Annotated in this window: 49 protein-coding genes and 2 tRNA genes; 14 read left to right on the top strand and 37 right to left on the bottom strand. The window is 38.9% G+C overall.

What is annotated here, in order from left to right; translation table 11 throughout:
• Together rplU and rpmA are read left to right on the top strand one after the other, a co-directional pair.
• The coding region (gene rplU / locus JWP71_RS09655) for a 50S ribosomal protein L21 (protein ID WP_299499125.1) at window positions 1-290 on the top strand (290 nt) is incomplete at its 5' end.
• 47 nt (window positions 291-337) lie between these two features.
• Window positions 338-787: a 50S ribosomal protein L27 gene (gene rpmA, locus JWP71_RS09650; RefSeq protein ID WP_299499123.1), complete on the top strand. Its 450-nt coding sequence runs from the start codon at window positions 338-340 to the stop codon at window positions 785-787.
• A 233-nt stretch (window positions 788-1,020) separates the two neighbouring features.
• Here rpmA and JWP71_RS09645 read toward each other — a convergent pair whose 3' ends face one another.
• From JWP71_RS09645 to JWP71_RS09615, 7 genes are all read right to left on the bottom strand, one after another.
• Window positions 1,021-2,565 carry a hypothetical protein gene (locus tag JWP71_RS09645; protein ID WP_299499120.1) on the bottom strand — a complete coding sequence of 515 codons (1,545 nt, stop codon included), beginning with the start codon at window positions 2,563-2,565 and terminating at the stop codon, window positions 1,021-1,023.
• 117 nt (window positions 2,566-2,682) lie between these two features.
• The gene (locus JWP71_RS09640; protein ID WP_299499118.1) at window positions 2,683-3,093 is read right to left on the bottom strand and encodes an energy transducer TonB; all 411 of its coding nucleotides are present in this window, start codon (window positions 3,091-3,093) and stop codon (window positions 2,683-2,685) included.
• Window positions 3,094-3,143: 50 nt separating this feature from the next.
• On the bottom strand, window positions 3,144-3,869 hold the full coding sequence (locus tag JWP71_RS09635) for an energy transducer TonB (RefSeq protein WP_299499116.1): 726 nt from the start codon (window positions 3,867-3,869) through the stop codon (window positions 3,144-3,146).
• Window positions 3,870-3,871: 2 nt separating this feature from the next.
• On the bottom strand, window positions 3,872-4,846 hold the full coding sequence (locus JWP71_RS09630; RefSeq protein WP_299499114.1) for a polyprenyl synthetase family protein: 975 nt from the start codon (window positions 4,844-4,846) through the stop codon (window positions 3,872-3,874).
• 106 nt (window positions 4,847-4,952) lie between these two features.
• Window positions 4,953-7,091 (bottom strand): ribonuclease R, encoded by a 2,139-nt coding sequence (gene rnr / locus JWP71_RS09625; RefSeq protein WP_299499112.1) that lies wholly within the window; start codon window positions 7,089-7,091, stop codon window positions 4,953-4,955.
• A 97-nt stretch (window positions 7,092-7,188) separates the two neighbouring features.
• Window positions 7,189-8,880: an ABC transporter ATP-binding protein gene (locus tag JWP71_RS09620; protein WP_299499110.1), complete on the bottom strand. Its 1,692-nt coding sequence runs from the start codon at window positions 8,878-8,880 to the stop codon at window positions 7,189-7,191.
• A gap of 1 nt (window position 8,881) precedes the next feature.
• Window positions 8,882-9,592 (bottom strand): 3'-5' exonuclease, encoded by a 711-nt coding sequence (locus JWP71_RS09615; protein ID WP_299499108.1) that lies wholly within the window; start codon window positions 9,590-9,592, stop codon window positions 8,882-8,884.
• A gap of 665 nt (window positions 9,593-10,257) precedes the next feature.
• Between JWP71_RS09615 and JWP71_RS09610 the strand changes: the two genes are divergently transcribed.
• Together JWP71_RS09610 and JWP71_RS09605 are read left to right on the top strand one after the other, a co-directional pair.
• Window positions 10,258-10,953, top strand: a complete 696-nt coding sequence (locus JWP71_RS09610) for a LytTR family DNA-binding domain-containing protein (RefSeq protein ID WP_299499106.1) — start codon at window positions 10,258-10,260, stop codon at window positions 10,951-10,953.
• Window positions 10,954-11,071: 118 nt separating this feature from the next.
• Window positions 11,072-13,261 (top strand): response regulator, encoded by a 2,190-nt coding sequence (locus tag JWP71_RS09605; RefSeq protein WP_299499104.1) that lies wholly within the window; start codon window positions 11,072-11,074, stop codon window positions 13,259-13,261.
• Window positions 13,262-13,461: 200 nt separating this feature from the next.
• Here the strand turns inward: JWP71_RS09605 and JWP71_RS09600 are convergent, their stop codons facing one another.
• The 13 genes from JWP71_RS09600 to JWP71_RS09540 all read right to left on the bottom strand — a co-directional run bounded on the left by JWP71_RS09600 (window position 13,462) and on the right by JWP71_RS09540 (window position 23,289).
• Complete coding sequence (locus JWP71_RS09600) at window positions 13,462-14,025, bottom strand: AraC family transcriptional regulator (RefSeq protein WP_299499101.1); 564 nt, start codon at window positions 14,023-14,025, stop codon at window positions 13,462-13,464.
• 97 nt (window positions 14,026-14,122) lie between these two features.
• Window positions 14,123-14,572 (bottom strand): MarR family winged helix-turn-helix transcriptional regulator, encoded by a 450-nt coding sequence (locus tag JWP71_RS09595; protein WP_299499098.1) that lies wholly within the window; start codon window positions 14,570-14,572, stop codon window positions 14,123-14,125.
• 48 nt (window positions 14,573-14,620) lie between these two features.
• On the bottom strand, window positions 14,621-15,187 hold the full coding sequence (locus tag JWP71_RS09590; protein ID WP_299499096.1) for an NAD(P)H-dependent oxidoreductase: 567 nt from the start codon (window positions 15,185-15,187) through the stop codon (window positions 14,621-14,623).
• A gap of 14 nt (window positions 15,188-15,201) precedes the next feature.
• Window positions 15,202-16,257 (bottom strand): LLM class flavin-dependent oxidoreductase, encoded by a 1,056-nt coding sequence (locus JWP71_RS09585; protein ID WP_299499095.1) that lies wholly within the window; start codon window positions 16,255-16,257, stop codon window positions 15,202-15,204.
• A gap of 218 nt (window positions 16,258-16,475) precedes the next feature.
• Window positions 16,476-17,330: a pirin family protein gene (locus JWP71_RS09580; protein ID WP_299499093.1), complete on the bottom strand. Its 855-nt coding sequence runs from the start codon at window positions 17,328-17,330 to the stop codon at window positions 16,476-16,478.
• Between the two features lie 100 nt (window positions 17,331-17,430).
• Window positions 17,431-18,063 carry a hydrolase gene (locus JWP71_RS09575; protein WP_299499091.1) on the bottom strand — a complete coding sequence of 211 codons (633 nt, stop codon included), beginning with the start codon at window positions 18,061-18,063 and terminating at the stop codon, window positions 17,431-17,433.
• Between the two features lie 135 nt (window positions 18,064-18,198).
• Window positions 18,199-19,119 (bottom strand): AraC family transcriptional regulator, encoded by a 921-nt coding sequence (locus tag JWP71_RS09570; protein ID WP_299499088.1) that lies wholly within the window; start codon window positions 19,117-19,119, stop codon window positions 18,199-18,201.
• 317 nt (window positions 19,120-19,436) lie between these two features.
• On the bottom strand, window positions 19,437-20,249 hold the full coding sequence (locus JWP71_RS09565) for a pirin family protein (RefSeq protein ID WP_299499086.1): 813 nt from the start codon (window positions 20,247-20,249) through the stop codon (window positions 19,437-19,439).
• A gap of 90 nt (window positions 20,250-20,339) precedes the next feature.
• Window positions 20,340-20,792, bottom strand: a complete 453-nt coding sequence (locus JWP71_RS09560; protein WP_299499084.1) for a DoxX family protein — start codon at window positions 20,790-20,792, stop codon at window positions 20,340-20,342.
• Window positions 20,793-21,042: 250 nt separating this feature from the next.
• Window positions 21,043-21,624 carry a Crp/Fnr family transcriptional regulator gene (locus JWP71_RS09555; RefSeq protein WP_299499082.1) on the bottom strand — a complete coding sequence of 194 codons (582 nt, stop codon included), beginning with the start codon at window positions 21,622-21,624 and terminating at the stop codon, window positions 21,043-21,045.
• Window positions 21,625-21,715: 91 nt separating this feature from the next.
• Window positions 21,716-22,480, bottom strand: coding sequence for an Fn3-like domain-containing protein (locus JWP71_RS09550; RefSeq protein WP_299499080.1), 765 nt, complete (start codon window positions 22,478-22,480; stop codon window positions 21,716-21,718).
• A gap of 413 nt (window positions 22,481-22,893) precedes the next feature.
• Window positions 22,894-23,031, bottom strand: a complete 138-nt coding sequence (locus tag JWP71_RS09545; protein ID WP_299499077.1) for a hypothetical protein — start codon at window positions 23,029-23,031, stop codon at window positions 22,894-22,896.
• Window positions 23,032-23,061: 30 nt separating this feature from the next.
• Window positions 23,062-23,289 (bottom strand): hypothetical protein, encoded by a 228-nt coding sequence (locus JWP71_RS09540; protein ID WP_299499075.1) that lies wholly within the window; start codon window positions 23,287-23,289, stop codon window positions 23,062-23,064.
• A gap of 141 nt (window positions 23,290-23,430) precedes the next feature.
• On the opposite strand from JWP71_RS09540, the gene JWP71_RS09535 reads away from it, so the two are divergent.
• From JWP71_RS09535 to JWP71_RS09510, 6 genes are all read left to right on the top strand, one after another.
• Window positions 23,431-23,877, top strand: a complete 447-nt coding sequence (locus JWP71_RS09535; protein ID WP_299499073.1) for a hypothetical protein — start codon at window positions 23,431-23,433, stop codon at window positions 23,875-23,877.
• Window positions 23,878-24,273: 396 nt separating this feature from the next.
• Entirely contained in the window at window positions 24,274-24,783 is a 510-nt protein-coding gene (locus JWP71_RS09530) for a hypothetical protein (protein ID WP_299499071.1), read from the top strand.
• A gap of 28 nt (window positions 24,784-24,811) precedes the next feature.
• Window positions 24,812-25,375 (top strand): hypothetical protein, encoded by a 564-nt coding sequence (locus JWP71_RS09525; RefSeq protein WP_299499069.1) that lies wholly within the window; start codon window positions 24,812-24,814, stop codon window positions 25,373-25,375.
• A gap of 42 nt (window positions 25,376-25,417) precedes the next feature.
• Window positions 25,418-25,921, top strand: a complete 504-nt coding sequence (locus JWP71_RS09520; protein ID WP_299499067.1) for a hypothetical protein — start codon at window positions 25,418-25,420, stop codon at window positions 25,919-25,921.
• 334 nt (window positions 25,922-26,255) lie between these two features.
• Window positions 26,256-28,952 (top strand): hypothetical protein, encoded by a 2,697-nt coding sequence (locus JWP71_RS09515; protein WP_299499065.1) that lies wholly within the window; start codon window positions 26,256-26,258, stop codon window positions 28,950-28,952.
• A 237-nt stretch (window positions 28,953-29,189) separates the two neighbouring features.
• Window positions 29,190-30,071, top strand: a complete 882-nt coding sequence (locus JWP71_RS09510) for a lysophospholipid acyltransferase family protein (protein WP_299499063.1) — start codon at window positions 29,190-29,192, stop codon at window positions 30,069-30,071.
• Window positions 30,072-30,701: 630 nt separating this feature from the next.
• Here the strand turns inward: JWP71_RS09510 and JWP71_RS09500 are convergent.
• From JWP71_RS09500 to kdsA, 9 genes are all read right to left on the bottom strand, one after another.
• The gene (locus JWP71_RS09500) at window positions 30,702-31,586 is read right to left on the bottom strand and encodes a TIM barrel protein (protein WP_299499061.1); all 885 of its coding nucleotides are present in this window, start codon (window positions 31,584-31,586) and stop codon (window positions 30,702-30,704) included.
• A 162-nt stretch (window positions 31,587-31,748) separates the two neighbouring features.
• Window positions 31,749-33,599 carry a CocE/NonD family hydrolase gene (locus tag JWP71_RS09495; protein ID WP_299499059.1) on the bottom strand — a complete coding sequence of 617 codons (1,851 nt, stop codon included), beginning with the start codon at window positions 33,597-33,599 and terminating at the stop codon, window positions 31,749-31,751.
• A 248-nt stretch (window positions 33,600-33,847) separates the two neighbouring features.
• Window positions 33,848-34,483: a hypothetical protein gene (locus JWP71_RS09490; protein ID WP_299499057.1), complete on the bottom strand. Its 636-nt coding sequence runs from the start codon at window positions 34,481-34,483 to the stop codon at window positions 33,848-33,850.
• 919 nt (window positions 34,484-35,402) lie between these two features.
• Window positions 35,403-35,882 carry a hypothetical protein gene (locus JWP71_RS09485; RefSeq protein ID WP_299499054.1) on the bottom strand — a complete coding sequence of 160 codons (480 nt, stop codon included), beginning with the start codon at window positions 35,880-35,882 and terminating at the stop codon, window positions 35,403-35,405.
• 3 nt (window positions 35,883-35,885) lie between these two features.
• On the bottom strand, window positions 35,886-36,050 hold the full coding sequence (locus JWP71_RS09480) for a hypothetical protein (RefSeq protein WP_299499051.1): 165 nt from the start codon (window positions 36,048-36,050) through the stop codon (window positions 35,886-35,888).
• Between the two features lie 122 nt (window positions 36,051-36,172).
• A tRNA-Leu gene (locus tag JWP71_RS09475) sits at window positions 36,173-36,254 on the bottom strand.
• A 329-nt stretch (window positions 36,255-36,583) separates the two neighbouring features.
• A complete protein-coding gene (locus tag JWP71_RS09470; protein WP_299499049.1) occupies window positions 36,584-37,372 on the bottom strand; it encodes a helical backbone metal receptor in 789 nt (262 codons plus the stop codon).
• 6 nt (window positions 37,373-37,378) lie between these two features.
• The gene (locus JWP71_RS09465; protein WP_299499047.1) at window positions 37,379-38,308 is read right to left on the bottom strand and encodes a KpsF/GutQ family sugar-phosphate isomerase; all 930 of its coding nucleotides are present in this window, start codon (window positions 38,306-38,308) and stop codon (window positions 37,379-37,381) included.
• Window positions 38,309-38,596: 288 nt separating this feature from the next.
• Window positions 38,597-39,376 (bottom strand): 3-deoxy-8-phosphooctulonate synthase, encoded by a 780-nt coding sequence (gene kdsA / locus JWP71_RS09460; protein ID WP_299499045.1) that lies wholly within the window; start codon window positions 39,374-39,376, stop codon window positions 38,597-38,599.
• A gap of 124 nt (window positions 39,377-39,500) precedes the next feature.
• Here kdsA and hscB point away from each other — a divergent pair, with 124 nt between their 5' ends.
• The 3 genes from hscB to JWP71_RS09445 all read left to right on the top strand — a co-directional run bounded on the left by hscB (window position 39,501) and on the right by JWP71_RS09445 (window position 41,157).
• Window positions 39,501-40,025: a Fe-S protein assembly co-chaperone HscB gene (gene hscB / locus JWP71_RS09455; RefSeq protein ID WP_299499042.1), complete on the top strand. Its 525-nt coding sequence runs from the start codon at window positions 39,501-39,503 to the stop codon at window positions 40,023-40,025.
• Window positions 40,026-40,055: 30 nt separating this feature from the next.
• A tRNA-Leu gene (locus JWP71_RS09450) sits at window positions 40,056-40,135 on the top strand.
• Between the two features lie 509 nt (window positions 40,136-40,644).
• Entirely contained in the window at window positions 40,645-41,157 is a 513-nt protein-coding gene (locus JWP71_RS09445) for a DUF892 family protein (RefSeq protein ID WP_299499039.1), read from the top strand.
• Window positions 41,158-41,272: 115 nt separating this feature from the next.
• Here the strand turns inward: JWP71_RS09445 and JWP71_RS09440 are convergent, their stop codons facing one another.
• Window positions 41,273-42,667 (bottom strand): arginine decarboxylase, encoded by a 1,395-nt coding sequence (locus tag JWP71_RS09440; protein WP_299499037.1) that lies wholly within the window; start codon window positions 42,665-42,667, stop codon window positions 41,273-41,275.
• 272 nt (window positions 42,668-42,939) lie between these two features.
• Between JWP71_RS09440 and JWP71_RS09435 the strand changes: the two genes are divergently transcribed.
• Complete coding sequence (locus JWP71_RS09435) at window positions 42,940-43,503, top strand: hypothetical protein (RefSeq protein WP_299499034.1); 564 nt, start codon at window positions 42,940-42,942, stop codon at window positions 43,501-43,503.
• Between the two features lie 10 nt (window positions 43,504-43,513).
• Here JWP71_RS09435 and ctlX read toward each other — a convergent pair whose 3' ends face one another.
• The 7 genes from ctlX to JWP71_RS09400 all read right to left on the bottom strand — a co-directional run bounded on the left by ctlX (window position 43,514) and on the right by JWP71_RS09400 (window position 53,160).
• Window positions 43,514-44,431: a citrulline utilization hydrolase CtlX gene (gene ctlX / locus JWP71_RS09430; protein ID WP_299499031.1), complete on the bottom strand. Its 918-nt coding sequence runs from the start codon at window positions 44,429-44,431 to the stop codon at window positions 43,514-43,516.
• Between the two features lie 93 nt (window positions 44,432-44,524).
• Window positions 44,525-45,982, bottom strand: coding sequence for an arginine deiminase family protein (locus JWP71_RS09425; RefSeq protein ID WP_299499028.1), 1,458 nt, complete (start codon window positions 45,980-45,982; stop codon window positions 44,525-44,527).
• 245 nt (window positions 45,983-46,227) lie between these two features.
• Window positions 46,228-48,009 carry an OmpA family protein gene (locus JWP71_RS09420; RefSeq protein WP_299499025.1) on the bottom strand — a complete coding sequence of 594 codons (1,782 nt, stop codon included), beginning with the start codon at window positions 48,007-48,009 and terminating at the stop codon, window positions 46,228-46,230.
• A 6-nt stretch (window positions 48,010-48,015) separates the two neighbouring features.
• On the bottom strand, window positions 48,016-48,999 hold the full coding sequence (locus JWP71_RS09415) for a type IX secretion system membrane protein PorP/SprF (protein WP_299499022.1): 984 nt from the start codon (window positions 48,997-48,999) through the stop codon (window positions 48,016-48,018).
• Window positions 48,996-51,410, bottom strand: coding sequence for a gliding motility-associated C-terminal domain-containing protein (locus tag JWP71_RS09410; RefSeq protein ID WP_299499019.1), 2,415 nt, complete (start codon window positions 51,408-51,410; stop codon window positions 48,996-48,998). Before JWP71_RS09410 ends, JWP71_RS09415 begins: the two co-directional genes overlap by 4 nt.
• A gap of 513 nt (window positions 51,411-51,923) precedes the next feature.
• The gene (locus tag JWP71_RS09405; protein WP_299499016.1) at window positions 51,924-52,217 is read right to left on the bottom strand and encodes a hypothetical protein; all 294 of its coding nucleotides are present in this window, start codon (window positions 52,215-52,217) and stop codon (window positions 51,924-51,926) included.
• A gap of 43 nt (window positions 52,218-52,260) precedes the next feature.
• The gene (locus JWP71_RS09400; RefSeq protein ID WP_299499013.1) at window positions 52,261-53,160 is read right to left on the bottom strand and encodes a 3-hydroxybutyryl-CoA dehydrogenase; all 900 of its coding nucleotides are present in this window, start codon (window positions 53,158-53,160) and stop codon (window positions 52,261-52,263) included.
• Window positions 53,161-53,406: the final 246 nt, after the last annotated feature.

The raw sequence follows: 53,406 nt of genomic DNA, 5'->3' as shown, positions 1-53,406 counted from the left end.
TAGCAGGACAGCAATTTAAGGTTGCTAAAGACCAGCAGATCTTTGTACACAGATTACAAGGTGACGAGGGCGCTAGTATTGAATTTGACAATGTGTTGTTAGCAGAAAACGAAGGTAAATTCAAATTGGGAACCGATTTGAAAAGCGCTAAAGTATCAGCTAAGATCGTGTCTCATTTAAAAGGTGATAAAGTAATTATCTTCAAAAAGAAAAGAAGAAAAGGTTACAAAAAGAAAAACGGTCACCGTCAGCAATTTACCAAGATCGAGATAACCGGTATAACTTTATAATCAGATTTTTAAAACGAAGCTTTTTTAGTTTCATAAAAATATAAGAAATGGCACACAAAAAAGGGGCCGGTAGTTCAAGAAACGGCCGCGAGTCACATAGCAAACGTTTAGGTATCAAGATATTTGGTGGTCAGCCGGCAATTGCAGGTAATATCATCGTTCGTCAGCGTGGTACTAAACACAATCCGGGCCTTAATGTAGGTATCGGCAGAGATCATACCTTATTTGCTTTAGCAGCAGGCGAAGTAGTTTTCAAAAAGAAAGCAGACAACCGTTCATACGTATCTGTAATTCCTTTTGCAGTTGCACCCGTAGCAGAAGATGCTGCACCGGCACCTAAAGCAAAAGCAGCAGCTAAACCGGTTGTTGAAAAAGCACCTGTTGTTGTTGCGGAAGTAGCAGCAACGCCTGTAGCTGAAGAAGTTGCAGCTCCAAAGAAAAAAGCAGCTCCTAAAAAGAAAGCTGCAGATACTGATGAAGCACCTGCAGCTGAGTAATTAGCAAAGCTTATAATATTAAAAAAACCTGTATCATTGTGATACGGGTTTTTTTGTGTACAATTAATGTGTACAATTAAATAGTATGAAAGGATTTGTGAAGTTTTAAAACTTCACAAATCCTTTCATACTATCCTTTCATACTATCCTTTCATACTATCCTTTCATACTATCCTTTCATACTATCCTTTCATACTATCCTTTCTACTATCCTTTCATACTATCCTTTCATACTATCCTTTCATAGCCTCGCGTATCGCGCGTCCGGCGGCATCTATTTGCTCCAGTTTCATTTCAGAATATTTACGCGATAGGATTACGCCGTTGGCACCTGCTTTATAAGCAGCAAGCGTAGCATTGTAAACGTCATCGGGCGTTTGCTGGTGACTTTTTTTACCTACCGGGATGCCAATATCAATACCGGGCAGGATAGGGCATTTACCTTTTACACCGGCAATGGCTCGTTGGGTTTCGCGGAAAACATAATCAGCAGATAATCCTTCCATAGCTAACTTGTCTAAGGCAGCCTCTTTTTCACTATAACCAAGCAGGTGATTATTGAAACGCATCAATTCTTCGGGCGGCACATCTTTGAATATGGTCGACGCGATATTATGGATGAACCTGGCATAACGCTCGCCGCCTACGTTATTATACATAACTACTTTTAAAAAGTCTACGCGCTGAGCCAAATTTTCATAATCCCTGGTAGCTCTAAAAAACGGATTAAATGAATTTACATGCTCAATATGTAAACCAACCAATTGCTTTTTGCCTATGGCTTTTACCGCTTTGTAAACATCATCAACAATTTGGTGTTTGCCAATATCAAACAGTTTATCCCAGGCCACTATCTCCGGATACTCCAGCATAATACGCTGAAATTCTACATAATAACCATCACTTGGTCTTTGATCTTTTAATGCTGCTTTAGCAAATTCATCCAGCTTGTGATAGCCTTCTTTTGCCCGCTCAAAATTGATGTTATATTTCTTTGCTTCCTGCTGGTGATAATTGCAAAAACAAGTAGACTTTGAGGGATCAATATTAGTAACAATATGACTCGCTCCAAGCGCGTTTAACAGCGGTCCGTTACGCTCATTAAACACTACAATACCATCAACATCATACGATGTGCAGGTATCGGTTGCCAGGGCCGTCCAAAACTCACGTACATTAGGATTGAAGAGGCACAGCGTTACAGCTTTACGGCCCAACAGGTCTATCTCGCGGCATTCATCTATTCCGGGCACATCATTGCGCCATTGATCTTCAATAGTGGCAAATACTTTCATGCCCCGTTTTTTTGATGCTTTTAATACTTCCGCTACAATGTCACGGTCGCCATATTCCGGTGATTGGGTATCTTTTAGTACTGTATTTTTATAGTATTTTGCATGAGGTATGGCGTAGTTACCGCCATGAAAGTTTTTATCAGGCTCCTGCGGACCGTGATCCGGGAACGGATTGCCGGTAATCATGCGGCTGGCAAGGCCGGTGCCATAAGTAAACGTGTTTAAAAATATGGTATTGATAGATCCGCGGTTTTGCAAAATATCCAATACGTTATCAACACCTTCTTCTACAAATGAGTTGGCACCTACCTGCAAGGCGTTGATCATGTCTTTGCCCGGTTTTGTGGCAGCAAAAAGTGTTGATACATTAATAAGCGGACCGGCAGCAGCCAATGCGGCCAGCGTCGCACTGTTTTTAATAAATACACGACGCGAATTTTTGCCATCAGCCGAAGCAGCCGTTGATCGCTTTTTTGGTTTCATATTTGGTTTATATTGGAAATATAAATATGCTAAATCTAATTAGTATACCATACTACGAAGCCGTAAAAAAGCTGATACGATTATTCAGACGTTATCTGAATTTAAGTAATTTAAAATCTAAGACTTTATCAGCTTAAAATCAATCGGGATAGAACATAATACACGTACCGGTTTTCCAGACCGCATACCTGGCTTCCATTTATTTAACCTTTTTATAACCCTTAATATTTCATGGTTTTGTTTTTCAGAAAAGCCGTGTAATACCTTTAGGTTAGATATGCTGCCGTCCTTTTCTATAACCATTATTACAATTACGCGGCCCTGGTGTTCCCTAAACCTGTCTGTAAATGTGTAGGCGATACGATGCAAACGGGCATAGAACCTATCCATACCATCTTTAAATTCGGGTGCTACATCAATATTGGTGGTGAAAATTGAGTCTTGATCTGGCGAGGTTATGGCTTGGACCTGCGCTTGGGTTTTAAGTGCGAAAGCAATAACGATAAGAATAAATAAGATCTTCTTCATGTAATCACTACTTACATAAAGTTAACGATTTCTTATAAATATTATACTTATTAATTCATTGAGAAATTTATAGGGACGCTATACATAACTCTTACAGGTCTTCCACCCTGTATACCAGGTTCCCACTTGGGCATTAAGCCAATCACGCGGATAGCTTCAGTGTCAGCTGTCTTTGATAGACTTTTAACCACTTTTATATCTGATATACTTCCATCTTTCTCAACTACAAAAGATGTAATAACTTTGCCTTTATTATCTCTGCCTTGTAGGTTTTTATTAATGAATTTATATAACGCTTCAAGTCCGCCCGGGTATTGAGGTGTTTTTTCAACTTGTTGGTATTTTAGCGTATCCAGTATAGTTGTGGTATCTCTTTTAAGAGGAGGGGTAAAGGTTATCGGTACAGCATTGCTTACGCGAACGGGACTGTTTTTTTCTATACCTGGATACCATTTAGGAGATATGTTGATTACTCTTATAGCCTCAGCATCCAAATCGTCGGCAACATGACGTAATATTTTTACATTGCTAATGCTTCCGTCTCTTTCGACGATAAACGATACAATAACTTTTCCGCCTATATGCTTATTCCACGAATCTGTCGGGTATTGAAGATTTTTGGATAAGAAATTAATAAATACACTTTGTCCGCCGGGAAATTCAGGCTGTTTTTCAACAAATGTATAAACTAAACCACTGTTTTTTGTGGTGTCCTGCGCTTGTACAACAAAAATGAATACCGAAATAAATAGTACCGTTAAATAAATATTTTTCATGGCTAATTTTCTCTCACCATTAACCCATCTGCAAAATCACGCAGGTATTGTTTATTTTCTTCGGGCAGATTGATTTTTTCAAGAGCTCCAAAGGCTTTATCGGCATAAGCATGCATGGCTGTCTCTGCATATTGTCTTACCTGTACAGCGCTGTATATTGCTGTAATGGCTTCTACTTTTTCCTGCTGATCAAACTGTTTTAAATTTATCCAGTAGTTTAGTTCGGCAGTTTGCTTATCGTTAGCTAATTCAAGCGTTTTTATAAGCAGGTAAGTTTTTTTGTTGGATATAATATCGCCGCCAACCTGTTTGCCAAATTTTTCGGGCGAGCCGTAAACATCCAGGATATCATCCTGCAATTGAAAGGCTAAGCCTAAGTTCTCGCCAAAATCAGCTATTAATTCAGCATCTTTCATATCGGCTCCGCCTAATATCGATCCTATTTTTAAAGCGCCACCTAATACCACAGCGGTTTTAAGGCGTATCATGTAAATATATTCGTCTATTTTTACATCATTACGCATTTCAAAATCCATATCCAGCTGCTGCCCCTCACAAACACCCACAGCTGTTTTATTAAAAATATCAAGTATAACGCGCAGTAAACGATCCTCAACCTGCATCATCAGCTTATAACCTTCAATCAACATTACATCGCCTGATAGTATGGCCGCGTTTTGGTTCCAGCGTTCATGTACAGTTGCTTTGCCACGACGTAATGGCGCATTGTCCATTATATCATCATGCATCAAAGTAAAGTTGTGAAATACCTCTATAGCAAGGGCAGGGGGAAGGGCCTTTTCAACATCGCCGCCGAACAGATCGCAAGCCATTAAAAGCAGCGCTGGGCGCATGCGTTTGCCACCCATTTTTAAGATATAGCTTATAGGCTCATACAATTCGGCAGGATAGACAGGATAGGTAAGTTTGGTAACCGCATTATCAATTAGCAGCTGTAAATCTTTTAGTTCTTTCATTTTTTGTGGAATGGTGAATTGTTGATTGAGTTAAGTGGTTGCTTGATTTATTATTAACCAAGCTTATTTAACTTAATCAACCTAATCCAACTTAATTAACTGCAAACTAATCCTGTACTAACGAAAAATCAATTTGCTTTTTAGTGAGATCGACGTTTTTAACCCGTATTTTCACCTCATCACCCAGCTGATAAACTTTCTTTTTACGCTGACCGATGATGGCATAATTTTTCTCGTCTAAAGTATAAAAATCATCAGAAATATCACGCAAACGAATCATACCCTCGCATTTATTTTCAATTATTTCTACATACATGCCCCATTCGGTAACGCCTGATATTACACCGCTGTAAATATTACCTACCTGGTCTTTTAAAAACTCTGCCTGTTTGTATTTAACTGATGAGCGTTCGGCATCGGCGGCTTTTTTCTCCATTTGCGATGCATACTGACACATTTTTTCATAATGATCTGCGTTAACCGACTGTCCACCATCTAAATAATGCTGCAATAACCTATGCACCATTACATCTGGGTAACGGCGAATGGGAGAGGTGAAGTGTGTATAATGATCAAATGCCAAACCATAATGGCTACTGGTTTTGGTGGTATAAATAGCTTTCGCCATTGATCGTATGGCCAGTTGGGTTAATACATTTTGTTCTTTTTTACCTTCTACGTCCTCCATCAAAAAATTAAGAGATTTAGCCGTTTCTTTATCAGATTTGGTATTGATCTTATATCCAAACCTGGCAGCAAACTGCGCAAAATTGGCTAATGATTCGGGTTTAGGCGAATCATGAGCACGATATACAAAGGTGTATTTATTTTTGCCTTTGCTTTTATTGCTTACAAATTCGGCAACTTTACGATTAGCCAATAGCATAAAATCTTCTATTAGCTTATGTGCATCCTTACGTTCTTTTACATATACGCCGGTTGGTTTTCCTTTTTCATCCAGCATGAACTTCACTTCGGTAGTTTCAAAACTAATGGCGCCATTTTTAAATTTACGATCGCGCAGTATATAAGCCAACTCATTTAATTTTAATATTTCGCTGGTATAATCTCCTTGTTTGGTTTCTATAACTTCCTGCACTTCTTCATAGGTGAAGCGCCTGTTGGAATGGATAACCGTTTTACCAAACCATTGGTTAACAATATGGGCCTGCTCATCCAGCTCAAATACGGCTGCAAAGCAAAGCTTATCTTCATTAGGGCGCAGCGAACATAACCCGTTTGATAAGCGCTCAGGGAGCATAGGAATAACTCTGTCTACCAAATAAACCGAGGTTCCACGGTCAAAGGCTTCTTTATCTAAGGCCGAATCCGGTATAATATAGTGTGATACGTCTGCTATATGTACGCCAACTTCATAATTGCCATTTTCTAAAATTTTAAATGATAGTGCATCATCAAAATCCTTTGCATCAAAAGGATCAATAGTAAATGTGATAACCTCCCTAAAATCGCGTCTTTTTGCTGTTTCCTGTAATGTTATATCTGCTGATATCGCTTCGGCATCATGCTCAACCTCGGCAGGAAATGATAAAGGAAAACCATATTCCGCCAGGATGGCGTTCATTTCGGTATCATTCTCGCCCTGTGTGCCTAAAATGTGTTTAATACGGCCAACCGGGTTTTTAGCCTGCGCGGGCCAATCAGTAATTTCTGCAACCGCTTTAATGCCATTCTTTGCCCCGTTAAGCTCGCTCATCGGTATAAATATATCATGCATCATTTTGCGGTCATCAGGAATGAAAAAGGCAAAACGTTCTGATAGTTTAACTATACCTGTAAACTCCATTTTAGCGCGCTGCAATATTTCTATTACCTCGCCTTCCTGGCGTTTGCCTTTACTTATAGCATAAACATAAACCTTAACACGGTCGCCGTTTAGGGCGTTACGCAGTTTACGCGGAGCTACAAAAATGTCGGTCTCGTCCGGGTCATCAGTAACGATGAATGCCGAGCCATCATTAGTGAGGTCAACCTTACCTTCGATAAATGTTTTTAATTCTAATAACTGGAATTTGCCGGGAGAAACCTCTTTTAAAACCTGTTTAAAGCTTTCTTCCTTTAAAATATCATATATGGTATTTTTTGCATCAGGATCGCGCACATTTAGCTTGGCCGAAACCTGTTTGTAGTTTAGTGGAGTATTGGCATTCTGTTCGAATATATCAAGAACCATTTGCGTTAGCACCTGGTCTATTGTAGAGCTTTTTTTCTTTTTGTTAGACATAGATAGTATTAAGTATTATGTAAAGATACGGAAAAGATGAATGCGGAAGTCGGAATGCCAATTGCGGAAGTTTATCATCGGCATTCATACTTCTGCATTAAATCTCAGCAATTGAATTAATCAACCGTTTGGTATATTCTTCTTTTGGATGAAGATAAATCTCATCCGGATCACCAATTTCAACGATTTGGCCTTTATTCATGACCATCATACGATCTGAGATATGTTTAATCACAGATAGATCATGTGAGATGAAAATATAGGTCAAATTAAATTCTTGCTGGAGTTCACGTATAAGGTTTAATACCTGTGCCTGTACAGAAACATCCAAAGCCGATACAGACTCGTCGCAGATAATGAATTTAGGTTGCAGGGCCAGCGCCCTGGCTATTACTATCCGTTGCCGTTGCCCGCCCGAAAACTCATGCGGATAACGGTTAAAATGTTCGGGCAGCAGGTTTACACGCTCTAGTAGCTCCAGTACTTTTTTCTTTCGTTGGGTATTGTTATCGTAAAAATCATGTACTTGCAAAGGCTCCATAATTGATTCGCCAACGGTTAAGCGGGGGTTGAGCGAGGAGTAGGGGTCCTGGAAAATGATCTGGATATCGCGCCGCATACGGCGCATATCATTTTTGTTCAGGCCGCGCAGATCAGTGTTTTCAAAATTTATGTTACCAGATGTTGGTTCTATCAATCGTAAAATACTTCGGCCCAGGGTAGTTTTTCCGCAGCCCGATTCGCCAACTAAACCCAATGTCTCGCCGGGGTAAACATCAAAGCTTACTTTGTTTACTGCCTTGACCATGTTTTTTGACTGACCAAAAATGCCCGAACTAACCGGAAACCAAGTACTCAAATCATTGATCTTTAATAACGGTTGCTGGCTGTATAGTTTCTTTTTACGTTCTGTTATTTCTTTTTTGGGATAGGTGTATTCTTGGCGTATTTGTTCAATAGTTGTGTTGCTACTCATAAAATCGGCAATTACAGGCAGCTTTTTAAGGTGATATTTAACTGATGGACGGCAAGCTAATAAGCCTTTGGTATAAGGATGCTGCGGGTCTTTAAATAAGGTTTTTACCTGCGCATCCTCAACAACTTTGCCTTTATACATCACCAGCACACGGTCGGCTATTTCACTAACTACGCCCAAGTCATGCGATATGAATATCAGGCTCATGCTACGTTCGGCTTTTAGCTTTTTTAACAGATCGATGATGGTTTTTTGTATGGTTACATCAAGGGCGGTGGTGGGTTCATCTGCAATTAGTATTTCGGGGTTACAGGATAGTGCCATAGCTATCAGTACCCGCTGTTTTTGTCCGCCGGATAGTTGGTGCGGGTAACTATCAAATATCGCTTCAGGGCGGGGGAGTTGCACCTCTTCAAACAGCTTTATGGTTTGATTCCTTGCTTCGGCTTTGGTTGAGCCTAAATGCAGCTGTATGGCTTCGGTAACCTGGAAACCACAAGTTAACACCGGGTTAAGCGATGTCATCGGTTCCTGGAATATCATGGCCATTTTATTACCGCGAATGGCGCGCATTTCGTCTTCAGATAACTCAAACAGGTTAATATCGCCTAAAGTTACCTGCCCGTTAACTACTGAATTACTCTTATCCAGTAAACGCATCAGCGCAAGTGAGGTAACCGATTTACCCGAACCCGATTCGCCAACAACGCCAATGGTTTCGCCTTTGGCAAGATTGAAACTGATGCTTTTAACCGCATCAAATAAACCGTTTGGGGTTTTAAACTGAATAGTGAGCTTATTTACGCTGAGCATATTAACCTACCATAGTAATGTTGTCATCTACTATTAATTCTTCGCCACGGTAGCGCCTTAACAGTTGGGCAGTAGCTACTACATCTTTCTGGCAATAGGTACAGATGCGTTCCAGTTGGTTCTCTTTCCAGTAAACCGAGCCAACCATGCTGCCGTCAATATCATCTTTTGGCGTTGGTATGTTAAATATAGCGGTAAGCAGGTTTAATGAGGTATAACTTTTATAATCGCCAAACTTCCATAGTTCCATGGTGTCGAGGTGGTTGATCTCCCAGGGTTTTTTACCGGCTATTTCTAATTGCACAGGTAGTTTAAGTCCGTTTACCAGCATACGGCGGCAGATGTACGGAAAATCAAACTCCTTACCATTGTGCGCTACCAATACCAGGCTTGCGGGCTGCCCGGACAGCATATTTGAAAACCTCTCCAGTAATTCTTTCTCATCATGCCCGGCGAATGATTTTATGCGCATGCCGGGATGGTTCTTGCCACCCGTAAATACGCCTGCCGAAATGCAGATGATCTTACCAAACTCGGCCCAGATGCCGGCGCGCTCGTAAAATGCTTCGGCGGTTTCTTCTTTGCGTTGATTTTGGGTTTTTAGGTCCCAGAGTTTTTTAAAATGGTCTGGCAGTTCATCGTGCGTGCTGTATTGGGGCACGGTTTCAATGTCTAACACCAGTAAATTACTCAGATCGTATTGTTCAAGCATCCGGATAGATAATTATAGCACAGCCAATATAATAATTGCGCGTGAACTATTAAACTAATATAAATCTACTGACAGCAGTTTGACGGTATGCGTATTTAAATCCAACTGCTTAATTCGGCGTCGGCACAAAAGTGTTTCACAAATTTGTGAAACACATGAAACACTATTTTAGGATAACCTATTGATATATAGTATTTTGACAAAATGAGTGAAACATTTTGAAACAGTACAAATACTTTAGGTAAATGTATATAAGTTGCTTATAATTAGTATTTTATGTTGTTTTTTCGATTTTTGAAAATTTGGGGTGAAACACCTAATGAAACACTTTTTTTATCATTTGGATTATTCAAAAAGTGTAAACCTATATCTGTATAAGACCAGGTGTAAACTATTTTAGGACTTTACAACCTGAAGTTCCAACAGGACTAAAATCGAACCACTTTTTTGAAGATTTGAAGCGCTTGGCAAATATTTTATTTCGTTAAAATCGATTTTAATTTCATACATTTAATGTATTTGATTGTTGCTCACAGCATTTTGTTTGTTGATTTGAAATCGGGCCACGCCAAAAGCTACGGAATCCGGAATTAGTTGAACAGGCAAGACTAATCGCTGAATCCTGTATATTACAAATAACCCTGCCAAACAAACGCTTACAATTGATGACATGTTTAATAATCGATGATAATCCGATAGCAAGGACAACGCTCAACCACCTTGCAAGCCAGGTTGCGGGCCTGAATGTTATCCGCGAATGCAGCAGTGCGATCGAGGCCTTTAACCATTTACAGGCCGACAGCGTCGATCTTTTATTTCTTGATATTGAAATGCCGGGCATGAATGGTCTTGAGCTGACCAGGAATCTCGGCAATAACGATGTGCTGATCGTTTTTACAACTTCAAAAAAGGAATATGCGGCGGAGGCGTTTGAACTAAATGTAGTTGATTACCTGGTAAAGCCGGTGAGTCCAGGAAGGTTTTTGCAGGCAGTAAACAAGGCCAGGGAAATACTGGACAGTAAAAAAGAAGAGATACGTTTTACCAATGATGAATTCATTTTTGTAAGGGATTCCACCGTAGTGCGCAAATTGAAAGTGGATGATATTCTTTATGCGGAAGCTATGGGCGATTATGTAAAATTTAACACACCGCAAAAAAGCTATACCATTCATTGCACCATGAAATTGGCGGAAGAACGACTCCCGGCATCGAAATTTATCAGGGTGCACCGGTCATATATTGTCGCCCTGGGGAAAATTGATACACTACAGGAAGGCGGACTGGTGGTTGGCGGTCAGTTTTTGCCGGTGGCTGATGCTTATCGGAAAGTATTAAATAATCGTATGAATATATTCTAGCGCCGGACAAGATTTGCCGTTTCAACGACAAGTTTTGCCCGCTTAACGAAAATTGGGTTGCTTATACAATTAAAGTCTTCAGATTTATCTCGTATCAATGGCATTTTTATCTTTCGTAATGGCAAATAGGCGCTTCAGTTATTTTATCCTGGCGGCATTCGTGCTGGGAGCCTTTCTTTTAATATTTGTCCTTTATAATTCCGCCCGCAATACGAATAAGCTGATCGCGGGGAATACCGAACTGCTAAGGGAGCTGCGGCTCAGCGATTACCTGCGTGAGATAGATCAGGATATTTATAGCGCCGAAAGCAGGATCAGGGGAGCGATTGCTACTAACGATACATCTCATTTGGCGGGCGTGGATGAAAAGATAGAGATCGTTAAAATTTATCTTGATTCTCTTGATAAAGACAACTCCGACCCAAAAGTAAAAAAGCTAATTGTCCGCCTGGAGGGACTGGCTGATGAAAAGATAAAAAATAAGGACCGGTTGATTGGTCGTTTTTTGGCGATCGGCAATATGAACGATACCAGCCTGGTCGCTAATCCGAGGAGCAGACGAATAACTGATGAAATTGCACTGGCGTTTAGTAAGATTCATGATAGCCGCCAAAAATCCATGATCCGGCTCAGCGTCGCCATCAGGGACGACATCTATAAGGCTCGGTTATACCGTGATGTATTGATCGCTTTGCTGTTAGTGGGCGGGGCTGGTATCTGCTGGTTTATCGTAAACCAGTTCCGCCAGCAGAGCCTGCTAATTATAAAATTAAATACCTCGGAAAAAAGGGCCCAGGAGGCGGCACTGGTAAAAGAAAATTTCTTAACCAACATGAGTCATGAGATCCGCACACCGCTCAGTGCGATCCTGGGATTTACCAATTTGCTCAAACACCATGAGCTGGATACCCGATCGCAGGAATTTGTCGATTCTATTCAAAGTGCCGGAGAAAATTTACTCACTATCGTCAATGACATCCTTGATTTTTCCAAAATAGAAGCCGGAATGATGCGTATCGTTCCTGCGCCGTTCAGCGTAAGGGGCCTTTTGCATTCTATCGAGACATTGTTCATGGGGAAGATAAAGGACAAAGGATTAGCCTTCCATAGCAGTATTGACCGGGAAGTTCCTGACACGCTTGTCGGCGACGCCACGCGTTTAACACAGATATTGGTCAACCTGATCGGGAATGCCTTAAAATTTAGTGAACAGGGTGATATCCGAGTGGAAATTTATAAAAAGCAGATTGAGGGCAATAGCATACAACTGGGCCTGAAAGTTGCAGATAACGGGATAGGTATTGAAAAGGGAAAGCTGAAAGTTATTTTCGAACGCTTCAACCAGGCTGAAGATTCCATCACCAGGGCCTATGGCGGCACTGGCCTGGGGCTATCAATTGTTAAAGACCTTGTACTATTGCAAGGCGGTGACATATCAGTTAAAAGCGAACCCGGAAAGGGTACGGAGTTCAGCTTATATATTCCCTACTTAGTTGCCGACGAGCAGATTACCGAAATTCCGGCTATTGACACTGGCTATTATAAAGACAAGATCAGCATGTCGGCGTGCATCCTGGTAGTTGATGATAACGCGATGAACCAGAGTTTGATCAAGCATTTGCTGGAGCAATGGCACGCTGTTTTTGATATTGCCGGAAGCGGTAAGGAGGCGCTCAGCTTAATGAAAACGAAAACGTATGACCTCGTACTTATGGATATCCAGATGCCAGACATGGATGGGTATACTACGACGCGGTATATTCGTACAGAACTTAAATCAGATGTGCCGGTTATTGCCATGACTGCGCATGCCATGGCAGGCGAACGGGAAAAGTGCATTAGCATGGGCATGAATGAATATATTCCCAAACCGGTAAATGTACACGACCTTTTCCGGATGATCACGAAATTTATTGCAGCAAAACCTGCAAAAGAGACTATCGCCATACAGGCTCAGGAAATGCCCGCATATCAATTTATTGATCTTACTTATATGAAAGAGGTAAGCAACGGTAGCAAGGCGTATGAAAGGACCATAACCTCGCAGTTTATACAATATTTACCGGGCGACCTTGCAGGGTTAAGAGATGCATTTGATAATGACGATACTCCTGCGATTAACCAAACCGCACATAATATGAAGACCAGCGTAGCCATTATGGGCCTGTTACCCCGTTTGGGTAATATACTGGATGCGCTTGAACACGCCGCTGTTGCCGATGGTGGTGTTTTGACGCTCATTAATAACCTGGAGACCATTTGCATGAATGCGCTTGCCGAAGCAGAATATTTTTACAAAACATTATAAACCAAGCGGTCTATTGTGGGCAAATCCCTCTATCTTCATATAACGCCATTTAACGATTCGTTTTACCTGTTCAACGAATGCCGGATGGTGTTCCTTTTAGTCAGCCGTAATTTTATATCAAAGAACAATTACAGCCATGACGGTATTAGCATGTCTTGGCAGGCGCTTATCTCGCTGGCTTTATACTGTTTGTTGATTTTTTATATTTTATCGATCGGTTTCCTATCGGTTTTTTCTGAAGCTTTGAACTGAGTGGGAGTTAAACCGGTCATACTTTTAAACTGCGCGGATAAATGAGCGCTGCTACTGTAGCCCATTTTCCACGTAATTTCATTGATATTAAGCTCCCCGTATTCGAGTAATTCTTTCACTTTTTCGATCTTTTGCTGAATAATGAATTTTTCAATGGTTGTATCTTCAGCATCAGAGAACATCCGGCTTAGATAGGCATATTCTTTATTCAAACCTTCCGAAAGGTATTGGGAAAAATTCAGATGGGCATCCGCCAGATCACTGTAGTGTACTTTTTCAATGATCAGGCTTTTGATACGTTCAACAATTCGGTCCTTTTCGTTATCCAGTAATTCAAATCCCAACAATTTAAGCTGAGAGGAAATCAGGCTCAACTGTTCACTGTCGGGTTCTGGCTGAACGGTGGCATTACCAAGACTAACCTCAGTAACGCTCAATCCTGTATTTTCTAACTGTTGCTTAACAACCATAATGCAACGGTCGCAAACCATATTTTTAATATGCAGTATCATGTGTTTAAGTTAAGCAATGTTTTGATTAGATTTCCTCAGCATCTGGTCAAAATGAACCATTTTTTGTAATGGCCGATTATTTGAGCTTAAAGCCAGATCAAGTTTGATTATTGATCTTATCTAATAAGGTGTTTAAGTGTTGCAATTCAATAACGTTTAATCCGGAAAAAGTTTTAAGCCAGGCTTCCATTTTGGGGGCGATACAATGCAGTAAGGAGGTCCCTTCGGTGGTAATAGTAACATAAGTATTCCGCCGGTCATTAGGGTCGGCGGTTTTCTGAATGAGTTGCTTTGCTTCCAGTCTGTCTGTTAACCTTGAAATGTCGGATATCCTGTGTGCTGTACAGCATTTAATATCCCTTAAACGGATTATTTGGCTACATCTTTCCTGTATGCCATACAACACATCATATTGTTCAGGTGAAATATTGAAATTATTTAAGAATTCTGATTGCCAAAAGGCCAGCCAGTCGTTCGTTAGTTTAATTTTAAATAAAACTTCATGGCTAAGACTGCTAAATTTAGTTTTAACTTGATCTTCCTTCATGTTTACTATGTAATTGACTTTGTTTAACTTGCATTAACGGCCCTTACCTTAAAACGGGTAAGCTTCATCTTTTGCTTCTAAAACAGCCTTAGTTGCATTAATCATTACCACTGTATCTTCCGCCAAACGATTTAGCCTGAAAATTATTTCATCATCTACAATTTCTCCGTTTAAATAGTCCTTTTCTTCTACAAAGGCATATTTGGGCACTACAATAGCCTTCATGTAGTTGAGTATTGGCTTCAAATGATGTTCTACCATCAAATAATGCTTTGCAGAACCCGCAGTAGCAACTATGCCAATAACCTTGTCCTTAAAAACATCAATCGGGAGCAGGTCGAAGATATTTTTAAGCGTGCCGGGTATGGAGGCCTGAAAAGTAGGCGTTCCAATAATGTAAGCATCAGCACTCATGATTTTTTCGATCACATTCCTGGTATCATCCTGGTAATCTCTAAAGTCTCTTCCATCACTAAACTGAATCTGATAATCTGCTAAATCTATTAATTCAACTGCTATCTCCGGGTTTTTGTCTTTAATACTTTTTAAAACTTGCTTTACGGCTGTACGGGTTTTTGAACCCACAATAGAGCCTGAAATTCCAACTATTCGCATATTTCTTCCTCCTGTTATTTTATTGTTGCCTTACGAACAGCCGGTGCAACTTTTGTAGCTAATAACTCAATTACCCGTGCTATTTTATCAAATGGAATTCCGCCAAAATCAATTTGTGCTAAAAACCGCTGATGCCCGTACAATTCATATTGATACAAAATTTTATCAATAATTTGTTGGGGACTTCCAACCATCATGGCATTCTTAATATTGGCCGACTCGGCAAATTGAGATTTTGGATAACCACTACCGCGTAATAATTGCCATCCACCATTGAGGTATGGATAATAATCTATCAAAGCTTGTTGAGAATCGTCAGCAATATAACACAAGCTGGTTGTACCAACAGGAAGCGATTTTGAATCATGTCCATATTGGTCTGCCGCGCTACGAAAAGCGTCTATAGTTGGTTTGAATGCGGATGATGCCCCCCCTAAAGTAGCCAACGTCATGGGTGATCCAAAATATCCGGCTTTTATAGCACTGGCCGGCGATCCGCCGACACCTCTCCAAATAGGTAATTTCCCGTTTAATGGCTTTGGATATAATTCGGCGTCTTTCAAAGCCGGACGATATTTGCCGCTCCAGTTAATCGGTTGCGACTCGTTTAATTTTAATAGTAAGTCAAACTTTTCTTCAAAAATATCCTCATAATCCCTCAAATTAACGCCCATCAATTCGTACACACCTACCCGTGATGCCCGCCCGGCAATAATCTCTGCCCTGCCATCAGAAAGCAAATCTAATGTTGAAAATTCTTCATACACCCGTACAGGGTCTGAAGTGCTCAAAACCGTAACACCGCTTGTGATTTTTATTTTTGATGTTGCGTTTGCTATCGCACCGAGTATTACCTGATGCGCCTGGCTAACAAAATATTGTTGATGGCTTTCTCCAAGCGCAAAAACATCCAAACCTGCTTCCTCAGCCAACTTTGCGGCAGCTACAAGCTCTTTGATGCGCTGAGCTTCGGTAATGTATTTTCCTGCTACAACATCCGGCATATAATCGCCTAATGAGTAGAGTCCAATCTCCATTCCTTTGCTTTGATCTATTCTATAATTTTCCATAATTCTCAATTGTTAATATTTTATTCAATGCTATATTTTTGGATGATAGACATTAATGCAGCGCTGAATGATAAAACAAAGCTAAAGCGATGCCAGTACGTGTGCATTGATGTATGGTAAGAAATAAATGCGATTTAATGTTGGCGGTTGGTTATAGTAATTCATTGCCTCATTAATATTGCAAATTATTGCTTGTTTATTTTTATTGATTTTTAACTTCAGACCATCCAGGTCCCAAATTTCCCGTTACTGTAATCCTGATAAGCCTGTTCAATCTCCTCGGATGTATTCATTACAAATGGCCCGGCGGACACCACAGGCTCATTAAACGGAAGAGCATGCCCCAACAATATCGACGCGTCGCTTGTTGCTTCCACCATGATATCTTCCCCGTTATGATTGAATTCTACAAGATGCTGTGCTTTTGAAACCTCACCATTAATAATCAGGTCACCTTTAATCACATAAAAGAAAACATTTTGTTCAGTGGAAATAGATTTTATGAATTTTCCTTTTTCCTTCATGTCTATTTGGTAAAGGCTGATATCGACCAGGGGAGAATATACGCCATTGATGCCTTCCCATTTTCCGGCGATAACTTTTACTGATACCTTCCCGTCATCACTTTTAAAAACAGGTATATCAGCTTGTTGAAGATCACGATAAAAAGGATCGATCATTTTGAACTTCGAAGGCAGATTTACCCACAATTGCAGAATTTCAAGATTGCCGCCCTTTTTTTTAAATTTTTCAGAAGACACCTCTGTATGGATAAGACCCTTACCTGCAGTCATCCATTGAACTCCTCCCGGAAGAATTGTTCCTTCAAAACCGCCGCTGTCTTTGTGATAGATATCACCGTCAATAACAATGGTTACTGTTTCGAAGCCACGATGCGGGTGCGGCCCAAAAGGCAATCCATTGTTGTTTGGCTGATAGAATTGCGGCCCATGATGGTTCAAAAATAAAAATGGATCGAGGTAATCAATGGAGGCCGTCGGAATGACACGATAAGTAATTAGATTCCCGATAGGTTCATAAACTGCCTGATGTTGTTTGGCTATAGTTTTCATTTTTTACTTATTTATATCAAATATTCAATAGACTTCTTTACCGTCTGTTATTCAAAAAAGGTTTTGTACAAAAAGACGGTAAAGAAGTTTATTAGATTTTTTAACGGGTACCTTCCTTAAGGCCCAACAATTGCCATTCCCATCTTAAGCCTTGTCCAAAACCGCCTCCGTGTTCTTCAAATAGTTGCATTACCGGGCCGGCAGTTTTTTCTCTTGCCCAATCACGCTGCAATTCGCTAACATATGCCCAGGTTGTCATTGGGATAGCACCTGCCTGTATCATGCGCTGAACTGCCATATCATGTGCTTCCTGGCTTGCACCACCAGAGGCATCGGTAATTATATAAACTTCGTAACCGTCGGCAAGTGCCGAAATAACAGGCATTGTTAAACACACCTCTGTCCATAACCCTGCCATTACCAGTCTTTTTTTGCCTGTTTCCTTAACCCAATCAGTTACTCGTTCGTCTTCCCATGAATTTAGCGTAGTCCGGTCTATAGGATCCTGCTCTGGATATATATCTTTCACTTCTTTAACAATTTCCTGGCGTTCGGCAAAAGCAGAAGTTAACAACAAGGGTATATCAAAAATTTTAGCGGCTTTTGCAACCGCTGTTGTGTTATTAATAACCGTTGCAGCTTCATGTGAGCGGAGGGTTAGCAGTTGCAGGTACTGATGATCGATCAGTAGCAAAGCGTGATTGTCTGGCGATAATAATGAATTAGTTTTCATAATTTTAATAATTTAATTTTTTACTATCAGATAAATCTGATTGATTAATTTGATAGGACAAAATTACAGGGAAGGGCAATGCCAGTCAATTCCAATAAGGAGGAGAAAAGAACCAATATCACCGAAAAAATAATGCTATTGCTTGTTTTTAAATTCTGAAGGGGTTAACCCGCCAAAATGTTTAAAAAAGCGGCTAAAATGAGAACTGGTATCAAATTTTAGATGATCTGCCACCTCTTTAACGCTATAGTTTGAAAAACTTAACAAGAATTGCGCCTCAAGATACAAACGTTTGTTGATCAAATTCAGGGCGTTCATGCCCGTTTCTTGTTTTACCAGGTCGCTTAGATACTTGGGGGAGAGATGTATCAGATCCGCATATTCCTGTACCGTTCTTTTGTCTAAAAAATGGTCTTCTACCAGTTTTCTGAATTGAACTACCAATTGATACTGCCTTACGGGATGTAAGCTGGTATTCATCAGTATATTTTCACACGCCCTGTTTATAGTATAAATCAACTGAACCATCATTAGCTGAATGATTTGTATATGTAATGACTGGCCGTCCAGATATTCTTGTTCCATCTTTTCATACAAAAGCTTTATAGCACGGTAATGCTTCTCGGGTAAAATGTAAAATGGCGCCTGATCCGGGTTTAATTCAAGTAACGTATCAACGATGCATTCTTTCATAAATACACTTGAAATAAATTCTTTTTTAAAGAATATAATATAAGTTAGCAAGTCATCGCTAGCTTGTTCAAACGAACTAAAGTGCTTAGGAGAACTGATGTGCAGTGACTGTGGTACCACGCGGAAGGTATGGGGGCCTACTGTTTTTAAACAACTACCTTGAATGCACAAAACAATACAATAGTGATCAGTTTTAATAGGCAAGGCTTTTTTTAATCCACCATTACTAGTGATAGCAAAATTATTCGGCGAAAACTCATTCTGGTATTTATCCATTCCAAAATTGAGCAGTGCTTTCTTATCAGCTGACTTGTAATATCTAATGGCCGACGAAATATCCAGAACTATATTTTGGGGATTCATATTACCTTTGATTTACTTAAAATCTTAAAATAAATCAAAGGTAATTTAAAACTAGCTAAATCACAAAGCTTCATATGATACCCCTTGATAAATCAATCTTAAATAGCAAAAACCTGCTATCATAATTTATGATACAGGCTTTTGCCAATCTGATTTGTTAACCTGGCTGGCAGTTCTTGAATCTTTTTATGCCGGAGTCTGAATTGATTGGGGAGCAAGTAAAATACAAAAGCCTGCAATCATTGGATTTGCAGGCTTTGTTTGGTTTTGATACCAAAATGTGCGGAGGTAGTTAGAAATTAAATTAACTAATAAACTTATACTTTTTCTTCTTCGAGATAGCCAAACTTTCCAGAATTTACATCTTCGAACGCTTGATCTATTTCCTCTGCAGTGTTCATTACAAACGGACCTTTATGTAATGCATGTTCATTCAATGGCTTTCCATTTAACACCAAAAACTTTGCTTCTTCAGTAGCGCTAATGTCTACTGTTGTACCTTCGTTTTCAAACAGTACAAATTGTTCTTTACCGGCATTAATACCATTTAGTTCAACCTGTCCGCTTAAAATCAATATACCCATATTATATTCCGCAGGAGCAGTGATCTGTATATTGCCCGCTTTATTAAGAATAACATCTAAAATATTCATCTCGCTATAGGTTTTAACCTGGCTGTATTCGTCGCTATAACTCCCGGCAATTACCCTAACCGCGCCGGCGTTATCATTTAATATTACTGTTTTAATTTCGTCTTTAAGAAGTGTTTGATAATTCGGTTCCACAAATTTATTGGCTTTCGGCAATATGGTCCATATTTGCATCATTTGCAGATATCCCCCTTTCCTCGAAAAACCATCCTCAAAATATTCCTTATGTAAAATGCCCTTTCCGGCTGTCATCCATTGTACATCGCCGGGCCCGATAACGCCGGTATGCCCGGCACTGTCTGCATGTGCTATATAACCCTGATAAACAATGGTTACCGGTTCTATTCCGCGATGCGGGTGTACATTTACGCCACGTTTTTTTTCACTGGGTTCATAATACGTTTCCGGCTGATAGTCGATCATATAAAATGGGCTCATCTTATCGCCAAAATTGTTTCCGTTGGGGAAAATATTTATCACTCCTTAAATGCGTCGCCAACAGCATGTTTGTAATGGCTGTTAAAAACGCCTGCAATTTTCCTTTTCATTATTTGATTGGGATTATTAGTCTTACGATATGTTTTTTGCTATTACAGAGTCGACGCTAGCCTTACCACCGCCGTTTATAAATGTGATAATTGCCAACCCAAATAACAAAATGAAATATTCAAAACCTTCGCCTTTTTGGGATACGGCATACCAATTCATAAAAAAGCCATTATGTATATGGGTACTTAACACTACACCTATAAACTCGCAAATAATACAAAATGCGGCAATGCGCGTTGCAAAACCAAAGATTAATAACAGCGATCCGAAGAACTCTATTATAACAACAAGCAATGCCACAAGCCACGGTAAGCCTGCAGGACCGGTAAGAAAACCCATTGATCCGTTAAAGCCATAACCACCAAACCATCCTAATAATTTTTGCGCACCATGCGGAAAAATTACAATACCTAAAGCAAGCCTTGCTACCAATGCCGAAACATTTTGGGGATTAGTTGAAAATAGTTTTTTCATTTGTCTATTGTTTTTAAGGTTAAATAATCAATGGGATTTCAAAATAATATCCTCAAATTGTAGTATAAGGAACAATGTTATAAAGAAGTTATTTTGAAATATTACACTTAGTTAAGGTATAAAAAATAAATTAGTTTAATTCTCTAATTAATTCTTAATTAGAACACTATCTGCTAAATGATAAAACTAAGCTAAAGCGAAGCCAGCCCTTGTACATTGATGTATGGTAAGAAATGATTTATGGTGCGATTTAAAAATGGCGGGTGGCCAGTTCTTTTCTAACCCTGCTAAGGCTTTCGGGTGTAATGCCGAGGTAGGAGGCAATCATCCATTGAGGAACGCGTAGGGTAAGGTTGGGATATCGCTTGATAAATTCCAGATATCTTGCTTCGGCTGTTGCGCCAAGAAGGGTTTCAATCCTGCTTTGCAAATGCCACACATGGTGTTGCAAAATCACCTCATTCTTTTTATAGAAGCCAGGTAATTCTGCGACATAATCTGTATAATGATGATCCATCACGATTACAGTGGTCTCTTCTATAGCTTCAATAATAAGATTGGAGGGCGCACTAAAATACAGGCTGGCTCTGTCACTGATAATGTTGTTTTCAGGGGCGAATTGAATGATGTGTTGCCTTCCTGTCTCATCTATTGAATAAGAACGAAGTAATCCTTTTTCTACAAAATAAGCATAGCTGCGTGTTTCCCCCAATCGTAACAAAAGATAGTTTTTTGGGACGATCTTAACATTTAGCATGGGGAACAGTTGTTCCAGTTGAGAATCAGTCAACTCCAAATTCTTTTTTAAATATTGCAGAAAATTGAGGTTCATTGCAAGCAGCTTTTTACTATAAAGCTACTCAAAATTTCGTGGTTCTTCTATTTTAGCGTTAGGGAAATATAAAAACTTCAATCAAAGCCAATTAGTTTTTTTCTAAAGACGATTCGATTGCTTCTAAGGGCATATCGGGGTCATATTCAAGTATACCTAACATGGAATATTTTCCTGTTGGAACCGTTTTAGGGATCTCTAATTTAACAAGCCTGGTACCTTCCGGGAAAACAGGAAAGCTCTGTTCTTCCAATTTTATTTCATTACCACTGGCTAAATTGGTTAATACCAGTCTCACCTTACAATCAAGCATAGTCATCCCCGAATTAACCATAGTGAAATCATAAAGATCTTTGTTAACCTTGTTTTGTACCAGTGATATTGCTTTAGCCTCTTTTTTAGTTACGTTGGGTGGGGTTTGGTAAACGTGGATCCCTATGCGGTATATTTCTTTTATAGTAGCTTTCATTTTACCGCCTTTATTATCATCGCCGGTTTGCTCTTTTACATTCTGTATAAATATCATAGCCCACTTCATCTCTTTTGTTGCCATAACATCTGCAGGCACATTTAAAGTAACCCTTACATCACGAGATTTTTGCGGTTCAACTTCTATTACCGGGCTATCAAATGATACCCAGTTGGCGCACGAACGTTTTGTGCTGCCAGGAGTAAAATACCTGTGTTCGCCGGTAGTATCCCTAATCCAGTCGCCAAGGGATAACTGGTAGGCCTGCACTTTGTCTGATAAATTAGTAACAGTTAATATTTGTGTTGCGCTTTGACCAGTGCTCCCGTTAAAACTTAAAATGGTTGGGTTTACATTAATCCGCTGGGCCAAAGTCCTTGCAGACAACAGGATTAAGATTATAAAGCAAAAATATTTACTGTGTTGAATAACTTTCATGTTATATGCTAAAGAATAGTCTAAATATAAGGTGTGTCAAATATATATTATATTTATTATTAATTATTTTAGTTTACACATTGATGTTAGATTACTATTTATTAAATAGATATTTGCTTTGTGGTTTTATATGTTATTAAATAATAGCAGGGCCAAATTGCTTGCTATTACGTTAGGAGTTTAGCAAATGTTTTAAAAACATAAATATGTGGTGTTTTAAATAGCGGTGCCGGCGTATCGTTTGCACTAACTTAAGGTACCTAAATTAATTAAAAATTTAACCTGCAATTTTCACTATTGGTAGTTTAATGTATTATGATCAAACATCTTTGGCTTATTTTTTTATTGTTAATATTTTGTGGCTACTGTGCTATTGCACAACCGTCGCCGCCCAGTCCATGTACTGCATCGGGTAATCCTAACATGTCCATAACTGGCAGTACCTCTTTTACTTTCAGTACTTTAAGTTCCTTTAATAGTTCGCAAAGTTCAAATGCCATTCAAATTACATTAAAGTCTAAAAACACGCCTTATACTTTATATATAGCCGGTGTGGTAACTGCATTGGCGGGCTCATCAACCAATACAGTTATTCCTATAAATACCTTTACAGCGGCCGCATCTACCCATGGGTCTGCGCCCGCAACAGTAACTCTTTCAAATTCGTATTTGCCCATTGCTGCTAATACGGGAACTACAGCTAATAATACGGTAACGCAAACTGTTACTATTACACTAAATCCTACTGTGGGAGGCACTAGTGCAATGAATAAATTTACACAAGCCCCCGGAACACACACGCTTACACTCTATTTTTACATTTGTAATTAAAAAGTATGATCATCCGGAAATCCTGTTTAATTACATTACTCCTTTTCGGAGTATTCAACATAAATGCTTTGGCGCAAACTGTTTTTTTATCACAACCCGTAAATATCACAGTGCCAACCGTACTAGACCTTACAACTACTGCCGGCGGGTTAAATAATGTTAATTTCAACACAACAGCTTTGCTTGATAACGGCATTACACTTACCAATGCCACTACTTTTACATATAGCTCCAACAAGGCATGGTACGTTACAATTAAGGCCGCTTCGGCAAATTTTTCAGGGTCATCATCAACGCCAATGCCGGCTTCGGTCATTCAGTACAGGCTTAATGGGTCTGGCGGATCTTTTACTGCGCTTTCTGCTACAGCCGCATCATTAACCGGAACAACCGGTACCAAGAATACGCGGGGAACTTCAACCATCGGCGTCGATTTCTTTTTGAACCCTGGATACGTTTATGCCCCGGCGACCGATTATACCATTACCATCAACTACACCATCAGTAATCTGTAATTAGTAATAAACGCGTTTAGTTTTTTGAAAAGAAGCACAGCGACAGGTTCCAACCTGTGTCAGCTCTACACGTTATATCTGAAAACCTGTGGCGGTAAAAAATGTAAGGTTTGGTTTTTTACTTTCCATCATAAAGTATATATAATATTTCTTATTGATTACATATAATAGTGCGTAATAAGCAATCATGGGGTGTAACTAATTGCTTATATTTCCCCATATTGAGAATATTTATCAGGCTTTACTCAATGTGGTATCAATTGGATATAGTTATAAATTATATATAATTTATATATAAAACACCTATAAATATCAGGTATAACAGTCTTTAATATTTATTGGCTTTGTTGTTGTTTATACGGTTATATCTATAATTTATTTAAAAGAAATATTGATATGAAAAAGACACTGTTACTTTCAGCACTGATGCTAGCCTTAGGAATATCTACCAAGGTTTGTGCTCAAATAGGTACACCTACGCCAACTGCTACAATGGCTGTTCAAATTTCGCAGGTACTTGATCTGAAAGTTACCACCGGTACGGCCCTTACTTTTAATTTTAACAGTATAGCACTGCTGGATGCTGGCATCACGCAAACAAGCGCAGCAACACTTACCTACAGATCCAATCAACCCTGGTATATTAATATCGCGGCAAACTCAGCAAACTTTTCAGGTTCGTCAACCACCCTTATGCCTGCTTCAGTTATCAATTACAGGCTTACCGGAGGATCAACGTTTACACCTTTATCAACAACCGCTACTTCATTAACCGGGAGCACAAGTTCAAAAAATGCAAGAGGTACCGGAACCGTAGCGGTTGATTTCTTATTGAACCCCGGATACGTTTATGCACCGGCGACCGATTACAGCATGACAGTTACTTATACTATAACAACATTATAAAATATATTAACCAGTAAAAATTAAAATTATGAGAAAGTTCCTTTTAGCCGGCTCAATGATAGCTGCATTATTTATCCTAAGCGCATCGTTTGCAAAAGCGCAAGTAACTGTTATACCAAATGGCACCAATATTCCAGCTGGTGGCAGCGGGGTTGGTACACCTGCTCAAACTGCAAATGTTACCACAACTATAGCTACAATTTTAGATTTGGCTGTAACAACAGGGGCAACAGTTCCTATCAACTTCCCTGATATCAACTCACTTGATAATGGTGTTACTGTATCCGGCGCTGTGAGCTTAACTTTCAGGTCGAATTTGCCTTGGTTTGTTAACGTGGCTGCTAATACTACAAATTTTACAGGCGGTGATGCAAATACTCCAATGCCATCAACTATACTATCATACAGATTAGGTAATACTGTTACTTACATTCCCTTTACTACTACAGCATCATCAGTAGTAGGTATAACAGGTGCTAAAGCTGCAAGAGGGGCAGGTACAATAGGTGTAGATTACTATATGAACCCACGTTATGATTTTGGCCCGGGTAATTATGCAATTAGCTTGACATATACCATAAGCAATTTATAATTACCATAAATAATCTATAATTACAGTTAAAAATAATTGATTATGAAAAAGACATTATTTACCCTTGTAATTGTTTTAATAGCATGTGTTATTGTTAAGGCACAATCGGCTACTGCTACCAGTATAGTTACTGCCAAAATACCGGTTGCAATGCAGGTGGCTGTGACTGATGGTGCCGTAGTTAACTTTGATTTCACCGGGCAGACAGCATCCCTTACTACCGGGATACAACAACTGAATGCAGTTATTTTAACCTACAGCAGTAACACGCCCTGGTACATCAACATTAACGCCACAACGCCAAATTTTAGCGGCGGGAGCCTAAGTGCCCCTATGCCATCTTCAGTACTACAGTTTAGAAATAACGCTGGTGGTACCTATGCTCCCCTGGGAACTACGCCATTATCATTAAAAGGCACAACCGGGGCAAAAATACCGCCCGGAGCTAGTACGCTTGGTATAGACATAAAAATGGTGCCCGGTAACACAGTTATACCGGCAACAGACTACACTATAGGCATCATGTACACACTAAGCTGTCTTTAGAGGGCTTAAACTTAGTATTGTGGCTTGCTCCTAAGGGCAAGCCTTTTTTGTTCTAATATAATATCGCCTATATTCACAGTAAAATGGTGCTGATATTAATTTTTAATTTGTAAATTTCGTGAAATACCTAGCTATTAATACTTTATGCGAATTAAGTGCAGACGATCCAAAGTAGAGATACAAGAACCAATAATTATAAAGTGTTAAGAAAAATAAGTGCAGCGCTCTTTTATATAACATGAAAAAGACAATCTTCAAAAGCTGCTTTTTCCTTTTTTGTATTGATTCACCTAAACTTGTAAAAGTTCTACTCGCAATTTGCTTTTTTGTTACATTGTCAACTGAAATAGCTGTGGCGCAGGCAAATCATGATTTTAGGGTGGTTTTTATGAAAGACACCCTGTATCAAACGGGCAATTCTTTTAGTTTCAACCGGGTTACCATTACTAATATCTCTTCTATTAAGCAAGCAATTGGCTTAGATCTGACCGTGCCGGAGAATTGGCAAACATTATTTGATAACCATAAAATATTTCAGCTCGGGCCAAATGAAACATTGGAGTTACCCATCCGCGTGGCAGCATCTTACAGGGCGTTGAGCAATAAATTATACCCTGTAATCTTAACTATAAATAATAGCGCTATTGGTGCTAAAACCGATTATCATTATTTCGCAAAAGTGATGGCTAATGCAAACTGGCGCGCCGCATTAATCAATGCTGATGTTAAGCTAGACCGGATCAACAAAGAAACTTATTTCCAGTTCAGAATTTCAAATACAGGGAACGTGACGCAGCAGTTTGATATAAACTACAAAACAGGTTTAAACCTTACTGTAGCTAAACGTAATAACCATATAAGTTTGCAGGCCGGCAGAGATACAATAATAAGGGTGGGTATCATCGTACAAAAAAAATACCTGCAGGAGTTTAAACCGCAGAATGTGGAAATAGAGATCAGCACTAAGGATAAAAACCAGCAAACCTTTATCCAGCACGTATACAGTAACAATACTGTCTTTTTTGAAAATCCATCGGGTTGGTATACCGCGCCGCTTAGTGTTGAACTGGTTTCTCAAAACTTTAGTAATAAGCAACAGAAAATAAATTATATTAACAGCTCGGGCATCGTATTCCTGGAGAATCAGCGATCCCTTTCTTTTAATTTTCGCTCAGATAATTTTTATACAGAAAATAATGGCGCATCAAACCGGTATTATAATGTCAATTACGCTACAAAGCATTGGAGAGTATCAATAGGAGACCAAACCGAATTTAGCGCTTTTTTAATTGATGGATTTGGGGCAAGAATAGCATATAAAGCCGATAATGGTTACCAAATTGAAGCCGTAGCAGTAAAGAGTCGTGTGGGCAATGCTGATCAGTTTAATTTACGACAAGAATATCTGCTAAATAAATCATCAGGAATAATTAACAATACCGTTTTAAATTTTGATATACAGCAAAAGGAAAATAGCATTTTAAATATTACGGAATATGATAAAGCCTTTGGAAAAGCTGGGCAATTAGCAATTTTAGGCGGATACGGCTGGAATTCTATTAATCAGCCGACATTAACCGCCAATAATACAGGAGCTACAGCCGGCCTTCGTTATAATTACAATTCTCCGATATTTGCCATCAGAACTGACAATAATATTAGCGGCCGCAATTTTCCGGGCCTCGAACGCGGGGTTTCCCGTTCTTCAAACGAATTGCGGTTTATAACGGGTAAATTCTTTTTCGGCGGCATAACTGAATATAATTCCCGCTCGGTAACTTTACCCGACTCCAACAAAATGCTTTCTTTATTTGGGGGAACAACCACAGAATATGGCTTGCGGACCGGGTTTATAAACGGTAGAAGCAGCCTTACCGTTACGGCGTCAATTGTAAATCAATTGCAGGATAGTTTAACAAATATTCCATTTAAATCCAACAAACTGAATATAACCACTGGCTTTGGTTTGCTTAAGAACCTGAATTTTTCTTTAACAGAAAGCGTATCCCGGAGTTTTGCCCAAGGTAGTAACTACATAAAACCAATCGACGCCATCGCGGCATTCGGAACGCTGCAAACCAGAAACAGCGGTGTAAACTTCAGATTGGATAACGGCCCTACCTATTATTCAGATCTGTTTAATTACGTTAGAACAGGAATAAAAACTAACCGTTTTCAAGTCTCGCCGTATGTTGAGCAGGATTTTTTTAAATCTGTACTTACTACGAGAGTGGAGGTGGATTATATCAATGATATTGGTAATCAACTAAAATCATACGGGGCGCGTCTTGATCTGAACATAAATTTAGTAAAAAGCGGTGTATATATCCGCTTTTATGGGAACCGTAATTTTAGCAGAGAGAATAATTTGAATTCCCTGAACGTGAGCATCCGCAAAACGTTTGATCTGCCTTTGATTGGGTTAAGAAAGTATAGCACTTTAAAAGTTATCCTCTTTAAAGATAATAATGGCAACAATATTTATGATTTAGGAGATGAGCCGGTAAATGCGGCAAATATCAGAATAGGCGACCAATATTTTATCACCAACAAGCTTGGCGAGGCTTATTATAAAAATATTAAACCGAAGATCTATTCTATTGATTTGGGCCAGGTAACAAATTTAAAGGGTTGGATAGCCAAAAAAGGGTATAACCAGCAAATCAATTTTGATAAGAGTCAGGATTGGTATATTGGATACGAAAGAAGCAGATTTTTATCCGGGAGTTTAAATCTTGTTAAAGATCCGTTGAGTAAACTGGAGTTTAGTCCTTCAAATATTCGCATTACTGCCATTAGTTCAAAAGGGGAGTCGTATTCAACATTAACAGATGAGAATGGTGCGTTTTTTTTAAATCTGCCTGCCGATACTTATTTAGTACAAATTAATGCAAATGTATTTACCGAAGAGTTTCGTGTGCTACGCGAAAATTTAAACGCCGATCTGACAACTAAAAGCGAAGAAGCCCTGGTTTTTGAAGTCAGGGAACGCAAACGGACCATAAATATCCGCAAAAATAAAAGCAACTGAGTATAGTTTATTTTGATGATGTAAAGAAAATTAGGGCGTTGCAATTAGGTAATAATTTAAATTTCTTGTTTCAATTTCCAATTGAAACAATGCGCAACCAAGAGAGGGAAACTAGTGGGAGCGGGGCTACAGCAGCACGGGGGTGGAAATTTTAATAATAATATTTGAAACAATATTATTATATTTTATATTCTACTATAATGTTGCAGCTATCTAAGTATGCAAAAAATATAAACAATGATAGGGAAATGGCTTTCCAAGTTAGGCGCAATTTCGTTGTCCCTGGTTTCTTTATTGCCTTTTTGGCTTTTATACGTTGTATCCGATATTTTATTCATATTTCTTTATTATATATTTAGCTATCGCAAAGCGGTAGTGCGTGAAAACCTGCGGAACGCCTTTCCCGAAAAATCAGAAATGGAACGCCTGATTATTGAGCGAAAGTATTTTGAATACCTGGCCGACCTGGCGATGGAAACGATCAAGTGCATCAGTATTTCAAAAAAAGAAGTACAACGCCGCATGGTTCCGACTAACCCAGAATTAATGCAATATTATTTTAGCAAGGGAAAAAGTATTATTGCCGCGGCCGGTCATTATTGTAACTGGGAAATGGCCACTTTAAGCTTTGGTTTTTTGACCGACAAACGGAGGGTAATTGTTTATAAAACACAATCGAATATTGTTTTTAATGATTTTTTTAACCGGACGCGTTCCCGGTTTGGGGCAACCATGGTTGCCATGAAACAAGCCCTGCGGAAAATGATCGAACATAAAAATGAATTAACCTTTACTGTGCTGGTGTCTGATCAAACACCTGCCAGTAGTGAAGTTAACTATTTTACCATGTTCCTTAATCAGCCCACAGCTGTATTCCTGGGCATTGAAAAGCTTACTAAAGTGATAGACTGCGTGGTAATATTTTATAGAATAGATTATATAAAAAGAGGATATTATACTTATACCTTAGTGCCTTTGGTTGAAAATCCAAAACAAACTAAGCCTTATGAGATTACCAATATTCATGTAAGATACCTTGAAACTTTAATTAGGGAGAAACCGCAATATTGGTTATGGTCGCACAGGAGATGGAAAAAAAAGCCGGAGATTGCAATATAAATGTACACCATGCAAAGTTCGTTGTGTAAATCTTATAAGATTTATCTTTCGTAACTAAATATATTTTAGGTTACTACCAATAAAATAACCGCCCAAACAGCTATAAAGAAGAATCCAGCAAAAACTTCATTCTTATTTTTTTTAAGCGTCTTAGTTATAAAAGTTATATAAAACACCCAGCCTAAAAAAATGATAGCCATAATTGGCGCCATCAATACTCTCATAATGTTTTAATTGAAAGTATAAAGTTAAATATTATTCTCTTTATATTTCAAAAATAAAATTTGCGAGTTCTACGGATAAGATTTTTAGAGGAAACCTTATGAGATTACCAATATTCATGTAAGATACCTGGAAACTTTGATCAGGGAGAAACCACAATATTGGTTATGGTCGCACAGGAGATGGAAAAAAAAGCCGGAGATTGCAATATAAATGTACACCATGCAAAGTTCGTTGTGTAAATCATAGGAGATTTCTCTCTCGTACCTCATTCGAAATGACATGGAGTTGGTATTAGTATTCTTCAACTTTTGTACTGTTTCATGGTGTTTCATTAATTTGTGAAACAGCACCCAATAAAAAAGGAGCATTTTTTATGCTCCTTTTTATGTCAGTAAAATTTAACGGCTATACCAGATTATTTTTAATATAGTCAAAGCTCTGCTTAATACTTGCAAACGGATCGCCGGGAGTTTTATCTTGTTCAACAAAGAAATATTTCATTCCTGCTTTATCGGCATGTGTGAATATTTTCTTGAAATCAATTATGCCGTTTCCAACTTCGGTAAAGTTGGCTTTGGGTGTGTTATCCATATCCTTAACATGAAATAACGGGAACCTGCCCGGATTTTCATTAATTAACGCGATAGGATCCTGCTTAGCTTTAGTAACCCAATACAGATCCATTTCCATTTTAACCGCGTCTTTGTCTGTATTTTTCAATAGCGTTTCATAAGGATATTTTCCATCCTGCTGTATAAATTCAAAGTCATGATTATGATAGCAGAATTGTATGCCTGCTTTTTTACATTTCTCGCCAGCAGTATTAAAATCATCAGCCAGTTTTTTGTAATGGTCTAAACTACCTCTTTCCGGGTTTGAAAGATAGGCACAAACCATGTATTTCAAGCCAATTTCGTGCGCATCTTCAACAGCTTTATCCCAGCCATGCAGCATGGTACCGGGGGTGTCTTTTCCATTAGTTTGTTCTTCGCCAAGGCGATAATGGCTGCTTAACATTACCAGGCCATTTTGTTTAAGCACTTTGCTGAAGGATTTAGTATCCATACCATAAAATTTCTCATCGCCGGTATAGGTTGCGCCTTCAACAGAGTTGTAACCTACCTGCGCTACTTTTGCAAGCGCGGCGGCAGGGTCAGCCTGCATGGCATCTCTAACCGTGTATAGTTGCAGGCCTATGTATTTTTTATCATAAGCAAATAAGCGTGGTGCTGCCAAAAGCCCGGCAGAAAGCACAGCCGAGGTCTTAACGAATGAACGTCTTGATATCATAATATTTATTTTTTGGTTTAAATGGGTAGCGTAAAAGCTACACTAAGATATAATAAAACGACTGAACGTGTACTGGTTAACCGATTTATTTTTTTTATTCATATAATACCTATAAAAACAAAAGCCAATCAATTTTTGATTGGCTTTTGTTTTTATTATGCTTTACCTGATCATTATTACCGGCAATATTATTTTAGAGCTATTATGATAAACGTTAATGGTTTCTTTTACAAAGTCAGTATCCTTAGCTTTGTTAATGTCAACAAACTGCTGCGGGTTCCTGTCAGTAAGGGGGAACCAGGAGCTTTGTATCTGTATCATCAATTTATGCCCTTTTTTAAAAGTATGGGCAACATCCGGCAAAGTAAATTTCACTTGTGTAGGCTTGCCCGGTACAAATGGCTGGGGTGCCGAAAAACTGTCGCGAAACTTGCCGCGCATAATTTCTGCCCGTACCAGCATCTGGTAACCGCCCATTGGATATTTGGTAACAGGGTCAACCGGCGTATTTTCCGGGAACACATCTATCAGCTTTACTACAAAATCAGCGTCAGTACTTGATAAACTAACCAACAGGTCGGCAACTATTGGGCCGGCTAAAGTTATATCATCTGTTAATAGGCCTGTATCATAAACCAGTACATCCGCGCGGCGTGCCGCAAAGCGCTGGTCATCATCCATGTATTCGCGGGTACGCTTTGAGTGCACTTTTTCGGTATAGGGAACAGGTTTGGCCGGATCGCTAATATAGCTGTCGAATGTAGGTTTTTGAGTTGTTGAGGCCTCAAATGATAGCTTTCCATTTTCTTTCAGGTAGATGGGGGTTGGTTTAATATCAGCCAACGGCCATTGCGAAAAACTGCGCCATTTATCCTCACCCGAAAAAAAGATGGTCACTTTGCTTAAGTTGTCGGTACCTTTTCTTTTGAGGTAGTAATTAAAAAATGGCACCTCCATATCCTGGTAATAAGTTGCGGTATTGCTGCCAAACTGCACATTTCCTAAATGCGTGCCATCATTACTGGCCCATTGCCCGTGGTACCAGGGGCCAATTACCAGTTTGCTATTGGTTTGGGGGCTTTGCTTTATTAACGCTTTGTAAGTGTTCCAGGCGCCATAACCATCTTCGGCATCAAATAGTCCGCCTGTTATTAACATAGCTGGTTTTACGTCTTTCATGCCCGTCCTGGCATCGCGTGCCTTCCACCAGGCATCCAAATTTGGATGGTTCATCATATCACTCCAAAACTTCATGGTATCGCCACTCAATTTGGTAAAGTTTGGCATAGCGCCCATTTTTAAATAATAATTATAGTTATCCTGATCGGTAATACGGAACCCCCTTCGTCCTTTGGTTGAAGGCGTTCCGCTTGGCGCGCTAAAACCGCCAGCCACATGGAAATCAAAAGCATCCATCAACATTAAAACACCGTTATGATGGTCGTCGTCACCAAAAAAACGATCAGTAACCGGTGCCTGCGGACTAACCGCTTTTAAAGCCGGATGTCCGCTCAAAGCAACCATAGTAGCATAAAACCCCGGAAACGAAATACCGATAGCGCCCACATTGCCATTATTATTATCTACATTTTTTAACAGCCAGTCGATAGTGTCATAACTGTCGCTTGCCTCGTCAATATCTTTGTTGGTCTTTTTATTTGGATTTAAGGGCCTTACCACTTCAAATATACCTTCGCTCATATATTTCCCCCGGATATCCTGGTTAACCAGAACATAACCCTCTCTGCAATATTTCATCATATAACTTCGCCAGTAAGCTTTATACACGTTGCCGTAAGGTGCAATAGAATAGGGGGTGCGGGTGATTAATATAGGGTGCTTTTCTGACTGATCTTTAGGCTGGTAAATGGATGTAAAAAGCTTTACACCATCGCGCATGGGGATAGAGACCTCCTTTTTGATATAATTATTTACAAACCATGTAGAATCTGCATTTTGAGCAAAAACTCCAATAGGAAAAAAGGTAATGATAAGGAAGGCTAATTTTTTCATTGTGAAATAGAAATACGTTAAATGTAAATATATTGAATTTCAATTAGCCAGAGAAACAAAAAAACCCGATCAAATTGACCGGGTTAATGCAGTGCGGAAAATCAATTTGAATGATCCGGATTTTTTAATTCCGTTAGATTTTATTCATTAGAGCACTTTTAAGATAGCTTGCTGATAATCAATAAGCTATTAGGCGAAAAAATAATTGCTATATTATCGAATTGAGTGAACTAGTTAACTAATAAATGTTAATGATCACTTGTAATAGCCTTCTTCTTTCGCTGTTTGTTCACGCTATGGCTCCTCAGAAAGTTATAGGTAAATGAAAGACCCATATATTGTGCGTTCCTGCTGTCATTTGTACCATCAAAGAAACAATAACCCTGTGTGACCGCTATGGCTATATTTTCTGAAATATTGAAGTTAATGCTATTGCAAATCTCTGTCATCATACTTTGTTTGGCCCCAAATACATACCCGGCGCCTAAACACAAGCCCTCGGCGAACCTGCCTTTGGAAAAAATATTAATGGTCGGCCTGAACTCAATATATTGGGTGGTATCTCCGTGTAGGATATTGATCTTTCCGGTCGCCAACCCTATATCAAAAATACCGTAAGTACGGCCAAACTCTATCGTCGGCGAAAAGCGCCTGCCAAAACCACCTTTAGTGTTCACAAAAGCGTTTGTATTTATAGAAAGATAGTAATAGCGGGGTTCTTTATTTTCTTTTGTAGTATCAGATTCTGTGACCGAATCTTTGTGCATTGGTTTGGGGCCCGGATGGACGATTATCGCTCTCCCAATCGTAGGGGCTACCGATGGATTTTGTGCAAATACACAAATTGAAGATAGTATTAATATAAGGGTAAATAATTTTTCCATAATTGTTTATACAAGATTACAGCCCTTAATGTTTTATCGCCATGGACAATAAAAACAGACCTAAAGGTGTGAACGCAATTTCAGCGGAACAGTAACAAAAGTCTTCCCTCAACTTACCTTGAATTAAACCGCTGCGATCGCCACCATGCCGAGCAGGACTTTAAAACAAATGTGGAAGCAAAAAAGGAAATAGAGCAATTACTGAAGAAACTTAATTCGATTGAAATAGATAAGTTGGATAAGATCCTCGAGTTATTGCAGGAAAAAGAGGTTAAACAAAAATAGCAGGTTGATTAAAACGCTCCCTTCTAAACCCTAAAAACAAAAACCCTCTCTAAATTTCTTTAAAGAGGGTTTTCTCATTTTGTGCGGAAGAAGGGACTCGAACTCCCACGCCGTGAATTCTATAATATTATTTAATTCTCCCCCGCCCGTTCAAGCGTATTCCGATAGAATGCAAACAGCCAAGAGCGTCCGCGCTCCTGACGGGCATCGGTTAAGCGTGGGACGCTTAACCGGGCGGGGGGGGGGACATATTTTTCAGAGTAGCCAATTATAAAAGGTCTAAATGAAGTTGTGTGGCTTGTCAAGAGTTTACGCGATGCAAAGTACATACTTATACCCTTATAAGTGAAAGTATTTGCCTTGAAACTGGCGGGAGAAGTTTTATTAAAATGGGTATCGGTTAAGCATGGTTGCTTAATCGGGGAGAAAGTAAGCGGTGTGTTTCAGCTATTGGGTGAGATCAACCGCTGATATCCCTTCAAAAATATCGTAGAATCCAGCCCATAGCTGGTGTTATTCCGCCTATCAACAGACAAAGCCCGATGCTTTCACATCAGGCTTTGTACCCAGCGCCGGAGTCGAACCGGCAAGTTTATCACAAGTCTTTGAGGCTGGCATTCCTGCCAATCTCTAACTATGGGTTATCTCTTAATCTACGTATCTCTTCAAGTGCCAATACATCAATTTGATCTTTTGGGCGGTTAACTATTTTTTTATTTTCAATTAACTGGTTAATATGCAGGAACGGGACACTGACGTTTTCAATATCTGCAACCGAAGCCATTTGTAAGCATTCATCAAAAGTATAACCCTCAAGGCCCTTCATATCAATTAAAATATCTAAGCGCATGTTATTATTTAAATGAAAGTCTGTCCAGCCGGGTACAAATTGCATATGCTCCAGCATCGGGAAATCGCCCATATCACAAGCTATAAAAGCCTTACGCAACATCTGCCTGTTTGTTAAGCTATCTTTTATCCAAATATCCAGATCGCCGGTAAATCGTTGATAGCCATGTAAATTTATGGCATAACCTCCAACCAGTATATATTGTACACTGTTATCCTGAAGAGCCTTCCAGAAATTTAATATTTCTTCATCAAAAATATCCACAAATTATTTGCTGATAAAGGGTTTATGAGTTATAGTAGCCTTATTCATGGTTTGTTGAATTTTGTATAGCCGGGTAGCCATTTCAAAGCGTTCTTTATAACTTCTCTTTAACCCCTCTTTCAATAGATCAAGTTCAGCCTTATCAAATCCTTGCTTTTGTTTGTCCATGATATAATAACCTTATCAAATTTATGTAAAAGATGCGAAATAACAAAGTTGTTGTAAGCTTACCATTGTGGAGACCACTTTAATAAAAAAAGCCGTTACTTGTTCAGTAACGGCTTTTTTTGTGCGGAAGAAGGGACTCGAACCCCCACGCCGTGAAGCGCCAGATCCTAAGTCTGGTGCGGCTACCAATTACGCCACTTCCGCAGTTAGGATTTTTTAAGAGTGGCAAAGATAGATTAAATTGACAGAATATGAAAAGTAATTTATCTTTTTGTTGATTGGGTGAATGGTTTACTGGGTGAGTGGTTGAAAATGAATTAATTAATTTAACAGAAGTTAAGTGCAGAAAAAGTTATGCCCCAGCGGGGCTACCTATTTGTAGCTACATAAATATTATGTTGTATGCCCCATTAGGGGCTACCCAAATTGGAATGGGTAACCCCTGGCGGGGCACATTTTTACGTTTATTATATTGTGCTACAAATAGGTAGCCCCGATGGGGCATATTAAATTGAACTCACGTTAACTCAACTTTATTGTCTAATTATTCTTCCGACAAGTTCCGTGAAATAATCCGGCGCATGTAATAACCTGTTTCCATACCAGGAAAACAGCTCGCCATCAACCAATATTATCTGTGAATTGGGTAACATTGATTTAAACTCATCTATATGTTTTTGGGTAAACGGATAAGGTTCTGATGATAGTAATACTACATCCGGCTTTGTATCGATAAGCATTTCGGACGTTACTTCGGGATAACGGCCCTCATCGAAAGCATTTATTAAACCACATTTTTGCAGCATATCATCAATAAACGTATACTTCCCTGCTACCATGTACGGCTTGCGCCATATCAAATAAGCCACACTTAAATTTTTTGGCCGAATTGCCAACTGACTAAATAGTCGACTAACTTTTGCTGTTAATATTTGTGCTTCTTTTTGGCGATTGACCAACTCGCCTACTTTCGTTATCATATCCAAAGCTTCATCCAAATTACTAATGTCACTTATCCAAATCGGGCAAATGGTCATCAGTTCTTCTATCTGCGATTGCTCGTTTTCTTCTTTATTGGCGATGATAAGATCGGGTTTTAACTCCTTTATCAGTTTGATATTTAACTGCTTGGTACCGCCAACTTTGGTGGTGGTTTTAAATTTATTGCCGGGATGGATACAAAATTTGGTTATACCAATAACCTCTTTATCTAATCCTAAATAAAAAAGCAATTCGGTTTGTGAGGGTACTACAGAAATTATTCCTTTTGGAACTGAGGGTAAGTTTACCTCGCGGTTTAGCTGATCGTAAAATACAGCCATGATGTGTTACTGATTATATATTTGATAAACACCGGCCAATTTCCTGTTTTTACCTACCAGTACATTGGTTATTTTCTTTTCCATCATCAATATTTCCACCTGGCCAATAAACTCATCAGCATCAATAATTATTGGGTTAGCGGTCATCATATCCGTAACAGATAGTTGAGCTATATCCTGATTTTTTAACAGGGCCCTGCGCAGGTCGCCATCGGTAATAATACCTTCTATATGATCTTTAGTACCCACAATTACCATCCCTAACTTACCTTCAGACATGCTTAGCAATACATCGGTAAAAGAAGCGTCCTTGTGTATAAATGGTAAATTATCAACCCGCATCAAATCTTTTATTCTTGTTAATAATTTACGCCCCAGGCTGCCGCCGGGATGAAAGCGTGCAAAATCTTCTTCCTGAAAATTACGCGATTCCATCAATGCTATAGCCAAAGCATCGCCCATAACCAACGCTGCCGTAGTTGATGAAGTTGGCGCCAAAGCAAGCGGGCAAGCTTCGCGGGTAATTTTTATGTTTAGATGATGGTTGCTGTTTTTAGCAATAGTTGAGTTTGGATTGCCGGTAATGCTTATTATCAGGTTCTTGTTCCACTTTAAAAACGGGATAACTTTAAGCACCTCATCAGTCTCGCCCGAATAGGATATGAGTATAGCCGTATCCTGCGCACCAACAATACCCAAATCGCCATGAAATGCGTCGCCGGGATGCAAAAAGAAACCTGGCGTGCCTGTGCTTGATAAAGTAGCGGCTATTTTTTTACCGATAAGGCCCGATTTGCCCACACCAATAACTATAACTTTGCCCGTGCTATTTAATATAGCCTGTACAACAGCGGTAAAAGTATCATCAATTAAACCTGCAACCTGCTGCAATGATTCTATTTCAACATCAAAAACCCTTTTGGCAATATCTTTCATTAGTTGTGTTATACGTTTTACGCAATACGTTATTGTGTTCAGTCAGGATTTAAGGTATTGTTTGTTTCACCAATAAATCTTGTTTCATTTTGTTTCACCACTTAAAAATCAGCCAATTTGCAACAACTTGATTATCAATAAAACATATTAAAACTAGCTATAAAAATACAGACGAATAAGTTGTTACATTTTGTTACATCACTTTTTCGCAATATGCTTGTTTTCAATAAGTTAATCAAAAATCTTGTTTCACTTGTTACATTTTGTTTCACTATTTCGTGAAACAAGTTATCCTATCAACGGTTTAATTACTTCTTCCAACTCATGCAGCTTCACCATATTAGGCCCGTCGCTTAAAGCATTATCCGGATCAGGGTGCGCTTCCAAGAAATACCCATCGGCACCAAAAGCTTTGGCAGCCAAAGCCATCATAGGTACAAAGGTACGATCGCCACCAGTTTTACCCCCCGCACCGCCCGGGCGCTGTACAGAATGCGTACAGTCCATACAAACAGGATAACCAAAACCTTTCATATCATATATATTCCTAAAATCTACCGCAAGGTTATTGTAACCGTACATATTACCACGTTCGGTTAAAATTACCTGTGTATTACCTGCTTCAACAACCTTTTGAGCCGGGTAAAACATATCCTGCCCCGATAGAAACTGTGCTTTTTTAACATTTACAACCTTGCCGGTTTTTGCAGCCGCAACCAGTAAATCTGTTTGGCGGCATAAAAACGCGGGTATCTGTAAAATATCAACAACTTCGGCAGCAATGGCGGCCTGGTATGGTTCGTGTATATCGGTAGTAACGGGCAGATTAAATTTCTCTTTTATCTTCTGTAGCATTTCCATACCCTTTTCAATACCGGGTCCACGGTACGAGTGTATGGAAGTACGGTTAGCCTTATCAAAAGATGATTTAAATATTACGGTGATTGGATATTTCTGCCCTATTTGGGCAACTTTATCAGCAACGGTATAAAGCAGTTCCTGATTTTCCATTACGCACGGACCCAATATAAAAAATGGCTTCTGCTGTATCTGTTCAAACAATGTCATGCAACAAAGATGAGAAATTTTATCTTATAGACGCAAATTGCACAAATTTACAGGTACGAAATACACGAATTGATTATCTCCTCAATAATTCATGCAATTCAACTAAATTTGCAATTAAATTATTATGAATTATTTTGACTTTTACGCCATACCCGAATCATTTAACCCAGATCAGGCTTTCCTAAAAAAGAAGTTTTACGAGTTAAGTAAACAATATCATCCCGATTTTTATGCGAACGAAGATGAAGCGAAACAGCAGGAAATACTGGAGCTATCTACCTTAAATAATAAAGCATATCAAACACTTTCTAACCCTAATAAGCGGTTGGAATATATACTAAGGCTGCATGAACTTGTTTTCGAGGGGGCAAAACCACAGCTTCCCGCAGATTTTTTAATGGAGATGATGGATATTAACGAACGTTTAATGGAGGTAGATAATGCCGCAGAATTGGGGCATATAACCGCGGAAGTGCTTGCTGTTGAAAGTGATATAGATGAAGGCTTATCAGCCTTAACTAATGATTATGAGCAGTTAGATGATACTGCTAAAGAAAGCCGTTTGAATGATATTGCAAATATTTATTATCGGCAAAAATATCTGTTGCGAATTAAGGAGAGTTTAAATACATTTGCGTCCCGCTTCTGAGGACTTAAATCCACCCTCGGATAAAAGCAAGCCCAGCTGGCGGAATTGGTAGACGCGCTGGTCTCAAACACCTGTGGGAAACCGTGCCGGTTCGACTCCGGCGCTGGGTACAAAGCCTTCCTGATACATCAGGAGGGCTTTGTTGGTTATATGAGATACCTTAATTGGTATATATTATTGATAAAAGGAACATCCTTCGGGTATTGATTTTTGTGGAGAAATATCAGGTTTTTAAAGTATATTTCTATTTTGCTATAGATTAAGCAGTTAACGCGGTGTAAATGATTTTAACCTAATATTTAAATTTTGTTTTATTTAATAATGCAAATAAAATGCAATATCCAGCCATTAACAACGTATTAATATACATATAAAGTTTTTAAAAATCAAATTTTAAAAGTCAAATATCGTAATACCCCACAAAAGAAATTGTCATAAACTTAACTTAAAGTTATAAATATGTACTACTCTTTATAATATCTGCCTACCTACTGCAATTTCAGAATTTTCTTTTTTATCAAAGCCGGGTTACCGGCGTTTTAAACATGCCTGCTATTTTAGGGTATGTGTTACGTATGAATTAACAATAAATTTTTAACATATAATAATCTTCAAATTAATGGAAACACAAACAATGAAAGCAACAAATTTAAAGCTCAAGGAGTTTTTTGTTAACCAGTTAAGAGATATTTATTGGGCAGAAAAGAAGTTGTTCATCGCGCTACTTAAGCTACAGGAAGCAGCGACTACGCCGGAACTGAAAAACGCTTTCGGTCAAAACCGAAACCAGGCACAAACCCATGTTGACCGGCTTGAGCAGGTTTTTGGCATGGTCAATGAAAAAGTTAACTCCGGTAAATGCGCGGCAATCGCAGATATTGTTGATGAGGGCGTAGATATGATCGAAGAAACTAACAAAGGCTCTGTCCAAAGGGATACGGGCCTCATATTCGCCGGTAAAAAAGCCGAGCATTATAAAATAGCTACTTATGATGCGATGGTTAACCTGGCTAATAATATGGGTTACCGTCAAGCGGCTGATCTTTTAGGTGAGACATTGGCAGATGACAGGGCAGCCGATGCCCTGCTGACCCGGATCGCTGAAAAAAACATCAATTATAAATTAAATTAAGTAAGATAACCTTATTTTATTTCCTGATTAAATCGGGCAAGCCAGTATTCTGTAAGGATACTGGCTTTTCACGTTAGTCTGGATTTTGCATCATTTTAAAAAATGCACCGTAGGTTTACGTAGTATACCCTAATATCTTCAACACTTGTTTACTGTTCTGCTCCTCGCCAAAAACCTCGAAGTTAAATGTCTCATCGCGGTTGCGGCGAATAATAACATGCTTGGGCGATGGCAGCAGGCAATGGTGTATGCCGCCGTAGCCGCTTAAAACTTCCTGGTAGGCGCCGGTATTAAAAAAGCCCAGATATTGAACCTTGCGGGTCTTAGGCATAAATACGCTGTTCATGTGCGCTTCCTGGTTGTAATAGTCCTGCCCGTCGCAGGTTATACCACCAAGATTAACCCGTTCGTATTCAGAGTCCCAGTTGTTTACAGGCAACAGGATGTATTTTTGATTCAGTGCCCAAACATCAGGCAGGTTGGTAATGAAGCTGCCGTCCAGCATTAACCATTTTTCGCGATCGTTTTGTTGTTTACGGCCCAACACTTTGTATAAAATGCCCGATGCTTCGGCACAGGTATATTTACCAAACTCGGTAATAATATCAGGTTCTTCGGTATCGTTATCGGCACAGATCTCTTTAATACGACTTACAATTTCATTGATCATGTATTCGTAATCAAAATCAAATACTAAGGAGTCTTTAAATGGCATACCGCCACCAATATCCAGTGTATCTAAAGCAGGGTTGATTTTTTTGAACTTGCAGTATAGCGTAACGTATTTTTCCAGCTCGTTCCAATAATATGGCGTATCAGATATACCCGAGTTAATAAAGAAATGCAACAACTTAACCTGGAAATTAGGGTTCTGCTCTATTTTGTTGTAATAAAAATCAATAATATCCTCCATGCGGATACCCAAACGCGAGGTGTAAAACTGCGAGTCTGGCTGCTCTTCTGCAGCTATACGGATACCCAGGTTGCACGGGGTGCTCATTTCTACCTCGTCATCATACAGATTAAACTCTTCTTTGTTATCCAATACCGGGATGATGTTTTTAAAACCATCATGCAGCATATCAATAATATATTGCTTGTATTGGAAAGTTTTAAAACCGTTGCAGATAACGGTCATGTCTTTGCTTAGGGCACCTTTTTTCTCCAGCGCATCAATCATCGGCATATCAAAGGCTGATGATGTTTCCAGGTGAATCTCATTTTTCAGCGCCTCTTCTACGATATGTTTAAAGTGCGAGCTTTTGGTGCAATAGCAATATTTATAGCTGCCACGATAGTTGTTTTTAACGATAGCCTGCTGAAACAACAACTTTGCCTGCTGGATCTTTTTAGTGACCATAGGCAGGTAAGTAAACCGCAGGGGAGTGCCATACGTTTCTATCATCTCCATTAAATTCAAATCATGGAAGTATAATTCGTCGTCGATGATCTCAAATCCTTCCTGCGGGAAGCCAACACTTAAGTCAAGAAATTCCTGGTAACTCTGCATTAATTAATTTTTTGGCAAAAGTGTGATTTTAAAACGGAATAAAGCGCTATTTGTTAGTGGAAATTTTATAGTTGAATTGTAATTATTATTTCGTCATTGGTCATTAAGTCATTGGTCATTGGTTTTGGCGGGTAATATTATAGGATGATAGTTGTTCTTATGGTGTTATTTTAGGGTGAATTGAATCTAATGCGATGACAAGAAAAGCGGTTGCTTGTGTGATTCTCTCCCAATTATACGGAGGACTCCTATGGAGGAAGATGTAGGGAGGGGTGAAGGTAAATGAATTTTCGCTATCATTGTTAATGATATTATGTCAATTTACAGCAGAAGATACCTCTGCAATTATATCAGGACTGGCATTATTAGGGACAATTTACACTCTGTTCTCAACACGAAAGGATGCTGACAAAATACAAAAACAAGTAGATTCACTAGCTTCTATGGCCAAAATTTATCAAACCTCACGGCATGATGAAATAATGCCAAATTTTGTAATAGATGATTATGTATTTACCTATACAAGGAACTATATTCAGTTTAGAAATGACAGTAAGTCAAAAGCAGCCGCATATGAGTTTATAGTCCTCAAAGCGGAATTTATAAATATACATAAATTTGAAACCTTTGAACCACCTAAAAATATTGAGTGGAATACTGATAGTAAATTACACTTTACAATGAATGATGTTTTATTAGAAAAGCTACAAGGGGGGTATGTTTTCTTTGCTGAAGTGCAATTTTATAATAAAGACAAAGAGCGTTTTACACAAAAAATAGAAAAAAATATTCATAACCATAAAACATCTTATCCACCCGAATATCACTTCAAATAATATTGAAGGTTCACACAGCAGGCAAATGCACCTCTGCTATCATGCACCGGGCACTGCCGCCACCATTATTTTCAATGGTATGTATATCGGCATAAATTAACTTGCCGTATTTGGAAAGGGTTGCTTTTTGCTTATCGGTAAGTAAAGTATAGGCACTTTGCGACATTACAATTAATGTTTCATCATCCCCATTTTTTACTTCCAGCATATTGCCTGCAAAATGGTTCATTTGGTCAAAAGTTATTGGGATAAGCTCTTTGCCTGTTCTTTCAATTTGTGATATAACTATTTGTTTTTCAATATCATTATTTAGGCTATCTAAACAAATAACCGCGAATTTACTGCCGATGCACATTAACACATTGGTATGATAAATAGCCAGGCCATTTTCGTCAGTCGCAGAAAAACTTATTGATTTATAACCGGTTTGCTCACAAAATACAGCCAATACCTTTTCATCGGTTCGGGGAGATAAGCAGGCATAGACAATTTTATTCTCCCGGTCGAACACCATACTGCCGGTGCCTTCTAAAAACCTGCCTTCATGCTCAAATCGGCTCAGATCAATTATATGCTTTACCTGAAAGGTATCTTCCAACTTACTGATAATATCTTCGCGACGTTCTAAACGCCGGTTCTCGGCTTGCATTGGGTACAAAAAAACATCACCATCTTGATGAAAGGATACCCAGTTGTTTGGGAAAATAGAATCGGGGGTATGCGGTTCGGCAGTATCATCAATAATCGTTACATTGATGCCATTGTCTTTTAAAACCTTTACTAATCCATCAAACTCGGCCAAAGCATTTGCCTGTACCTGTTGCTGATCGGCATCACGGGTTTGAAAAGCGTTGCTCTCCGCAGTTTGCTCGTTAAAACCAAAGCTTACCGGGCGGATCATCAGGATGTTGTTAGTTGATTGACTCATTTGCTAATTGTCTGAACCACTGATTTATTTGATTAAATTGATTATTATGATTTATTTTTTTGGCTAATCAGCGAAATCCAAAAATCAAATAAATCAGCGGTTCAGACTATCCCTTTGTAATGGCATACTCATACAATGGAAACCACCGCGAGCCCTTGAAAGTTCTGCCGAAGGCATTAAAATCAGGGTATCCTTCATGCTTTGCGGGTCAAGCTCGTCGTTTTCAAACTTCCTGAGCAGCTCTTTAACCTTTATTACCTGGAAACCGTTCTTTTTAAATGCCTCAATGGTTTTATCATTACGGTCATAGCCTAAAACAACACCTTCTTTAATAGCTAACAGGTTACAAGAATCGGTCCATTGTTCGCGGGCATCATAGGGAAAAGTATCATTGCCCGAATATATGAAAGTTGTTTTCTCTTTGCTTTGCAGGTCATTTTCACTAATATCTGTAAGCAAATCTTCTAAACAATTAAATGTGCGTGGCTTTTTCTTTCCTTTTTCAAACTGTATAATATCTGTTCTGTCTTTATCCTTTTGTTTTTTGTCAGCGAACCATGCCATGGGCTCACTATCTTCAACCGGGTTTTGTGATACCCCCAGCGAATGCAACAGCACCCAAACATTGCGTTTCACTTGCGTAAATACCGTATCTATATGCATATAATCCCGCTTATGCGGAATTTTAACTACTGTTATTTTTTTAACCACATCATTTGCAAACAGCAACTTAATGGCCTCATTGGCCCCGCTGTTTGAGGTGCGTTCGCTGCAGCCAATTATTAAGTGCTCCGGGCTTATCATCATTACATCGCCGCCTTCTAAGGTGGTTTTCTCATCCTGGTCTTCACCGGGGCGTAAAAACTGTTGTACCGTTTCGGGTATTTCTAAAATATTATCGCGGTAAGCAGCAAACAGCGAGTGGTTAAAGAAAATATACCTTGCTAATAAAGTTTCGCGCGCCCTTGCTTTTTTTGCCGGTTTATTAAGCAGCATATAGTTATTTATAGCTATGCCTATATCCCGCGAAAAAATTAAATTAGGAATAGGAGCGAATATCATCTCATTGCTGTTTAATGAGCCCGATATGAATATTTTAGCCAGCTCAACCGGGGCGGTATCTGTTAATGTTTGCTGCAAGCGGTAGTTGCAGCTTTCTATAGCGCAAACAGAGGCCACCAGTTTATTGCGGATGTCTTCATCTTCTAAAATATCAGCCAGCAGGCTTTGTATCTCAATAACTTTGTTTGATGCGTGGAAGCTTTTATTATCGGGCTTATAAAAATCGCGGTTGTTTTCTTTTGAATCAATGTCTTTCAGCTTACCTTTTATTTTGGCAGGATCAAGAAAGAACAACAGCAGTTTAACATAATAGTCGTACTCGTTTTTGCGCATACTATCCAGGTGCACAATATCCTCAAACAGCCAATCCTGCGCCTTTGAGGGCACTACACGGCCCAATCCGTTATCGGGGCTATGGATCAATAGGGAACGCAGGTTTCCAATTTCAGAACTTACATCTATTTTAAAATTGTTATTATGTAGTATCATGGATAGTTTTTAGCTATACAAAGCTATTTAGAATTATCTGGATATTTTAAACTGAAAAAATAGTCTTTTTTAAACAAGACATTTAATTCCTAATTAAAATATTATAGCTTTAGGAGCCATAACCAATAATGCCTATTTAATAAGTTTAATACTTGATAGTGAAATTTAAATGAATTATTTACTTTCGTTTTTACATGCCTGCGGCTATCTTCATATAGCCCGCTTGTTTTAGCAACTTGAGTTAATTATTCATCGTTGCTTAATACGCGTATTTCGGTTCGCCTGTTTATTTGGTGTTCTGCTTCGGTACAGTACTCACCTTTGGCGCATTTATTTAGCAAATGAGTATCACCATAACCTTTAGCTACCAATCTATTAGGGACAATGCCGTGTTTAACCAAATAAGCAACTGTAGCGGCTGCTCTGCGATTAGATAAAGCCATATTATAAGATGAAGCAGAGCGCGAATCTGTGTGCGCGCTTACCTCTATACGCAAAGAGGGGTGTTGTTTTAAAATTAAAACCAATTTATCAAGCTCGACTGCTGCATCCGGGCGAACATCAGCCTTGTTAACATCATAATAAATATTATTAACAATAAATTTTTCACCTTTTTTTAATACGCTTGTAGATGTTAGCACCGGTGGTTTTGTAATTGCAACAAGAGGGGCAGTGTTTTTAGACGATGCCGCAGATATATTAAGCGGGCGCTTATAGCTGCTATCATAACTAAAGCTATAAATATCATCATTACCCGTTCCGCCATCGCGGTTTGATGAAAAATATCCGCTTAAGCTATCGCGGGTTATATAAGAAAAATCATCACTGGTGCTGTTAACAGGATATTTTAAATTCTCGGGCTTACTCCATTTTGATCTTTCACCTTTTACTTTGTAAATATCATAGCCGCCCATGCCCGGTAAACCCGTTGATGAATAATACAAGGCGCCATCGCCACTTATAGTAGGGAAGGCTTCATCTTCATCAGTATTTATTAGATTACCACAATTAACAGGCTTATCCCATGTGCCATTTGCTAATTTTTCGCAATACCATATATCTGTTTTACCTTCTCCACCTGGCATGTCTGATGTAAAGTATATTATATTTCCATTTTTTGATAAGGTAGCATGACCTATAGAATACTCCTTTATATTATTGTACTGGAAACTTTTAAAGTTATTCCATTGATCATTTGTTTTGGTAGCTATAATTAACTGCAGGCGACGAGTATATAATTGCTGGGTATTGCCTTTAGTTCTTTTATCAATAGCTAACTGATCTTTAGGAACTGTTGTAGTTATGGTAATATATGCGGTGTCTCCCGCGGTATTAAAGGCTATTGGCCCAATATGATAATTGGCAGCAAATAAGGGGTTATCTTTTGTTTTTAATAGGAAAGGGATCACCTGTTCACCACTTGAGTAGTATAAATTAAAGTAACCGTCGCCATTACGACTGTAAGTATCCTTTTGTTTATCGCTTACTTTACGATCTGATGTAAAAACAAACTCTGTTTTGCCATAATAATTTAGGCCCCAATCAGAATATTTACTATTGTATTTTTGTTCGTTTTTTATAGTAAACGCGTTAGTGGGCGATTGCATCCATTTTTCAGCCGAATCACACGTAGCCTGTTTAAATTTAAGCTTAGTTGTGTTGCTTGTTTTATCGTAATACAATTTAAACTGCTCCCTGGCTTCCTTTATATTTTTATTATGTAATAATGTTTCGGCATAATAATAAGTATCGATTAAGGATGCCTTAGGGTAGGTTATAGCCTTTTTATACCATATTTCGGCATTTTCGTAATTATTCATCAAACGATAACAATCTGCAACGCGCTCAACTACTTGTAGTTTAGGGTTGTTTCTTTCAGCAAGTACAAGGTATATGTTCAGGCTTTTAAAATATTCGTAACGTTCAAAAAGAATATCAGCAATTTCCTTTTTGGTAAGCGCTTCCTGTGCTATTGCCTGTATTATTAGACCATTCAATAATAGGATAAGGATGATTATCTTTTTCATGATCATTTAAAAAAAACGTGGACTTAATACTCTTTCCCTACTTCTTCCAAAACTTAAACTAAATGACAGCTCGTGCGAACCGCTTTGATAACCGGGAAGTTCGGTGGTAACAAAATCATACGAATAGCCAATGCGACAGCGTGGTGTTACATTTACAGCAACACTGGCTGTAAGGGCAGCTGTTCTGTTTAAAACAACCGGTAAATCCGTCTTATTCAATAATAGTACGCCCGAGCTGTAAGCTGCCCCAACCCATAATACTTTGTTAAAAACTAAATAACTGGCTACATCCATGTTGGTAGGTCCTTTAAGATCTTCTTTAAACATTACTGATGGTTTCAGGCTAATTTCTGGTGTTAATGGTAAAATCAACCCACCCGTTGCATAGTAAGTTCTTACCGGCATAATGAATATCGAATTTGGATCCGACCCAACCTGGGGCAGCAAATTAAGTGCAGATACTCCAATATACATTAATGGTGTATAATAATAAATGCCCGCTCTAAAATCGGGCAAAAATTTATTTTGTATACCTGTAGGAATAGAAGGATCAGTTGTACTAGCAGGATTAAATAGCGAACCATCGATACTATATTGAATAGCACCTGCAGCTATACCAAAACATAAACGTTGTGAGTCTTCTTCATTTAGCCGTAATCGGTACGCATAGTTAATATATACTGATGAATTATTTTCGGGGCCAAGCCTGTCATTATTAACAAGAAAGCCTAAACCAACATTTTTTGTATCGTCATTTGTTACCCCATCTATTGATAGGCTATTGGTTTTTGGGGCGCCATCTACACCTGCCCATTGCAAGCGGCTAGCCAAGTTTAATGTCCAATCTTCTTTATAGCCTGCATAAGCAGGATTTACAGCTAAACCATTAAACATGTATTGGCTATATTGTAAGGTTTGCTGGGCAAAGCTTTTAGTAAAACCAAAAAGCATTAATAGCAAAGTATATTTTCTCACGCTTCTAATCCTCATCGTTTTAAATATATCCAACCTTTAAAAGTTGTAAAAGCACCTGTTTTTTCTTTCCTGTTAAGGATATAAAAATAAGTGCCTTCTGCCAGCCCTTTACCATCCCACGTATTTGCGTAATTTTCTGATCGGTAAACTTCATTACCCCACCTGTTATATACCAGGAACTGGCTGCCGGGATAAAGCGTTATCCCCGCTATTTCGTAAACATCATTTTGTCCATCACCATTTGGAGTAAAAATATTTGGCGTAGATAAATTAGCCGTAATTGCTTTAACAGCAACAGTATCTGCGCAGCCATTAGCGTTAGTAAAAATAAAATTATATATACCTATAGTTGTTAAGCCGGTTATTGTAGTAGTGGTGCTTGCCGGTGCATTTATATTTGCTATAGCGGGCGTAATACCTAATTGTGTCCAAGTACCGTTTGTATTAGCAGTAAGTGTTGCTGTTGTGTTTACTTCGACTATCTGGTCGGGTCCGGCATTTGGGGCTGCAAGTAGCGGGAGGATATTTGTTTGAATATTATTACAGCCGGTGCCAGACGGTGAAGAATTACATTCTGCCAACGGATCAGAAGGGATAGCGCTATCAGGATTGGTGGCATCGGGGTCAGTAACATCCGCCGGACGTAAAATGGCGGCAGTTACGCTTAAATCATTACTAGCTGGCAAAGCAGTTACGGTTCCGGTAACAAAAAAAGTTCTGGTTGCTCCATTTGTCATATTCAGTGTAGCCGTATATAAATTTGCCGTTGTTGTTTCGGCAATTACACTGGCAGTACCTGCGGTTTGCGTGCTTGTTACCACAAGCCCTGACAGCTCATTTGGAAACGTAAACGAAAAAATAGCACCGCTAACGTCACTTGGGCCGTTATTTTTTACCAATACGGTATAGTTTACTTTTTGACCAACGCATCCACCCGTGGAACTAGATGTTAAATTTACTACTTCCAGGTCTGCTTCCTGTACTATAAAATTTATAGTTGCTGTTAGGGGTGGGCTGGTTACATACGACCAGGTATCTATGCTTTTGTTGTTGCCAAAATCGATATCGGCATTAGGATCAATTGTTGGGCTTCCCCATTTATGACCATTTATTAAACTATTAATACCGGTTAAGTTTTGCACCGGGTTTGAAGGGGTGCCTGATACGGTTAGCTGGCTATCATCCCAATATACTGTATAGTCAGGAGAACCAGCACCGCTTGTTCGGGTTAGTTTAATACCGTTAACATTCCTTTCCACATCAAAAAACGGGAAGTGAACCTCTGCGCTATATAATGATAAACTTATATTTGTCGTATAGCTTACTGTACTTGCCGGTACTTTATTGCCTAATCCATCTAGTCCATCCCAACTAACCTGGTTGGGACCTGTGTTAACAATGCCGGTTAGTTTGCGGTCAATAGCATCAGTAAAAGTTCCGTTATGGTCAACATCAATTGTAATTGTATAACTGCCGTTGCTTGTAGCTGTAAAACTAATAGTGCCACCTAATGGCGATGTGCCCGTTTTACCAATAGTTCCTTCATTTCCTGTAAAACTAGTAGCGCTGATACTTGGCACAAACGGAGGATTTATTAGCCATGTACTACCTCCACCAGGCGTGCTTGCAGTTGCGGGAAGATCAGCAGCCGGTGCATTGAAAAATATTTTGTCGGTAATATCTGTTTGTGTATCCGCAGCCCTCGGATCTTGTACGTTTGGAGTATTGGTGCTGTTAATACTTAAATAACTTGGTTTTCCACCGCCGTTCCTAAAACCTTTATTATTTACAAAAAACGAAAACCCATTTCCTGCTTGCCCGTTGTTATCCAGATCATAGCTATAACCATCTTGTGTGAGAATATGCATTATGGCATTAAAGCCACCGTTATAAGCACTTATTATACCGCAAAAAATATTAGTAAATACACGGCCGGTTAAGAAAGACGAATTACTTGCATCGCGTACTGATATATCAAATGCAGCTATATATTGGCCTGAAGGTTGAACCCAATTGCCATTTGCAGCAATAGCGACAGGGTTTGACTCTGGATCATTTCCATTACTGGGCCCTATAAAATCAATTTCCCAAATACCTGCCTGGGCGGCTGTAGCCACACGCGTATAGGGGGTGTATCCTCCAACATTAGGTTGCGGACCGGCCAATTCCTGGCCGCGGTCATTAATTAAACCTATAGTTGTTGATGTGCCACTGGTATAAGTATTGCCGTCAGGCGCTCTTAAGTTAATAGTTCCTGAGCCTATGCCTTGTGCACTTGATCCTATATATAAAGTTTCACCCGCTTTAACATAAACCTTCATTGTGCCAAAAGTAGGAAAGGGAAACGCTAAGCTACCGGTGTTGCTTGAAAACAGGAAAGCACGATTGCCGCCATTTGCAGAGAGTTCTTTACTTCCTTCAGCCAAAATGGCCTGAGGTAAAAATAACAATAAAAGCAGATAACTATAAAGAGACCAATTCCTTACCGAAAAACTTAACCGGGTTGTGAAAATATATAATATGTAGGCAGGTTGCTGTTGCCGCATTTGTAAAGGCTTAGATAGATTTATAAATTTTAATAAATAATTACAACATCATTTTATATTAATTCTTAACCAATTCAGCCTCAATAAATTGATTATGCAATGAAAGCATTTTCCTAAATCGACAACAATTGAATCTGCTTTTATTCAATTTCCGTTACTAAAAGCAGAAGCGTATTCACATTTAAAAATCACTAAAATAAAGGTAATATGTGGCTACAATGATAATAAAAGCTGGTGGTAATAATATTTATTTTACCATTTGAGTGCGTACCCACTTATTATTATTCTGCTTATACGTAATGAAAAGTAATTTAGTTTGACTTATTTAATGTAATAAAGGCTGGTTATTGGAAATTTGATCGGCCTATATTACATTAAATAAGTCAAGTGGTATTATCTCCAATAGCCTCTGTGCCATGCATAACCACTTGGGCCGGGATGCCAACTGCCTCTAACCCAAACCCGGCCGTTGCGTGGTCTTTCCCAATGACCGCCTATATAAGAGTATCTGCCGTTGTTCCATTCCCATTCGCCGTCAATCCAAACAGCACTGTTATAGGGTGATGCAGGCCTAATATAATAAGGTTCTGCCGGGCGTGTTCTAACATAATAATAACCACCGTAGCACGAGGCTAAAAGGCTACCGAATAAAGCTAATAATATTCCGGTTTTTGCTAAAGTTTTCATTTGTCATCAATTTTTATTTTTGACAAATAATTTTTTAAAAAGTTTAAATATTGGTTTTTCTAAATTTATCGGCTACTATTAATTCCTTGCTTCCGGCAGTATATTTATAAAATCCACTACCTGATTTTATACCCAAACAGCCTGCAGAAACCAACTCTGTAAGCAGCGGGCATGGCGTATATTTTTCATTGTTAAAACCGGCATATAGTACATTTAATATAGCCAAACATACATCAAGGCCAATAAAATCAGCAAGTTGCAAAGGGCCCATGGGATGAGACATGCCTAATTTCATTACAGTATCTATTTCTTCAACACCGGTAATTCCTTCATGCAAGGTGTATATTGCTTCATTTATCATAGGCATTAAAATTCTATTTGCCACAAACCCGGGTGCATCATTTACTTCAACCGGAATTTTATCCAGGTGTTTAGAAAGCTCCATAATGGTAAGGGTAACTTTATCGGTGGTTTCCGTCCCCCTGATTACTTCAACCAGTTTCATTAATGGTACCGGATTCATAAAATGCATGCCTATTACATTACCTGGTTTTTTTGTAACCGCAGCTATTTCTGTAATAGATATAGAAGAAGTGTTAGATGCCAGTATAGTATGTGCCGCACATAAGTCGCCTAACTGCTTAAATAAATTCAATTTAACATCACGGTTCTCTGTTGCCGCTTCAACAACCAGGTCGGCGTTTGCAGCGCCAGATTTTATATCTGTATAGATTTTAATATTATTTAAAGTATTTATTTTTGCCTGTTCATCAATAGTGCCTTTTTTTACCTGTTTATCTAAATTATTACCTATGGTTTGCAGTGCAAGCTGTAACGCATCCTTATTAATATCAACCAATGCAACACTAAAACCATATTGTGCAAATGTATGGGCTATGCCATTACCCATTGTTCCCGAGCCTATTACTGTTATATTTCTCATAATTACAAAACATCCTCTGTATCAAAACTGTTACTTTTTGTATTACCTAATGCTTATGTTTAACTATCTAAACCGTTATACTATCATAAATATTATAGTTTATATTTGTATACATCAATTATAAACATATGAAATCCAATTTAAAAACTATTGCCGCACTATTCGTGTTTAGTGTTGTGGCTACAGTAGCAAAAGCTCAACTTACAAGTTCTTATAATCATGGGTCTAGTTCTGGTGCAATGGTAG

It is taken from the genome of Mucilaginibacter sp. (assembly GCF_028287845.1).
Classification (GTDB): domain Bacteria; phylum Bacteroidota; class Bacteroidia; order Sphingobacteriales; family Sphingobacteriaceae; genus Mucilaginibacter.
Note: the sequence above shows the minus strand (reverse complement) of the source record. Positions and strands in the feature narration are given on the sequence as shown.

Excerpts from the sequence above, each read along its gene's own strand:
- ctlX (WP_299499031.1), bottom strand. The coding sequence starts at position 44,431 with ATGAGTCAATCAACTAACAACATCCTGATGATCCGCCCGGTAAGCTTT.
- JWP71_RS09590 (WP_299499096.1), bottom strand. The coding sequence starts at position 15,187 with ATGCGAATAGTTGGAATTTCAGGCTCTATTGTGGGTTCAAAAACCCGT.
- JWP71_RS09600 (WP_299499101.1), bottom strand. The coding sequence starts at position 14,025 with ATGATACTGCATATTAAAAATATGGTTTGCGACCGTTGCATTATGGTT.
- JWP71_RS09405 (WP_299499016.1), bottom strand. The coding sequence starts at position 52,217 with ATGAAAACTTTAGCAAAAACCGGAATATTATTAGCTTTATTCGGTAGC.
- JWP71_RS09480 (WP_299499051.1), bottom strand. The coding sequence starts at position 36,050 with ATGGACAAACAAAAGCAAGGATTTGATAAGGCTGAACTTGATCTATTG.
- JWP71_RS09605 (WP_299499104.1), top strand. The coding sequence starts at position 11,072 with ATGGCAAATAGGCGCTTCAGTTATTTTATCCTGGCGGCATTCGTGCTG.
- JWP71_RS09495 (WP_299499059.1), bottom strand. The coding sequence starts at position 33,599 with ATGAAAAAATTAGCCTTCCTTATCATTACCTTTTTTCCTATTGGAGTT.
- JWP71_RS09555 (WP_299499082.1), bottom strand. The coding sequence starts at position 21,624 with ATGAACCTCAATTTTCTGCAATATTTAAAAAAGAATTTGGAGTTGACT.
- JWP71_RS09470 (WP_299499049.1), bottom strand. The coding sequence starts at position 37,372 with ATGGCTGTATTTTACGATCAGCTAAACCGCGAGGTAAACTTACCCTCA.
- JWP71_RS09445 (WP_299499039.1), top strand. The coding sequence starts at position 40,645 with ATGGAAACACAAACAATGAAAGCAACAAATTTAAAGCTCAAGGAGTTT.
- JWP71_RS09440 (WP_299499037.1), bottom strand. The coding sequence starts at position 42,667 with ATGCAGAGTTACCAGGAATTTCTTGACTTAAGTGTTGGCTTCCCGCAG.
- JWP71_RS09545 (WP_299499077.1), bottom strand. The coding sequence starts at position 23,031 with ATGGCATTTGAACTTTGCGAACTATTAAAGGAACTTAAAGTACTGAAA.
- JWP71_RS09525 (WP_299499069.1), top strand. The coding sequence starts at position 24,812 with ATGAGAAAGTTCCTTTTAGCCGGCTCAATGATAGCTGCATTATTTATC.
- JWP71_RS09520 (WP_299499067.1), top strand. The coding sequence starts at position 25,418 with ATGAAAAAGACATTATTTACCCTTGTAATTGTTTTAATAGCATGTGTT.
- hscB (WP_299499042.1), top strand. The coding sequence starts at position 39,501 with ATGAATTATTTTGACTTTTACGCCATACCCGAATCATTTAACCCAGAT.
- JWP71_RS09640 (WP_299499118.1), bottom strand. The coding sequence starts at position 3,093 with ATGAAGAAGATCTTATTTATTCTTATCGTTATTGCTTTCGCACTTAAA.
- JWP71_RS09425 (WP_299499028.1), bottom strand. The coding sequence starts at position 45,982 with ATGATACTACATAATAACAATTTTAAAATAGATGTAAGTTCTGAAATT.
- JWP71_RS09500 (WP_299499061.1), bottom strand. The coding sequence starts at position 31,586 with ATGATATCAAGACGTTCATTCGTTAAGACCTCGGCTGTGCTTTCTGCC.
- JWP71_RS09510 (WP_299499063.1), top strand. The coding sequence starts at position 29,190 with ATGATAGGGAAATGGCTTTCCAAGTTAGGCGCAATTTCGTTGTCCCTG.
- JWP71_RS09575 (WP_299499091.1), bottom strand. The coding sequence starts at position 18,063 with ATGAAAACTAATTCATTATTATCGCCAGACAATCACGCTTTGCTACTG.
- JWP71_RS09610 (WP_299499106.1), top strand. The coding sequence starts at position 10,258 with ATGACATGTTTAATAATCGATGATAATCCGATAGCAAGGACAACGCTC.
- JWP71_RS09490 (WP_299499057.1), bottom strand. The coding sequence starts at position 34,483 with ATGGAAAAATTATTTACCCTTATATTAATACTATCTTCAATTTGTGTA.
- JWP71_RS09415 (WP_299499022.1), bottom strand. The coding sequence starts at position 48,999 with ATGAGGATTAGAAGCGTGAGAAAATATACTTTGCTATTAATGCTTTTT.
- rnr (WP_299499112.1), bottom strand. The coding sequence starts at position 7,091 with ATGTCTAACAAAAAGAAAAAAAGCTCTACAATAGACCAGGTGCTAACG.
- JWP71_RS09420 (WP_299499025.1), bottom strand. The coding sequence starts at position 48,009 with ATGAAAAAGATAATCATCCTTATCCTATTATTGAATGGTCTAATAATA.
- JWP71_RS09530 (WP_299499071.1), top strand. The coding sequence starts at position 24,274 with ATGAAAAAGACACTGTTACTTTCAGCACTGATGCTAGCCTTAGGAATA.
- JWP71_RS09580 (WP_299499093.1), bottom strand. The coding sequence starts at position 17,330 with ATGAAAACTATAGCCAAACAACATCAGGCAGTTTATGAACCTATCGGG.
- JWP71_RS09560 (WP_299499084.1), bottom strand. The coding sequence starts at position 20,792 with ATGAAAAAACTATTTTCAACTAATCCCCAAAATGTTTCGGCATTGGTA.
- JWP71_RS09585 (WP_299499095.1), bottom strand. The coding sequence starts at position 16,257 with ATGGAAAATTATAGAATAGATCAAAGCAAAGGAATGGAGATTGGACTC.
- JWP71_RS09620 (WP_299499110.1), bottom strand. The coding sequence starts at position 8,880 with ATGCTCAGCGTAAATAAGCTCACTATTCAGTTTAAAACCCCAAACGGT.
- JWP71_RS09465 (WP_299499047.1), bottom strand. The coding sequence starts at position 38,308 with ATGAAAGATATTGCCAAAAGGGTTTTTGATGTTGAAATAGAATCATTG.
- JWP71_RS09400 (WP_299499013.1), bottom strand. The coding sequence starts at position 53,160 with ATGAGAAATATAACAGTAATAGGCTCGGGAACAATGGGTAATGGCATA.
- JWP71_RS09570 (WP_299499088.1), bottom strand. The coding sequence starts at position 19,119 with ATGAATCCCCAAAATATAGTTCTGGATATTTCGTCGGCCATTAGATAT.
- JWP71_RS09645 (WP_299499120.1), bottom strand. The coding sequence starts at position 2,565 with ATGAAACCAAAAAAGCGATCAACGGCTGCTTCGGCTGATGGCAAAAAT.
- JWP71_RS09615 (WP_299499108.1), bottom strand. The coding sequence starts at position 9,592 with ATGCTTGAACAATACGATCTGAGTAATTTACTGGTGTTAGACATTGAA.
- JWP71_RS09635 (WP_299499116.1), bottom strand. The coding sequence starts at position 3,869 with ATGAAAAATATTTATTTAACGGTACTATTTATTTCGGTATTCATTTTT.
- rpmA (WP_299499123.1), top strand. The coding sequence starts at position 338 with ATGGCACACAAAAAAGGGGCCGGTAGTTCAAGAAACGGCCGCGAGTCA.
- JWP71_RS09630 (WP_299499114.1), bottom strand. The coding sequence starts at position 4,846 with ATGAAAGAACTAAAAGATTTACAGCTGCTAATTGATAATGCGGTTACC.
- JWP71_RS09595 (WP_299499098.1), bottom strand. The coding sequence starts at position 14,572 with ATGAAGGAAGATCAAGTTAAAACTAAATTTAGCAGTCTTAGCCATGAA.
- kdsA (WP_299499045.1), bottom strand. The coding sequence starts at position 39,376 with ATGACATTGTTTGAACAGATACAGCAGAAGCCATTTTTTATATTGGGT.